This is a genomic window from Kribbella sp. NPDC050124 (assembly GCF_044460355.1).
GTDB lineage: Bacteria > Actinomycetota > Actinomycetes > Propionibacteriales > Kribbellaceae > Kribbella.
Genome location: NZ_JBITJU010000011.1, coordinates 166,483 through 222,909, shown reverse-complemented (window position 1 = coordinate 222,909; position 56,427 = coordinate 166,483). Strand labels below are relative to the sequence as shown.

Annotated in this window: 53 protein-coding genes (2 of these 53 cut by a window edge); 27 read left to right on the top strand and 26 right to left on the bottom strand. The window is 68.6% G+C overall.

Translation table 11 applies throughout. The features are described 5' to 3' along the window. The 3 genes in view from ACIBL3_RS25525 to ACIBL3_RS25515 are tightly spaced (at most 21 nt apart) and all read left to right on the top strand, a layout consistent with a single transcriptional unit that may run on beyond the window. On the top strand, positions 1 to 1,190 hold the 3' portion of the coding sequence (locus ACIBL3_RS25525) for an ABC transporter permease (protein WP_396356065.1). 40 nt of this gene lie to the left of the window's left edge; the window shows 1,190 of its 1,230 coding nt (coding positions 41-1,230); the start codon falls outside the window, past its left edge; its stop codon occupies positions 1,188 to 1,190. Between the two features lie 13 nt (positions 1,191 to 1,203). Next, a complete protein-coding gene (locus ACIBL3_RS25520) occupies positions 1,204 to 1,728 on the top strand; it encodes a hypothetical protein (RefSeq protein ID WP_396356064.1) in 525 nt (174 codons plus the stop codon). A gap of 21 nt (positions 1,729 to 1,749) precedes the next feature. Continuing rightward, entirely contained in the window at positions 1,750 to 2,142 is a 393-nt protein-coding gene (locus ACIBL3_RS25515; RefSeq protein WP_396356063.1) for a VOC family protein, read from the top strand. On the opposite strand, the gene ACIBL3_RS25510 is transcribed toward ACIBL3_RS25515, so the two are convergent. Then, positions 2,135 to 3,508, bottom strand: coding sequence for an MFS transporter (locus ACIBL3_RS25510; RefSeq protein WP_396356062.1), 1,374 nt, complete (start codon positions 3,506 to 3,508; stop codon positions 2,135 to 2,137). The genes ACIBL3_RS25515 and ACIBL3_RS25510 overlap by 8 nt on opposite strands. Positions 3,509 to 3,573: 65 nt before the next feature. Continuing rightward, positions 3,574 to 4,326, bottom strand: coding sequence for a glycerophosphodiester phosphodiesterase (locus tag ACIBL3_RS25505; protein ID WP_396356061.1), 753 nt, complete (start codon positions 4,324 to 4,326; stop codon positions 3,574 to 3,576). Positions 4,327 to 4,352: 26 nt separating this feature from the next. On the opposite strand from ACIBL3_RS25505, the gene ACIBL3_RS25500 reads away from it, so the two are divergent. Next, positions 4,353 to 5,486 (top strand): aminotransferase class V-fold PLP-dependent enzyme, encoded by a 1,134-nt coding sequence (locus tag ACIBL3_RS25500; RefSeq protein WP_396356060.1) that lies wholly within the window; start codon positions 4,353 to 4,355, stop codon positions 5,484 to 5,486. 197 nt (positions 5,487 to 5,683) lie between these two features. Here the strand turns inward: ACIBL3_RS25500 and ACIBL3_RS25495 are convergent, their stop codons facing one another. The 4 genes from ACIBL3_RS25495 to ACIBL3_RS25480 all read right to left on the bottom strand — a co-directional run bounded on the left by ACIBL3_RS25495 (position 5,684) and on the right by ACIBL3_RS25480 (position 11,769). Then, positions 5,684 to 6,535 carry a carbohydrate ABC transporter permease gene (locus ACIBL3_RS25495; RefSeq protein ID WP_396356059.1) on the bottom strand — a complete coding sequence of 284 codons (852 nt, stop codon included), beginning with the start codon at positions 6,533 to 6,535 and terminating at the stop codon, positions 5,684 to 5,686. Then, a complete protein-coding gene (locus ACIBL3_RS25490; RefSeq protein ID WP_396356058.1) occupies positions 6,532 to 7,458 on the bottom strand; it encodes a carbohydrate ABC transporter permease in 927 nt (308 codons plus the stop codon). The genes ACIBL3_RS25495 and ACIBL3_RS25490 overlap by 4 nt, the downstream gene beginning before the upstream one ends. Before the next feature lie 125 nt (positions 7,459 to 7,583). Next, positions 7,584 to 8,918, bottom strand: a complete 1,335-nt coding sequence (locus ACIBL3_RS25485; RefSeq protein WP_396356057.1) for an ABC transporter substrate-binding protein — start codon at positions 8,916 to 8,918, stop codon at positions 7,584 to 7,586. A gap of 61 nt (positions 8,919 to 8,979) precedes the next feature. Then, positions 8,980 to 11,769, bottom strand: a complete 2,790-nt coding sequence (locus ACIBL3_RS25480; protein WP_396356056.1) for a family 78 glycoside hydrolase catalytic domain — start codon at positions 11,767 to 11,769, stop codon at positions 8,980 to 8,982. Positions 11,770 to 11,951: 182 nt separating this feature from the next. Here ACIBL3_RS25480 and ACIBL3_RS25475 point away from each other — a divergent pair, with 182 nt between their 5' ends. After that, positions 11,952 to 12,848 carry a helix-turn-helix domain-containing protein gene (locus tag ACIBL3_RS25475; protein WP_396356055.1) on the top strand — a complete coding sequence of 299 codons (897 nt, stop codon included), beginning with the start codon at positions 11,952 to 11,954 and terminating at the stop codon, positions 12,846 to 12,848. Here the strand turns inward: ACIBL3_RS25475 and ACIBL3_RS25470 are convergent. After that, on the bottom strand, positions 12,829 to 13,503 hold the full coding sequence (locus tag ACIBL3_RS25470) for a TetR/AcrR family transcriptional regulator (protein WP_396356054.1): 675 nt from the start codon (positions 13,501 to 13,503) through the stop codon (positions 12,829 to 12,831). The genes ACIBL3_RS25475 and ACIBL3_RS25470 overlap by 20 nt on opposite strands. Positions 13,504 to 13,601: 98 nt before the next feature. Here ACIBL3_RS25470 and ACIBL3_RS25465 point away from each other — a divergent pair, with 98 nt between their 5' ends. Next, a complete protein-coding gene (locus tag ACIBL3_RS25465) occupies positions 13,602 to 14,789 on the top strand; it encodes an FAD-dependent monooxygenase (RefSeq protein WP_396356053.1) in 1,188 nt (395 codons plus the stop codon). On the opposite strand, the gene ACIBL3_RS25460 is transcribed toward ACIBL3_RS25465, so the two are convergent. After that, entirely contained in the window at positions 14,760 to 15,215 is a 456-nt protein-coding gene (locus ACIBL3_RS25460) for a PGPGW domain-containing protein (protein WP_396356052.1), read from the bottom strand. The two genes, ACIBL3_RS25465 and ACIBL3_RS25460, sit on opposite strands and share 30 nt — an antisense overlap. A gap of 225 nt (positions 15,216 to 15,440) precedes the next feature. Here ACIBL3_RS25460 and ACIBL3_RS25455 point away from each other — a divergent pair, with 225 nt between their 5' ends. After that, entirely contained in the window at positions 15,441 to 16,457 is a 1,017-nt protein-coding gene (locus ACIBL3_RS25455) for a PrsW family intramembrane metalloprotease (RefSeq protein WP_396356051.1), read from the top strand. Positions 16,458 to 16,626: 169 nt separating this feature from the next. Here ACIBL3_RS25455 and lpdA read toward each other — a convergent pair whose 3' ends face one another. Continuing rightward, complete coding sequence (gene lpdA / locus ACIBL3_RS25450; RefSeq protein ID WP_396356050.1) at positions 16,627 to 18,024, bottom strand: dihydrolipoyl dehydrogenase; 1,398 nt, start codon at positions 18,022 to 18,024, stop codon at positions 16,627 to 16,629. Between the two features lie 157 nt (positions 18,025 to 18,181). On the opposite strand from lpdA, the gene ACIBL3_RS25445 reads away from it, so the two are divergent. Beyond that, the gene (locus tag ACIBL3_RS25445; RefSeq protein ID WP_396356049.1) at positions 18,182 to 20,308 is read left to right on the top strand and encodes a peptidoglycan DD-metalloendopeptidase family protein; all 2,127 of its coding nucleotides are present in this window, start codon (positions 18,182 to 18,184) and stop codon (positions 20,306 to 20,308) included. Between the two features lie 45 nt (positions 20,309 to 20,353). Beyond that, on the top strand, positions 20,354 to 21,091 hold the full coding sequence (locus ACIBL3_RS25440; protein WP_396356047.1) for a class I SAM-dependent methyltransferase: 738 nt from the start codon (positions 20,354 to 20,356) through the stop codon (positions 21,089 to 21,091). Here the strand turns inward: ACIBL3_RS25440 and ACIBL3_RS25435 are convergent. From ACIBL3_RS25435 to ACIBL3_RS25420, 4 genes are read right to left on the bottom strand one after another with little or no spacing between them, the layout of a single operon-like run. Beyond that, entirely contained in the window at positions 21,047 to 22,471 is a 1,425-nt protein-coding gene (locus ACIBL3_RS25435) for an MFS transporter (RefSeq protein WP_396356046.1), read from the bottom strand. The genes ACIBL3_RS25440 and ACIBL3_RS25435 overlap by 45 nt on opposite strands. Before the next feature lie 38 nt (positions 22,472 to 22,509). Further along, positions 22,510 to 22,914, bottom strand: a complete 405-nt coding sequence (tsaA, locus tag ACIBL3_RS25430; protein ID WP_396356107.1) for a tRNA (N6-threonylcarbamoyladenosine(37)-N6)-methyltransferase TrmO — start codon at positions 22,912 to 22,914, stop codon at positions 22,510 to 22,512. Next, positions 22,914 to 23,657, bottom strand: coding sequence for a metallophosphoesterase (locus ACIBL3_RS25425; protein ID WP_396356045.1), 744 nt, complete (start codon positions 23,655 to 23,657; stop codon positions 22,914 to 22,916). Before ACIBL3_RS25425 ends, tsaA begins: the two co-directional genes overlap by 1 nt. 10 nt (positions 23,658 to 23,667) lie before the next feature. Further along, positions 23,668 to 25,170, bottom strand: a complete 1,503-nt coding sequence (locus tag ACIBL3_RS25420; RefSeq protein WP_396356044.1) for a PstS family phosphate ABC transporter substrate-binding protein — start codon at positions 25,168 to 25,170, stop codon at positions 23,668 to 23,670. A gap of 112 nt (positions 25,171 to 25,282) precedes the next feature. Here ACIBL3_RS25420 and ACIBL3_RS25415 point away from each other — a divergent pair, with 112 nt between their 5' ends. The 8 genes from ACIBL3_RS25415 (at position 25,283) to ACIBL3_RS25380 (ending at position 33,179) form a co-directional block, all read left to right on the top strand. Further along, positions 25,283 to 26,641 carry a dihydrolipoyl dehydrogenase family protein gene (locus tag ACIBL3_RS25415; RefSeq protein WP_396356043.1) on the top strand — a complete coding sequence of 453 codons (1,359 nt, stop codon included), beginning with the start codon at positions 25,283 to 25,285 and terminating at the stop codon, positions 26,639 to 26,641. 43 nt (positions 26,642 to 26,684) lie between these two features. Next, positions 26,685 to 27,704 (top strand): energy-coupling factor ABC transporter permease, encoded by a 1,020-nt coding sequence (locus ACIBL3_RS25410; RefSeq protein WP_396356042.1) that lies wholly within the window; start codon positions 26,685 to 26,687, stop codon positions 27,702 to 27,704. Beyond that, a complete protein-coding gene (gene cbiQ, locus ACIBL3_RS25405; protein ID WP_396356041.1) occupies positions 27,701 to 28,459 on the top strand; it encodes a cobalt ECF transporter T component CbiQ in 759 nt (252 codons plus the stop codon). The genes ACIBL3_RS25410 and cbiQ overlap by 4 nt, the downstream gene beginning before the upstream one ends. Beyond that, entirely contained in the window at positions 28,456 to 29,232 is a 777-nt protein-coding gene (locus tag ACIBL3_RS25400) for an energy-coupling factor ABC transporter ATP-binding protein (protein WP_396356040.1), read from the top strand. The genes cbiQ and ACIBL3_RS25400 overlap by 4 nt, the downstream gene beginning before the upstream one ends. A 2-nt stretch (positions 29,233 to 29,234) precedes the next feature. Then, positions 29,235 to 30,278: a mandelate racemase/muconate lactonizing enzyme family protein gene (locus tag ACIBL3_RS25395; RefSeq protein ID WP_396356039.1), complete on the top strand. Its 1,044-nt coding sequence runs from the start codon at positions 29,235 to 29,237 to the stop codon at positions 30,276 to 30,278. Between the two features lie 134 nt (positions 30,279 to 30,412). Beyond that, positions 30,413 to 31,201: an SGNH/GDSL hydrolase family protein gene (locus ACIBL3_RS25390; protein WP_396356038.1), complete on the top strand. Its 789-nt coding sequence runs from the start codon at positions 30,413 to 30,415 to the stop codon at positions 31,199 to 31,201. Between the two features lie 89 nt (positions 31,202 to 31,290). Then, positions 31,291 to 32,313 carry a winged helix DNA-binding domain-containing protein gene (locus tag ACIBL3_RS25385; protein ID WP_396356036.1) on the top strand — a complete coding sequence of 341 codons (1,023 nt, stop codon included), beginning with the start codon at positions 31,291 to 31,293 and terminating at the stop codon, positions 32,311 to 32,313. Positions 32,314 to 32,345: 32 nt separating this feature from the next. Beyond that, on the top strand, positions 32,346 to 33,179 hold the full coding sequence (locus ACIBL3_RS25380) for an SRPBCC family protein (RefSeq protein ID WP_396356035.1): 834 nt from the start codon (positions 32,346 to 32,348) through the stop codon (positions 33,177 to 33,179). On the opposite strand, the gene ACIBL3_RS25375 is transcribed toward ACIBL3_RS25380, so the two are convergent. After that, positions 33,153 to 35,447 carry an ATP-binding cassette domain-containing protein gene (locus ACIBL3_RS25375; protein WP_396356034.1) on the bottom strand — a complete coding sequence of 765 codons (2,295 nt, stop codon included), beginning with the start codon at positions 35,445 to 35,447 and terminating at the stop codon, positions 33,153 to 33,155. The two genes, ACIBL3_RS25380 and ACIBL3_RS25375, sit on opposite strands and share 27 nt — an antisense overlap. 71 nt (positions 35,448 to 35,518) lie before the next feature. Beyond that, positions 35,519 to 36,073 (bottom strand): MarR family winged helix-turn-helix transcriptional regulator, encoded by a 555-nt coding sequence (locus ACIBL3_RS25370; protein WP_396356033.1) that lies wholly within the window; start codon positions 36,071 to 36,073, stop codon positions 35,519 to 35,521. A 54-nt stretch (positions 36,074 to 36,127) separates the two neighbouring features. Between ACIBL3_RS25370 and ACIBL3_RS25365 the strand changes: the two genes are divergently transcribed. Continuing rightward, on the top strand, positions 36,128 to 36,838 hold the full coding sequence (locus ACIBL3_RS25365; protein ID WP_396356032.1) for an SDR family NAD(P)-dependent oxidoreductase: 711 nt from the start codon (positions 36,128 to 36,130) through the stop codon (positions 36,836 to 36,838). A gap of 116 nt (positions 36,839 to 36,954) precedes the next feature. After that, on the top strand, positions 36,955 to 38,004 hold the full coding sequence (locus tag ACIBL3_RS25360; RefSeq protein ID WP_396356031.1) for a LacI family DNA-binding transcriptional regulator: 1,050 nt from the start codon (positions 36,955 to 36,957) through the stop codon (positions 38,002 to 38,004). 667 nt (positions 38,005 to 38,671) lie between these two features. Here ACIBL3_RS25360 and ACIBL3_RS25355 read toward each other — a convergent pair. The 9 genes from ACIBL3_RS25355 to ACIBL3_RS25315 form a co-directional block, all read right to left on the bottom strand. Then, positions 38,672 to 38,809, bottom strand: coding sequence for a hypothetical protein (locus tag ACIBL3_RS25355; protein ID WP_396356030.1), 138 nt, complete (start codon positions 38,807 to 38,809; stop codon positions 38,672 to 38,674). A gap of 214 nt (positions 38,810 to 39,023) precedes the next feature. Next, positions 39,024 to 39,374 (bottom strand): YciI family protein, encoded by a 351-nt coding sequence (locus ACIBL3_RS25350; protein ID WP_396356029.1) that lies wholly within the window; start codon positions 39,372 to 39,374, stop codon positions 39,024 to 39,026. An 80-nt stretch (positions 39,375 to 39,454) separates the two neighbouring features. Next, positions 39,455 to 39,910, bottom strand: a complete 456-nt coding sequence (locus ACIBL3_RS25345; RefSeq protein ID WP_396356028.1) for a carboxymuconolactone decarboxylase family protein — start codon at positions 39,908 to 39,910, stop codon at positions 39,455 to 39,457. Positions 39,911 to 39,943: 33 nt separating this feature from the next. Continuing rightward, a complete protein-coding gene (locus ACIBL3_RS25340) occupies positions 39,944 to 40,729 on the bottom strand; it encodes a sugar phosphate isomerase/epimerase family protein (protein ID WP_396356027.1) in 786 nt (261 codons plus the stop codon). A 4-nt stretch (positions 40,730 to 40,733) separates the two neighbouring features. After that, positions 40,734 to 41,558 carry a carbohydrate ABC transporter permease gene (locus tag ACIBL3_RS25335; RefSeq protein WP_396356026.1) on the bottom strand — a complete coding sequence of 275 codons (825 nt, stop codon included), beginning with the start codon at positions 41,556 to 41,558 and terminating at the stop codon, positions 40,734 to 40,736. Then, positions 41,548 to 42,492 (bottom strand): carbohydrate ABC transporter permease, encoded by a 945-nt coding sequence (locus ACIBL3_RS25330; protein ID WP_396356025.1) that lies wholly within the window; start codon positions 42,490 to 42,492, stop codon positions 41,548 to 41,550. Before ACIBL3_RS25330 ends, ACIBL3_RS25335 begins: the two co-directional genes overlap by 11 nt. 6 nt (positions 42,493 to 42,498) lie before the next feature. Then, positions 42,499 to 43,809, bottom strand: a complete 1,311-nt coding sequence (locus ACIBL3_RS25325) for an ABC transporter substrate-binding protein (RefSeq protein ID WP_396356024.1) — start codon at positions 43,807 to 43,809, stop codon at positions 42,499 to 42,501. Positions 43,810 to 43,836: 27 nt separating this feature from the next. Further along, positions 43,837 to 44,979, bottom strand: a complete 1,143-nt coding sequence (locus ACIBL3_RS25320; protein ID WP_396356023.1) for a mandelate racemase/muconate lactonizing enzyme family protein — start codon at positions 44,977 to 44,979, stop codon at positions 43,837 to 43,839. Positions 44,980 to 44,992: 13 nt separating this feature from the next. Then, positions 44,993 to 46,018 carry a hydroxyacid dehydrogenase gene (locus tag ACIBL3_RS25315; protein ID WP_396356022.1) on the bottom strand — a complete coding sequence of 342 codons (1,026 nt, stop codon included), beginning with the start codon at positions 46,016 to 46,018 and terminating at the stop codon, positions 44,993 to 44,995. Positions 46,019 to 46,133: 115 nt separating this feature from the next. Here ACIBL3_RS25315 and ACIBL3_RS25310 point away from each other — a divergent pair, with 115 nt between their 5' ends. Further along, positions 46,134 to 47,024 carry a LysR family transcriptional regulator gene (locus ACIBL3_RS25310; protein WP_396356021.1) on the top strand — a complete coding sequence of 297 codons (891 nt, stop codon included), beginning with the start codon at positions 46,134 to 46,136 and terminating at the stop codon, positions 47,022 to 47,024. Between the two features lie 134 nt (positions 47,025 to 47,158). Further along, a complete protein-coding gene (locus tag ACIBL3_RS25305; RefSeq protein ID WP_396356020.1) occupies positions 47,159 to 47,947 on the top strand; it encodes a putative protein N(5)-glutamine methyltransferase in 789 nt (262 codons plus the stop codon). Here the strand turns inward: ACIBL3_RS25305 and ACIBL3_RS25300 are convergent. Further along, positions 47,932 to 48,573 (bottom strand): TetR/AcrR family transcriptional regulator, encoded by a 642-nt coding sequence (locus ACIBL3_RS25300; RefSeq protein ID WP_396356019.1) that lies wholly within the window; start codon positions 48,571 to 48,573, stop codon positions 47,932 to 47,934. The two genes, ACIBL3_RS25305 and ACIBL3_RS25300, sit on opposite strands and share 16 nt — an antisense overlap. Before the next feature lie 99 nt (positions 48,574 to 48,672). On the opposite strand from ACIBL3_RS25300, the gene ACIBL3_RS25295 reads away from it, so the two are divergent. Together ACIBL3_RS25295 and ACIBL3_RS25290 are read left to right on the top strand one after the other, a co-directional pair. Further along, positions 48,673 to 48,816 (top strand): hypothetical protein, encoded by a 144-nt coding sequence (locus ACIBL3_RS25295; protein ID WP_396356018.1) that lies wholly within the window; start codon positions 48,673 to 48,675, stop codon positions 48,814 to 48,816. 29 nt (positions 48,817 to 48,845) lie between these two features. Beyond that, positions 48,846 to 49,226 carry a VOC family protein gene (locus tag ACIBL3_RS25290; protein ID WP_396356017.1) on the top strand — a complete coding sequence of 127 codons (381 nt, stop codon included), beginning with the start codon at positions 48,846 to 48,848 and terminating at the stop codon, positions 49,224 to 49,226. A 41-nt stretch (positions 49,227 to 49,267) separates the two neighbouring features. Here the strand turns inward: ACIBL3_RS25290 and ACIBL3_RS25285 are convergent, their stop codons facing one another. Next, positions 49,268 to 51,232, bottom strand: coding sequence for a GTP-binding protein (locus ACIBL3_RS25285; RefSeq protein WP_396356016.1), 1,965 nt, complete (start codon positions 51,230 to 51,232; stop codon positions 49,268 to 49,270). A 180-nt stretch (positions 51,233 to 51,412) separates the two neighbouring features. Here ACIBL3_RS25285 and ACIBL3_RS25280 point away from each other — a divergent pair, with 180 nt between their 5' ends. The 4 genes in view from ACIBL3_RS25280 to ACIBL3_RS25265 are tightly spaced (at most 38 nt apart) and all read left to right on the top strand, a layout consistent with a single transcriptional unit that may run on beyond the window. Beyond that, complete coding sequence (locus ACIBL3_RS25280) at positions 51,413 to 52,192, top strand: phosphotransferase family protein (protein WP_396356015.1); 780 nt, start codon at positions 51,413 to 51,415, stop codon at positions 52,190 to 52,192. Next, positions 52,189 to 53,946, top strand: coding sequence for an ATP-binding cassette domain-containing protein (locus ACIBL3_RS25275; RefSeq protein ID WP_396356014.1), 1,758 nt, complete (start codon positions 52,189 to 52,191; stop codon positions 53,944 to 53,946). The genes ACIBL3_RS25280 and ACIBL3_RS25275 overlap by 4 nt, the downstream gene beginning before the upstream one ends. A gap of 10 nt (positions 53,947 to 53,956) precedes the next feature. Beyond that, positions 53,957 to 55,714 (top strand): ABC transporter ATP-binding protein, encoded by a 1,758-nt coding sequence (locus ACIBL3_RS25270; protein WP_396356013.1) that lies wholly within the window; start codon positions 53,957 to 53,959, stop codon positions 55,712 to 55,714. 38 nt (positions 55,715 to 55,752) lie between these two features. Then, positions 55,753 to 56,427: the 5' portion of a DinB family protein gene (locus ACIBL3_RS25265; RefSeq protein WP_396356012.1), read on the top strand. 99 nt of this gene lie beyond the right edge of the window; the window shows 675 of its 774 coding nt (coding positions 1-675); the start codon lies at positions 55,753 to 55,755; the stop codon falls past the right edge of the window.

The following is a 56,427-nucleotide window of genomic DNA, read 5'->3' as shown; positions in this document are numbered from 1 at the left end:
TGAGCGCGAACAAGCTGCGCTCCCTGCTGACCGTCCTCGGCGTGTCGATCGGCGTCGGCGCCGTCATCGTGCTTGTTGCAGTCGGCAACGGCTCCGGCAAGGCAGTCCAGGACCGGCTGGAGGCGATGGGCACCAACTTGCTCACCGTCTCGACCACCGGCGGTGGCGGTGGCTTCCAGCGCGGCCAGGCCGGTCCGTCGGCCCAGCAGTACAGCCTGTCGCTCGACGACGCCGAGGCGCTCGCCGACAAGAACCTCGCCCCCGACGTCGCCTCGGTCGCCCCGGTCATGACGAGCTCCGGTACGGCGACCAACGGCGACACCAGCTACACGGTCAACCAGGTGATCGGGACGACGCCCGAGTACATGCCGGCCACCAACACGCCGGTCGACACGGGCCGGTCCTTCACCCAGCAGGACGTCGACACCTCGCAGCGGGTCATCTTGCTCGGCCAAACGGCTGCCACCGAGCTGTTCGGGCGGCCCGGGACCGCGGTCGGCCAGACGATCAAGCTCGGCGCTGTCGACTTCGTCGTACTCGGGGTGCTGGCGAGCAAGGACAGCACCGGGTTCTCGGACCCGAACGCGACCGCGATCGTGCCCATCAGCACGCTGCGCGCGACCCAGGCCGGGTACGGCGCGTTGAATCAGATCGTCATCCAGGCCGCCGACAAGGACCGGGTGGACGTCGCGCAGGCCGAGGTCACGCAGTTGCTGACCGCGCGGCACGAGGTGCCGGCCGACCAGACGTCGCCGTTCCGGATCACCAACTCGGCGCAGATCCTGCAGACCAGCCAGGACACTGCCGCGACCTTCACCGCGCTGCTGGCGACGGTGGCTGCGATCAGCCTGGTAGTCGGCGGGATCGGCGTCACCAACATCATGCTCGTCACGGTCACCGAGCGGACCCGCGAGATCGGGATCCGCAAGGCGCTCGGGGCGCGGCGGCGGACGATCCTCGGCCAGTTCCTGATCGAGGCGACGCTGCTCAGCCTGATCGGCGGCGCGGTCGGCGTAGCCGCCGCGCTGGTGATCACCCAGTTCCAGCTGGCCGGGGTCGAGCCGGTGCTCGTCCCGTCGTCGATCGCGCTCGCCCTCGGGGTGTCCGCCGCGGTCGGCCTGTTCTTCGGCAGCATGCCCGCACACCGAGCTGCCGGTCTTCGTCCCATCGACGCACTACGTCACGAGTGAGAGGCACCACCTGATGAGCAGCCAGACCCCTGATGAGTTCGCCCAGATCGGGTCCGACGAGGAGGTCGACGCGGCGCTGAAGCCGAAGAAGAGCCTCAACCTGCCGCTGGCGACCGCGATCCTGGCCGGCGTCGTCGTACTGGCCGTCGGCCTGGCCGGTGGCGCGGGCCTGCACGCGGCGTTCGCCTCGGACAGTACGCCGCAGCAGCAGGCCGGTCGTGGTCTCGGCGCCGGGTACGGCGGCTTCCGCGGGCAGAACGGTCAGGGGCCCGGCAACGCCACGGTCGGAACCGTGGTGTCTTCGAGCGGCTCGCACTTGGTGGTGAAGACGCAGAACGGAGACGTCACGGTCAAGCTCACCGGCGACACGACGTACGACATCACCAAGCAGGGCAGCGCCGCCGACTTGAAGGCCGGTGAGCAGGTCGTTGTCAGCGGTCAGAACACCGACGGCACGATCACCGCGACCACCGTCCGCCAAGGGACCGCCTTCCCAGGTGGCGGCTTCCGCAGTCCAGGTGCCACGCCTTCGCGCTGATCGCCCTCTAAGGTGGCCGCTATGGCCAGTAAGTTCACCGAGCTTGCGATCGACTGTGCCGACCCCCGTGGTCTCGCCCGGTTCTGGTGCTCGGTCCTCGACTACGAGGTGCAGAGCGAAGAAGAAGGCGGAGTCGTCACCATCGGCTCCCCGCTGGCGCCTGAGGGCAAGCAGCGCCCGGGCCCGGTGCCGCCGGTGTTGTCCTTCGCGCCGGTGCCGGAGGGGAAGATCGTCAAGAACCGGCTCCACCTCGACGTGAACCCGACCGACCGGGACCAGGACGACGAGGTTCGTCGCCTGCTCGACCTGGGCGCCCGGCACGCGGATGTGGGTCAGACCGGCGAGGAAAGCTGGGTCACCCTGGCCGACCCCGAGGGGAACGAGTTCTGCGTCCTCGCCGGCCGGTTCAGATGAGGGTCGGCTGGGCGTTGCCGGCCTCGCGGATGCCGCGGCGCATGTCGACGCGGGACAGCAGCACCAGGCCGACCACGAAGAACAGGCCCAGGGCAACGATCGCCGGCCGGTAGGAGCCGGTGATCTGGTGCACCAGGCCGAAGACGAGAGTGCCGAGCCAGGAGGTGCCGCGTTCGCCGGCCTGGTACAGCGAGAAATACTCGGCTTCGCGGCCCTCGGGGATGAGCTGGCTGAACGCGGACCGCGACAGCGCCTGCGTCCCGCCGAGCACGACGCCGATCGCCACGCCCATCGCGAGGAACGGCACGATCTGCTTCTCCGGCAGCATGAAGCCCGCGATCACGATCAGGATCCAGAACACCAGCCCGCCCATGATCGTCCGCTTGGTGCCGAACCGGCGGGCGAACCGACCGAACGCCAGCGCCCCGAAGAACGCCACGAACTGCACCAGCAGGATGGTCGCGATCAGCACCTGCGTCTCGAACCCGAGCTGCTTCTCGCCGTACGTCGACGACACCGAGATGACCGTCTGGATGCCGTCGTTGAAGAACAGGTACGCGACCAGGAACAGCAGCGTCATCGGGTAGGTCCGCATGTGCTTCAGCGTCGCCGCGAGCTGGCCGAAGCTCTGCCGGACCAGGTTCCCGCTGCGTACCTGGACGACGTGCGTCGGCGGCCGGTTCCGCAGCTTCACGAACGGGACGAACGTGAACGCGCCCCACCAGAGCCCGGCGGACAGCAGGCTCAGGCGGACCGCCGTACCTTGGCTCATCCCGAGCGCGTCATGGGCGGTGACCACGGCCAGGTTGATGGTGAGCAGGATGAATCCGCCCAGGTAGCCGAAGGCCCAGGCGCGGGACGAGACGTCGTCGCGGTCGTCCGGCCCGGTGATGTCGATCAGGATCGAGTCGTAGACGACCAGCGACGACCCCAGGCACAGGTTGCCGATGAACAGCAGCAGTGCGCCGAGCTCCCAGCGACCGCCGCCGACGAACACCATGCAGGACGCGGCCAGCGCGCCGGTCCAGGCGAAGCCGCACATCAGCAGTTTCTTGCGCTCCAGCCGGTCCGCGATCGCACCCACCACAGGTAGGAACAGCGCCGACACCAGCGTCGCCACGGTCACCACGTAGAACGCGAGCGAGCCGGGGGAGATGCCCAGTCCGAGGACGTCCAGGTTGGTGTCGCACGGCCTGTCCGCCGTACCGACGTACCCGCAGGCGGCGGTCTCGGCGACCGAGGTCAGGTACGGCGCGAACAGCACCGTGCCGACGGTGGTGACGTAGCCGGAGTTGGCCCAGTCGTAGAGGCTGAACCCCCAGTACTCCCGCTTGTCGACCGCCGCCGGGGCGGAGAGAAGTCCCATGCGCAGGAGTGTGTCATTCCGGAGGTACGAAGCGGCGTACCGGCGGATAACACTTCAGTGCCCGTTTAATGCCACTGACCCCGCTCGATGAGGACATCGCGGAGGATGTCGGTCCGGTCGGTGATCAGGCCGTCCACCCCCGCGTCCAGCATCCGCCGCATCGCAGCCGGGTCGTCGACGGTCCAGACGTGCACTTGCTTGCCTGCGGCACGCGCCCGCCGGATCAGCCCCGGGGTCAGCACCCGCAGCGGGCCGAACCGCTCGGGGATCTGCAGGCACGCGCCACCTGACTTCAGCGCGAACGGCAGGAACCGGATCAGCGCGGTCTCCCAGTCGCCGTACCCGGTGCACAGCCGGGGACCGAGCTCGCGGCGGATCCGCCGGACCCGGGACTGCGAGAACGACGAGACGCAGACCCGGTCGATCGCGTTCGCGGCCCGCAGTACGTCGGCCGCCGGTTGGAGCCCGTTCTCGGCCTTGATGTCGAGGTTGAACCTGGTCTGCGGGAACGCCTCGAGCAGCTCGTCCAGCCGGGGGATCGGCTCGTGCCCGTTGATCTTGGCCTTGCTCACCTCGGACCAGGGCAGCTCGGCGACCACGCCGGTGCGGTCGGTGACCCGGTCCAGCCGGCTGTCGTGGAACGCGATCACGACTCCGTCGCTGGTCGCGTGCAGGTCGGTCTCCAGGTAGCGGTAGCCGAGTTTCACCGCGTGTCCGAAGGCGCGCAGCGAGTTCTCGTAGCCGAGGTTGTCCGGGTGCAGCGCGCCGCCACGGTGGGCCATCGCGATCGGCCCGTCGTGGTCGAGGTAGGGGTACACGTCGGAAAGTATGTACCGTTTGGGTGGTGACGGTACTCAGCCCCCGCCCCGACCTGTGGACCCTCGACCCCGACGTCCTGCACCTCAACCATGGTTCGTACGGCGGCGTGCCGCGGCGGACCCAGGACCTGATGGCCGCGTTGCGCGCCGAAGCCGAGGCCAATCCGATGCTGTGGTTCCGCTCGGTCGCCGCCCGGCTGACCACGAGCCGCCTCGAACTGGCGTCGTACCTGCAGACCGATCCAGCCGGCTTCGCGCTGGTCCCGAACGCCAGCGCCGGGGTCACCGTGGCTCTCGCGACCCTCCCGATCCCGGCGGGCAGCCGGATCGTCCTGACGAACCACACGTACGGCGCTGTGCGGTACGCGGCCGAGCGGTTCGCCCGGGCCAACCAGGCCGAGGTGGTCTTGGTCGACGTACCGCTGGAAGCGGACGACGAGACCGTGGTCGCGGTGATCACGGCCGCCCTGGACGATGCCGCCGTACTGGTCGTGGACCAGATCAGCTCGGCGACCGCGATGGTGTTCCCGATCGGCGACCTGGTCGCCGTCTGCCGAGAGCGTGGAGTGGCGATCGTGGTGGACGGTGCGCACGCGCCCGCCCTGATCGACGCGCCGGCCGCCGACGGCGCCGACTTCTGGACCGGCAACTTCCACAAGTGGCCGGCCGCCCCGCGGGCGACAGCGGGGCTGGTGGTGGCCGAGCAGTGGCGTACGGCGGCCCTGCCCCTGATCGTCTCGTGGTCCGAGAAGGACGAGCGGCTCCCGGAGCGCTTCGACATGCAGGGGACGTACGACTACGTGCCCTGGATCGCGGCCCCCGAGTCGCTGCGGCTCCTCGACGAGCTCAACTGGCCGGTACGGCGCTCGCAGCTGAGCGACCTGGTCGACGAAGGAGCCCGCGTGCTCGCGAAGGCACTCGCGACCGGCGTCGCCGAGGTCGCGCACCCGGCCGCCACGATGCGGCTGGTGGAGCTGCCCGCATCCGTCGATCTGACGGCCGGAGAGGCGCTGAAGGCGCGGGTGTCGAAGGAACTGAAGGCCGAAATCACCCTCACCGGCTTCGACAACCGCGGCTTCATCCGCCTCTCCGCCCACGCCTACAACGCACTGCAGGACTACGAACAACTTGCTGAGCGCCTTCCTGCAGTGCTCGCGTGAATGACATCCAAGGCTCCTGGCATCCTCGGACACCTTCTCGGGACCTCGGACATCTGAGCAGGTGTCCGAGGTCCCCATGTGGAGTCCGCGGTCCTGGGCTCGAGCCCTGGGATCCCGGCATGCAGGCAAACTCGACCAGACCAGCCCCCGGAGCAGTCCGGGCGTACTCCGTCGTACGCCCGGAGCGGCAGTCGGGGTCAGCCCTTGATGGCGCCCGAGGTCATGCCGGCGACTATTTGGCGGTTGAAGAACATGAACATGATCAGGGGCGGGATGGTGATCAGGAGGATGTCCATGAACAGCAGGTTGTACTGGGTGCTGAACTGGCCGGAGAAGTTGTAGAGGGTCAGCTGGACGGTCGCGTTCTTGTCGCCGGGCAGGAAGTACAGCGGGTTCACGAAGTCGTTGAACACGTTGACCGACTGGACCACCACGACGGTGATGATGACGGACCTGAGCAGCGGGAAGATGACCCGGAAGAACAACCGCAGCGGCCCGGCCCCGTCGATGATCGCGGCCTCGTCGAGCTCACGGGGAATCGTCGCGACGAACGCCCGGAACAGCAGGATGCAGAACGACAGCCCGAACGCGATCTCGATCAGGATCAGGCCCGGCATGGTCCGGAACAGCCCGAGCTTCTGCAGCACCCAGATCGTCGGTACGACGGCCGGCGGGATGATCAGCCCGGACAGCACCAGGAAGTTGATGAACCCGTTCCACCGGCTCTTGCGGCGCTGCAGCACGAACCCGGCCATCGCCGCCAGCACCACCATGCCGGCCACACTGGCCACGGTCAGGATCGTGGAGTTGATGAACGCAATCACCAGCATGTAGTCGCGGGCCTCCACCACCGCGACGAGGTTCTGCACGAACTGGAACTGGTGCGGCCAGGTGAAGTCGAGGTCCGCGGCCTGCTGCCGGTCCTTCATCGCCGTCAGCACGATGAAGGCGAACGGGATCACGAACACCACGATCGAGGACACGATCGCGACCGCGCTGAGCAGGTAGCTCCGGCCCGGCCGGTGGTTGACGAGCTCGGCGGTGCTCACAGGTCCACCTCCTTGCGGTTCAGGAACCAGTTCAGCGGCAGCACGATCGCGGTGACCACCAGGAACAGGATCACGTTGCCGGCCGTCGACAGGCCGTAGAACCCGGCCTGGTACTGCTTGTAGATCACCGACGAGATCACGTCCGAGGTGAACCCGGGTCCGCCCCGCGTCATCGCCCAGATCAGCTCGAACGACCGCAGGCCGCCGATCAGCGACAGGATGATCACGGTGACGGTGGCCGGCTTGCACAGCGGCAGCACGATCCGCCGGAACGTCTCCCACGAACCGGCCCCGTCGACGCGGGCGGCCTCCATGTACTCCCGCGGGATCGACACGATGCCGGCGATGTAGATCAGCGTTGCCAGCCCGACGCCCTTCCAGACGTCGACCAGCGCGATCGACATCAGCGCCCAGCTCGGATCGGTCAGCCAGCCGGGCCCGTCGATGCCGATCACGCCGAGCGCGCCGTTGATCAGGCCGCGCTCGGGGTTCATCAGCACCTGGAACAGCAGCCCGACGCCGATCGTGCTGACCAGCACCGGGAAGAACACGACCGAGCGCAGGTACCCGCGCCCGACGATCCGCGACGTCAGCAGTACGGCGAGCAGCAGCCCGAGCACGACCTTCGAGCCCGACGTCACCACCGCGAAGATCAGCGTGTTCGTGAAGCCCTTGACCAGCGCCGGCTCCTGGAAGAACAGCACGAAGTTGTCCAGCCCGATGAACTTCGACTCGAACAGGCTCCACCGGGTCAGGCTGTAGTAGAACGAGGCGAAGGTCGGGATCAGGAACAGCACGCTGTAGATCAGCGCGGTGGGCAGGTAGAACCAGAACGAGTACGGCGAGTAGACCTTCCCCCCGGCCGCGGCTGCGGCCGGGGTCGTTTCAGCGCGGGACTTCGGATGGGCCGAGGTGATGGTCATGGGGCCTCCCGGCCTGGACTGAGGAGCGCAGGGAGCGCAGCGACTGGAGTGACGAGGGAAGGCCGGGAGTTACAGCCCCATGACCCGCCGCGCCGGAGGCGTGGCATCGATACAGTCACAAGGCCTCACCAGCCCGCCAGTCCGAGTTGCTGCGCCTGCTTCTTCACATCCTCGTCGTACCGCGCCGCCCCGTCCTTGGCCTTGCGGATCCCGGACCCGACCTCGACGGTGATCTGCTCCAGCGACGGGCCCTTGACCGGCGACAGGAACTCCAGCGCCAGGCTGGACGCTCCCGGCTTGTCGAGGTACGGCTGCATGTCCTTGATCGCCTGCGGTACGTCGTCCGGCAGCTCACAGCCCTTCACCGCGTACGGGCCGGTCGGCGCACCCGCCTCGGACTGGGACTTGCAGCCGTCCGGGCTGGCGACGAAGGCGACGAACTTCTTGGCCGCGTCCAGCTTGTCGCCTTCGGTGGTCTTCGGGATGTAGAGACCGCCCGGGGTCCACAGCGTCAGGCCGTTCTTGGCCGCGTCGTCACCAGGCAACGCGAACAGGCCGACGGTCTTGGCCGCGTCCGGGTAGGTGGCGATCATGTTCGCGACCACGCCGGACAGGATCGGGTAGTGCGCACCCTTGCCGGTGGCAAGCATCTTCAGGCCGTCCGGCAGCTTCGCGGACGCGAAGTCCTTGTTCTCGTAGCCGAGGTCGTGCACCTGCTGGGTGTGCTCGAACCCCTTCAGCGCGGCCGGCGACGTCGCGTACTTCGCCTGGTTCTTGGTGTACTTGTCGGCGAAGTCCGGCTCCGCGGCGGACACGTTGTGGAAGTCGCCGAGGACGAACAGCTGCGACGTCCAGGTCTCGCCGTAGGTCTGGATCACCGGCGCGACCCCGCCGCCGGACGCCTTGATCTTGGCGTTGTTGGCCATGAACTCGGCCCACGTCGTCGGCGGCTTCAGGCCGAGCTTCTCGTAGACCGGCATGCTGTAGAGGACCGCGCCGCCCATGAAGCCGCCGACGGGGGCGCCGTACACCTGCCCGTCGGCGGTCACGGTCTTCTTGAAGTTCTCGTCCAGGTTCCCGACCCACGACTCGTCGTTGAGCGACAGCAGGTTCTTCTGCGGTGCGATCGCGTTGAACAGCGACCCGGTGTTGTAGTTGAAGACGTCGACCATGTCACCGGTCGACAACCGGGTCTTGACGATGTTGTCGCCCTCGGTGCCGCCCGGGCGGGTCTCCACCTTGACCGTGATGCCGGGGTTCTTCGCGGCGAAGTCCTTCGCGAGATGCTCGGCCTCCTTCACGTCCTGGTCCTGGTTGGTGGTCAGGTAGGTGATCTCGACCGAGCCACCACCTCCCGCGTCGTCACTGGAACCGAGACTGCCCGCGCTGCACGCGGTCAACGCGAGCGAGCAGACCGCGAGTACGGCCACTCCTCTCGTACCTGGGCGGAACGTCATCATGACCTCCAAGGGTGTTTCTTCAGGGCAATGGCGTCGGGGCGGGGGTCGGTGTCGGAACTGGTCAGTTGTTGTCGAGGACGGCGTCGAGCTTGGCCTGCAGGGCTTCGGCGCTGGGCGTGAAACCGCGCGGGCTGATCGCCTCGACCAGCTGGCTGGCCGGCTGGTCCAGGTAGCGCTCCAGCCGCGCCGCGAGGTCGGCGTCGTCGGGGGCGACCTCGGTCTCCTTGGCCGCGGCGACGATCGTGGCCCAGCTGGGCTCGTGGTCCATCAGCTGCCGGATGCTCGGGTCAGCGGGCAACGCCGGCATCTCGGCGGCAGGGTCGTCGCCGGTCCACTCGTGGGTGCCGTGACCGACCTCGACCGGCGCACTCTCACCTGGTACGTCGACCTGCGCCCGCGATCCGACCGGCACGGTGACGCTGAGCCGGACCTGTCCGTCGGACCGCGTCCACGAGACCGCGGCTTCGCCGTACGGCGTGAGGTGCTTGGCCGAGGCACTCGTCAGGTGCGAGGTGTAGAGCGGACGTACGACGATCGTCCGATAGCCGGGGTCGCCCGCCGCCAGACCGGCGACGCGGCGGTGCATCCAGTCCGCGACCGCGCCGAGCGCGTAGTGGTTGAACGACGTCATCTGGCCGGGGTTGATGCTGCCATCGGGCAACATGCTGTCCCAGCGTTCCCAGACCGTCGTCGCGCCCATCGTCACTGCGTACAGCCACGAGGGGCAGCCTGTCTCTAGCAGGAGCCGGTACGCGAGGGCCGGATGTCCGGAATCGGCCAGCGCGTCGGCCATCAGCGGTGTGCCGACGAATCCGGTGCTGATCCGGAAGCCCGCCGTCCGGACGAGGTCGGCGAGACGTTCGGCGGCGCGCTTGCGCTGGTTCTCGGTCGGCAGCAGCGCCCACTGCAATGCCAGGGCGTAGTTCGTTGCCGCGTCACTCAATACCCGACCGCCCTCGGTGGTGTACTCGGCCGCGAACGCTTTCCGGACCCGATCGGCCAGGTCGGCGTACTCGCGGGCCAGCTCGGCGTCGCCGACGACCTCGGCAGCCTTGGCGACCACCTCGGCCGAGCGCGCCAGGTGCGCGGTCGCGAGGACGTCCGGGTCGGCCTTCGCGCGGAAAGGGTTGTCCGGCGGCGCGGTCGGGTCGAGCCAGTCGCCGAACTGGAACCCGCCGGACCACAGCAGGTTCTCGCCGGCCAGGTCGGCCATCCGGTCCACCCAGGCGCGCATGCTCGGAAGCTGCCGCGCGAGCAGCGCCGCGTCGCCGGTGCGCTCGTAGATCACCCACGGCACGATCGTTGCCGCGTCACCCCATGCGGCCGTGGCCGGTCCGGTGTGCTTGAGAATGTCCGGTACGACGAACGGCACCGAGCCGTCCTTCTGCTGCTCGGCCGCCAGGTCGGCGAGCCAGTTGGTGAGGAACCCGGCGGTGTCGAACAGGAAGCTCGCGGTGGGGGAGAAGACCTGGATGTCACCGGTCCAGCCGAGCCGCTCGTCGCGCTGCGGACAGTCGGTCGGCACGTCGACGAAGTTGCCCCGCATACCCCACACGACGTTCTCGTGGAACCGGTTGAGCAGTTCGTGCGACGACTCGAACCAGCCGGTGCGCCGCAGGTCGCTGCCGACCACGACGGCCTCGAGGTCGCCGAGCTGCAGGTTCTCGACGCCGGTCACTTCGGCGTAGCGGAAGCCGTGGAAGGTCAGCTCCGAGTCGAGCGTGACCTCGTCCGGGCCGGCGAGCACGTAGGAGTCGGTCGCCTTCGCGGTCCGCAGCGGGCGGACCCCGAGCTCGCCGTTCTCCAGCACCTCGGCGTGCCGTACGACGACCTCGTCGCCGGCGGCGCCACCGCGGACCTTCAGCCGGACCCGGCCGACCACGTTCTGGCCGAAGTCGACCAGCGTCTTGCCGGACGGCGACGTACTGATCTCGATCGCGGGCACGACCTCGGTGATCCGGACCGGCGGTCCGTCGGGAGCGACGAGCAGGCTGAGGTCGGCGTCGACGACCTCGACCGGCGTCGCCTCACCAGGGGTGCGACGCAGGTCCGTGCGCTGGCCGTCGTAGATGTCGTCGGCGGTGATCGCGCTCTCGCGGGAGGTCCAGGTGTCGTCGCTGGCGAAGGTGTGCACCTGCCCGTCGGCGGTGGTGACCTCGAGCTGGGCGAGGACTGCGACGTGATCGCCGTACAGTGAGTTCCTGCCGTGGAAGCCGAGGCGGCCGCGGTACCAGCCGTTGCCGAGCAGGAACTCGAGCCGGTTCTCACCGGTCCGGACCAGGCTGGTCACGTCGTACGTCTGGTAGCGGAGGCGCGCCTGGTACGCCGTCCACCCGGGCGCGAGCTCCTCGTCGCCGACGCGTTCGCCGTTGAGCTCCGCGAAGTAGATGCCGTGTGCGGTGGAGTAGAGGCGGGCGTTGACGATGTCGGCGGGCAGCTCGGCCACGCCGGCCACCAGGGGAGCGGGGGAGCCGTAGCTGTGGCCCCGCGGGCCGACGAACTGGGCGGACCAGTCGGAGGCGTTGAGCAGTCCGGCCTCGACGGCGGCGGGCTCGCTCCAGTCACTCCAGTCCTCGTTGCTGCGGACGCGCACCCGGACCTCGGCCGACTGGCGCGACGCCAGCGGGTCGTCCGGCCACGGGACGAGGATCTGGTCGGGAGACTGCACGGTGAACACCTGACGAGCCGTCCCCGTGGCGATCTCGACCTCGTACGCCGTCTGCGTGTACCCGGCGTCAGCGGTCGGGATCTGCCACGACAGCCGGGGCGTCGCGGTGCCGATGCCCAGCACGGGTCCGGCGTCGGTGCGATGTTCGAAGCGGAGAGCGGTGGGTGCGGCGAGGTTCGACATGTGACTCCAAACCGACGAGTGAAACGATTCAGTGACTGCTGTGACGAACGGCCTCGGTCTGTTTCGGATTGATGGCGAGGACGTTTCGCCTGTCCCCCGATCCTGAAGGCGGTAATCGCCGGGGACTAGCCCGTAGTGCACTCGTGGTAGCACAAAATGCACCTTGGCCCGTATCGTGAGGCATGGCCGACGAGCCGGTGACGCATACCGGGACGCTGCTGCACTTCGTCGAAGGGACGGTCGTGCACGCGGGTCCGCACCTGCACCAGAACACCCATCCGCTGCACACGCATAGCTTCTTCGAGATCGCTTTGGTGACCGGTGGTCAGGGGGTCCACCACAGCCTGGCCGGGCGCCAGCAACTCGAGGTCGGTGACGTGATCCTGCTCCGCCCGGGAGTCTGGCACCAGTACGACGAATGCCGTGCACTGCAGGTCTACAACTGCTGCTTCTCCGCCGACCTGGTGCAACGCGAGTTGGCCTGGACGCGCGAGGATCCCTTGCTGGGTTACCTGCTGTGGACTGGACCGTTCTCCGCGCAACGCCGCGGCATGCTGACCACGCGGCTGGATTCGGACACGTTCAAGGAGGGTCTCGAGCATCTCGAGGAGCTGCGCAAACTCCGCCGGCAATCACTCAGCCGGCATCGCGGTGACCTCGTCGGCTGGCTCTCGCTGTACCTGAGTTGCCTGGCCAGGACAGTCGCCCAGCACGACGATCTCGGTGAGCAGACGCATCCCGCCGTACTGGATGCGATGCGGATGATGGAGGCGGATCCAGCCAGGCAGTGGACGCTGACCGATCTGGCGCAGGTGTTGCACCTGGCGCCGGGGTATTTGGTCCGCCTGTTCAAGTCGGCGACCGGGTTGCCGCCGATGGCGTACCTGTCGCGGCATCGCGTCGAGCTCGCGGCCGACCGGCTGCTGCACACCGACCTGCCGATCAGCCGGATCGGGGAGTCGGTCGGCTGGCCGGACCAGAACTACTTCGCCCGGCGGTTCAAGTCACACTACGGACTCAGCGCGTCCGCCTATCGGCAACGTTTCAATACCCGGAAGCTCAGCCCTTCCGTGCGCTGATCAGGACCTCCAAACCGTCGAGGATGCGGTCGAGGCCGAACTCGAGGCCCTGGTTCTCACTGCCTCCCGCGGTCTGCATCGCCGCCGCCAGGTGCGGGAACCGAGCGGCCTCGGCCGTCAGGATCCCGGCCAGCGCCTGGTTGATGTGATCCTCGGTCAGTCCCGTCGTCAGGGTCTGCTGGGCGAGGTTCCGGACGTGGCTGGTGAGGACCAGGATCGAGTCGAACTGCTCGCCGCCGTCGAGTCCGGAATCGGCCAGCTTCTCGATGCCGCGATCCATCCAGGCGAGCTCGTTCGGCCCGAGCAGGCGGCGGCCGATGGTCGACTGGAGCAGCCACGGGTGCTTGGCGAACGCGGCGTACAGGTCCAGTGCCCAGGTCTTCAGTGCGTCCCGCCACGGCATGGGGTCGTGGTCTGGGGGTGGGCCGATGGCCAGGTCGCTCATCACGGCGACCAGTTCGGTCTTGCCGGGCACGTGGCGGTAGAGCGCCATCTTGGTGACCGGCAGGTCGTCGGCCACCCGCTGCATGGAGACCGCTTCCAGGCCCTCGGCGTCGGCGATCCGGATCCCCGCCTCGGCGATGCCGGCCAGGGTGATGGCCGGCTTGGGCCCGCGACTGCGCTGCGGTTGCCCGCCCCAGAGCAGTTCCGTCATCCCTGACCTTTCCCTGATCACGTTCCCGGTGGCTTGAACTGTGTCTACCATGCACTTACTGTGTCCAGCGGACACAATTACGATGACGGAGGCAAGGGATGAAGGTTCTGGTGTCGGGTGCGAGCGTGGCCGGCCCCTCGGTGGCGCACTGGCTCGGACGGTACGGGTACGACGTGACCGTGGTCGAGATCGCGCCGGGACTCCGCGACGGCGGCTACGCGGTCGACTTCCGCGGACCGGTGAACCGGGAGGTGCTGTCCCGGATGGGCGTGCTCGACGAGCTGCGGGCGCGGCAGACGGGTGGCAGCCCGATGCGGTTCGTGGACTCCTCGGGTCGGCAGTTGATGCGGTTGCCCGGTGAGTTCGCAGGGGGAGAGCTGGAGGTGTTGCGGTCGGATTTGTCCCGGGTGTTGTACGAGCACTCGCGCGACCGGGCGACGTACCGGTTCGGGGACTCGATCGTCGGGCTGACCGAGCGGTCCGGCGGGGTCGACGTGGTGTTCGAGAGTGGGATCGAGGAGACGTACGACCTGGTGATCGGGGCGGACGGGCTGCACTCGATCGTGCGGCGGCTGGCGTTCGGCCCGGAGCGGGACTACGTGCGGCACCTTGGGTACTACATCGCCTGCTGGGGGCTGCCGAACACGCTCGGGGTCTCCGGCGACGCGTTGATGTACAACGTGCCGGGACGGATGGCGAGCATCGCCGCGGACCGGCGGGATCCGGCCATGGCGGGGACGATGGTCCTGTTCAAGTCACCGGAGCTGTCATACGACCGCCGGGACGAGGGTGAGCAGAAGGCGATTCTCGCGGCCGCGTTCGCCGGCCTGGGCTGGCATGTTCCGGCGCTGCTCGAGGGGTTGCCCGCGGCAACGGACCTGTACTTCGACTCGATCAGCCGGGTCGACCTGGACCGCTGGTCGACCGGTCGGATCGTGCTGCTCGGCGACGCCGGGTACGGCGCCACCGTCGGCGGGATGGGGACGAGTACGGCGGTGGTCGCGGCATACGTCCTGGCCGGCGAGCTGGCCACGGCGGACGGCGACTACCGGGCGGCGTTCCGGCGTTACGAGGCGCAGTTGCGCAAGCCCGTGTCGAAGACGCAGAGCGGCGGCAACCGGACCGGGAAGTTCCTTGCCCCAGGCACCCGGTTCGGGATTGCCGCCCGCAATCGGCTGCTCTCGCAGCCGTTCCTGCTGAACCAGATGCTCAGGCTGGGTGAGAAGGTGAGCAACCTGGTTGAACTGCGCAACTATTCAGAGGAGCGGCAGGTCGTGCAGGAATGACTCCCAGGAGTCGGGGAACCACCCAGGGACACCGAGCACCGCCAGGTAGAGCCAGACCACGACCAGCACGCAGATGAACAGCGCCACGGTGCCGAGCGTCTTCAGCCAGGCCGGCTGCTTGCCGGTCCACGCGGTGAGGTCCTTGACCCAGTCCTTCACCTTGTAGAGCAGGCGTTGCGCCCACTCGAACTCGCTGGCGAGCACGGCGAGACCCGCGATGAACAACGGGATGCCGCCGGGGCCGGGAAGCCACCCGGTCAACGGCGCCGCAATGACCAGCACCCCGCCCACCACACCCACACCGATCCGGTAGATCAGATGCTTCTTAGGATCCGCCCGTATCCGCCGCCGCCACTCCCACCGGTCGTCCTGAGCGTCCAGCGTGATGTTGTGATCAGTGCGGTCGGGACCCCTCTTCTCGGCCACGCCCCAAGCGTACGTGCTCCCGCAACAATCCCCGCCCCACCCCGTCGAACCCCAGGGCAATTTCAGGGGGTACCCGATGAACTGGCGCTCAGATGTCGATCGCGTGACCCCGTCATCCCTGGGATTGGGCGAGGCGGTCGGCCTGACGCGAAGGATCTCGACACCTCAGACCTCCGGTGGATCCGGGCTGAGAAAGTGCCGCGCTGCGATCACCCCGTGCGGGTGATGGCACCGGCCCCGACCGCCCAGACAATGCCGCGTATGGCCGTGCGGTCTCGGCACGAGGCGCCTGGCACACAGTGGCAGCCCAGGCGTAATTTCGCCTGGCTCGTCATCCTCGTCGTCGGCGCCGTGATCTGGATCCTCGGCGCGGTCATCACGGCCACCACGGAGGACGAGATACTCGTCCCGACGGTACTCCTGGTGGGCAGCTTTCTGATGCCGATGAGCATGGTGATGTTCGCGCTCACTCGCGAGACCGAAGACCGGCTCCCTGATGACAAGATCCTGCTGGCATTCCTGCTCGGGGGGTCCGTCGGCGTGGTCGTCTCGGCCTACGTCGAGGTCAGGCTGCTCCCGACCGCTCACGGCAGATTCCTGACGGTCGGTCTGATCGAAGAACTGACGAAGGGGCTGCTGGTCGTGACGGTGGCCTGGCGGCTGAAGACCCGCAGGCCGCGGAGCGGCATGGTGCTCGGCGCGACGGTGGGCGCCGGATTCGCCTCGTTCGAGAGCGCGGGATACGCCTTCAACACGTTGCTCCAGAACCAGGACGAGCACGAGATCCTCGACATCCTGCAGACGGAGATCTCTCGTGCCGTGCTGGCGCCTTTTGGGCATATCACCTGGACGGCACTCTTCGCCGGTGCCTTGTTCGCCGCAGCACGGGCCGATGGCAGGTTCCGGCTGACCTGGCCCCTGGTGGGCACGACGGCCGGAATCATCGTCCTGCACGGACTGTGGGACTCCTCCTACGGGTTTGCCATCCTCCTCGCACAGGGGCTGCACGGCGACGGATGGACGTTCGAATGGCCCAACACTGCGGAGTGGATCGGCCTCCCCACGGGCGGGGAACTGCGCCTGTTCCAGGCGATCGACACCGGGCTGCTCGTGGTCAACTCGCTCATCGGTGCCCTGTGGGTTGTCCACAACTGGCGAAAGTACGGCCGCGCGCCGTTCGTCGCAGATGCGCGACTGCCGTCTGGTGAACCCGAGGCACCCACACCTGCGCGCTCGGAATAGCCCCGGCGACTCCGTCACCTGGCACCTCCGGCACGCCACGCCAGCTCGCGGTGTACACCGTGGTACACCGCACCGAAAACGGCGGCAAACGGTGAGAACCGCCGAGAGGCGAGATCCCTTGTTTGCCGCCGTTCCGGGGACCGCTGAGCGTGGCCTGGATGCCGCGTTGCTAGAAGTTGATCATGTGGCCTTCGAGGCCGTGGAAGGCTTCCTGGAGGGCCTCGCTGAGGGTGGGGTGGGCGTGCACGTTGCGGGCCAGTTCCTTGGTGGTCAGGTCCCACTTCTGGGCCAGGGTCAGCTCGGGCAGCAGCTCGGTGACCTCGGGGCCGATCAGGTGCGCGCCGAGCAGCTCGCCGTACTTGGCGTCGCTGATCACCTTGACGAAGCCGGTCGGGTCGCCGAGGCCGTGCGCCTTGCCGTTCGCGGTGAACGGGAACTTGGCGACCTTGACGTCGTACCCCTGCTCGCGGGCCTGCTCCTCGGTGTAGCCGAAGCTGGCCACCTGCGGCTGGCAGAAGGTGGCGCGCGGGATCATCACGTGGTCGAGCTCCATCGTCTCGACGCCGGCGATGGTCTCGGCCGCGATCACGCCCTGCGCCTCGGCCGCGTGCGCGAGCATCAGCTTCGCGTTCACGTCGCCGATGGCGAAGATGTTCGGCACGTTGGTGCGCAGGAAGCCGTCGGCCTCGATCGCGCCGCGCTCGGTCAGCTTGACGCCGATCTTGTCCAGGCCGTAGCCGTCGACGCGGGGCTGGAAGCCGATCGCCTGCAGCACCTTGTCGGCCTCCAGCGTCTGCTGGTTGCCGTCCTTGCCGGTGACGGTGACCTTGACCTTCTCGCCGGAGTCGTCGATCGCGTCGACCCGGGTGGAGGTGAGCACGTCGACGCCGAGCTTCTTGTAGGCCTTGGCCAGCTCCTTGGACACCTCGGCGTCCTCCAGCGGCACCATCCGGTCCAGGAACTCGACGATGGTGACCTTGACGCCGTAGTTGGCCAGCACGTAGGCGAACTCGACGCCGATCGCGCCGGCGCCGGCGATGATGATGCTGCCCGGCAGCTCCTCGGTGAGGATCTGCTCCTCGTACGTCACCACGCGCTCGCTCAGCTGGGTGCCCGGCAGCAGCTTGGTGGTCGCGCCGGTGGCGATGATGCAGTTGTCGAAGGTGACGGTCTCGGAGCTGCCGCCGTTCAGGCTGACGTCCAGGGTGTTGGCGTCGACGAAGCTGCCCCAGCCGTCGAACTCGGTGATGTTGTTCTTCTTCATCAGGAAGTGGACGCCCTTGACCCGGCCGTCGGCGACCTTGCGGCTGCGCTGGACCGCGGTCGGGAAGTCGAAGCTGACCTCGCCGCTGATGCCGAAGGTCTTGGCGTCGGCGCGGAAGATGTGCGCCAGCTCGGCGTTGCGCAGCAGCGCCTTGGACGGGATGCAGCCCACGTTCAGGCAGACACCGCCCCAGTACTTCTTCTCGATGATGGCGGTCTTGAGCCCGAGCTGGGCGGCGCGGATCGCCGCGACGTACCCACCCGGACCTGCGCCGAGGACAACAACGTCAAAGTGCGAGGCCATGAAGTGAACTTTAATGGGTCACGCCAGGCGTCCCGACCGGTGGTCGCCGGTCACAGTCCGTGAGCGGACTTTCCTGTCGGCCGATCGCCGAATAGGCTGGGTTGGCGCGGGGTCCGTTACCCTCTGCGCGCGTGAGGCTTACGAAGATGGGGACCTGATGGTTGTGGGGAGCCGTCGGGGGCTGCGGCTCGCAGCGCTCGGCACACTGCTTGCGGTCTTTGGGCTGCCCGCGTACGCCGACAACAGCCCCACCCCGCCACCGCCGGCCTCCGTCACGGACGTGAACAAATCGCTCGAGCAGCTGCAGGCCGAGGCTGCCGCCGTCCAGGCCGATTTCGCGAAGGCGACGATCGCCTACACCAACGCGCTGAAGGCCGCGCAGACCGCCGAGGCGGCCGCCAAGAAGGCGGAGACCTCGGCGACCGCGTCGAAGGGCAAGGCCGACGTGGAGCGCCGCCGGCTCGGGCTGCTGACCGTGCAGGCCTACCAGACCGGCATCCCGACGGTGCTCGGCGCCGAGTCGATGCTCTGGTCGCTCGCCCCGGTCGCGGAGAACCTGCAGGAGATCGCCGACCGGCAGACAGCCATCCAGCAGCTCGGCAGCACTCAGGTCTCGCAGTACCAGACCGCGATGACCGCCGAGAACGAGGCCGCCAAGGCGAAGGCCGAGGCGGCGAGCAAACGTGCAGCGGCGAACGAGGCCGCGGCCAAGGCCAAGCAGCTCGCGCAAGAGGTGCAGCAGAAGGCGGCCGACTCCGCGCTGATGGCCGAGAGTCAGTACGCCGACCTGGACGGCGCGTCCGAGTTGTCGAAGCAGCTGCAGCTCGCGCGGAACCAGCAGGCGCTGGCGCGCTGGCAGGCGTACCTGACCGAGTTGGCGACGTCCAAGATCACACCGCCGGCGGCCGCCGTACTGAAGAACCCGGCCAAGCTGCCTGCCGGCCTGCAGCCGCTGACCGCTGCGGGTGCCCCAGTCGCCGGTGCGGCCGCTGTGGTCCAGGGCACGCGGACGGTCAAGGTGCTGTCGGCCGAGACGATCCGGGCGGTGAACCAGGCGTTCAGCCTGCTCGGCAAGCCGTACGGCGTCGCCGCGACCGGCCCGGACAAGTACGGCTGTCTCGGTGCGGCCCGGGTCGCCTGGCAGCCGTACACCACGCTGCCGAACCTGGTCGGCAAGGTGTACCCGAACTACCAGGCGGTGCCGGCGTCCCAGATGCAGCCGGGCGACCTGCTCGTGATGGGCAGCAAGTCGCTCGGTCTGGTTCACATCGGCATCGCCCTCGACAACGGCGAGATGATCGCCGCCGACGAGGCCAGGGGCGCGGTCGTCGTCACCCGGGTCCCGGACAACCTGTACGCCGCCCTGCGCCCGACCCTCGGCACGCCGGTCAAGCCGCAGGTCGCCCCGGTCGCGACCTCGGAGGCCTACGCATTCCGGTGCGGCAACACGGCGACGTCGTACAACGTCGGGTCCGACGACTGGACGTGGCCGCTGGCCGACGGCAGCTACGAGATCGGTACGTCGTTCGGTCAGGCCGGGGCGCTGTGGGAGACCGGCTACCACACCGGCCAGGACTTCCCGGCCGCTGTCGGCACGCCGGTCCGCGCGGTGACGTCCGGTGTCGTCCGCGTCGAGCACCCGGCCTGGGCGGGCAACCTGGTACGGATCGACCACGGGAACGGGCTGGAGACGCTGTACGCGCACCTGAGCTCGGTCGACGTGGCCGACGGCACGCAGGTCACTGCGGGGCAGCGGATCGGCGCGGTGGGTTCGGAGGGGAACTCGACCGGCCCGCATCTGCACTTCGAAGTCCGGCTCGGCGGCGACCCGGTGAACCCGATGCCGTTCCTGGCGACCGGTAGCGCCACAATCGGCTGGGGCGGCTACAGCAACGGCATGATCCCGGCGAGCAAGCTGTGCGCGCTGGGGTCCGGTCACATGCTGCGCTGCGACGCCGCGGCTGCGTACCTGCAACTGGCCAAGGCCTACCGTGCCCAGTTCGGCAAGACGCTGTGCATCACCGACTCGTACCGCTCGTACTCCTCCCAGGTCAGCCTCTACTCCCGCAAGCCGTCTCTGGCAGCCCTGCCCGGCACGTCCAACCACGGGTGGGGCGTGGCCGTCGACCTCTGCGGCGGAGTGGATCGCTTCGGCACCGCGCAGTACCAGTGGATGAAGAGCCACGCCTCCCAGTTCGGCTGGGTGCACCCGTCCTGGGCCGACCAGGGCGGCTCCCGGGAAGAGCCCTGGCACTGGGAGTTCGGCAAGCCGGCCGTCTCCTAGCAGCAGAACGGGAACCGCCGGGTGGTGGTCGTTCGTGGGACCAGCATGAAACCTAGGTACGACGACGTGGCCGCTGACTACGACGAGTGGGTCGGAGCGGGGGCTGCCCTCGACGATCCGGCCTTCGCCGAGCTGGTCGGCGACGTGGCCGGTCAAGCGGTCGGTGTCGTTGCGTGCGGCCAGGGGCGTGAGGCCCGCTACCTCGCCGCCCAGGGAGCGACCGTCACCGGAGTCGACCTGTCCGAGAAGCTCCTCGAGAAGGCCCGGGAACACGAGGAGGCGGCGCCGCTGGGCATCACCTACCGGCAGGGCGACGCGCAGACGCTGGACGGGCTCGCGACCGATGCCTTCGACGGCGTCGTCTGCTATATGGCGTTGATGGACATCCCGGACCTGGATCGGGCGCTGCACTCCATGGCGCGCGTCCTCCGCCCCGGCGGCTGGTTCGTCGTCTCGATCACCCACCCGTGCTTCAAGACGCCGGCGGCGGGCGAACTCGTCGACCACGTCGACCAGAGCGTCCGCCGAACGATCGGCAAGTACTACGTCGAGGGCTACTGGGACGGCCCCGGCGCCCACCGCAACGCCCTACCGGTCGGCGCCTATCACCGGACCCTCAGCACCTACGTCAACACACTCACCGCGACCGGCTTCGTCATCGAACAGTTCAGAGAGCCGCTCCACGACACCCCCGTCTGGCGCGAGGTCGCACAACTGCTCTACATCCGCGGCCGACTCTCACCGCGGCAGGAACCGCGTGGCGCCGAGAGCGGTGAGGAGTAGGAGTACGGCGCTGACTGTGACGGACACGTGGAAGCCGGTGGTGAAGGCTTCGCGGGCGGCGGGGGAGGCGAGGGCTTCACGGGTCAGTTCGGCATCGCGGCCGAGCTGGTCGCGGTAAACGGCGGTGATCAGGCTTCCGAGCAGGGCGATACCGAGCGCACCGCCGAGTTGGGGTGCGGTGGACGAGAGCGCGGCGGCGCCGCCCGCCCGCTCCTCGGGGGAGGCGCCGATCATCAGGTTCGTGGCCAGCGCCATGGTCGGGGCGAGACCGGCCGAGATGACGATCGAGCCGGTCACGAGTAGGCCGAGCGGGCCGACCTGGGTGAGGACGACGAATCCGGCGACGGCGAGCACGAGGCCCGCGGCGATCACTCGGCCAGGGCTGAAGCGGTTGGCCAGTCGCGGTGCGAGCAGCGAGCCGGCGATGGTCCCGGCGGCCGAAGGCGCGGTCCACAGACCGGCCTCGAGCGGGCCCAGACCATGGGCGAGCTGGAGGAGCTGGGCGATCGCGTAGTTGACGCCCCAGAGCACGAAGATCGCGAGTGCCAGCGCGATCGCGGACGCACTGAACGCGCGGCTCGTGAACAGGCCGAGGTCGAGCATCGGATCGTCCAGCCGCCGCTGCCGCCGGATGAACACGCCGCCGAGCACGAGCCCGGCCGCGATCACCGCGACCCACTGCCAGGCGAACCCGTCCGCCGCGATGTGCTTCAGCCCGTACACCACCGGCAGCACCGCCGCCATCGACAGCACGGCGCTCAAGAGATCGAGCCGCTTGCCACCCGGCGCCTTGTACTCGGGCAGCAACCGTGGCCCGGCGACCAGCAACGCCGCCATCACCGGTACGCCGACCAGGAACACCGAGCCCCACCAGAAAGTGTCCAGCAACCACCCGCCGACCAGCGGACCGATCGCCGTACCGCCGGACACGCTGGCGACCACGATCCCGATCGCGACCCCGCGTTGCCGGGCGTCCTTGAACATCGACGCGACCAGCGAGACCACCGACGGCATCAGCGTCGACCCGGCGATCCCCATCAACGCACGCGTGCCGATCAGCATCGCGGGACTGACCGAGTACGCCGCCAGCACCGAGGCGACGCCGTACACGGCAGCACCACCGAGCAGCAGCCGGCGGCGCCCGATCCGGTCGCCGAGCGCGCCCATCGTGACCAGCGAGCCGGCCAGCAGGAACGCGTAGATGTCCACGATCCACAGCAGTTCGGACCCACTCGGCCGCAGATCGGCCGCGATCGACGGCAGCGCCAAATGGGTCACGGTCAGCTCGAGCGAGGCCAGCAACGCCGGTAGTGCCAGCACCGCCAACCCGATCCATTCGCGACGACCGGCCTGGGAAACCTCATCCTTGGTTGATGTCACGCCGGACAGTCTCGAACCTCAACAAAACTTGAGGTCAACTACCGTTCGGCGACCTGGCGCAACACCGGTTTCACGTCGACGACCGGGGTGCCGTCGAGGGCTTCGAGCCGGTCGACCTGCAGGCGCAGGCCGTCGGTGGCGACGATGGTGACCTGATGCAGTCCGAGCGGGTTCGGCCGGTCGGGGGAGCGGGTGCTGAAGACGCCGGTCTCCGGGCGGCTCTGGTCGCTGCGGGGATGGACCGCCAGCACCTCTCGGTCGGCCCGATCGAACCAGGTGATGACGATGATCTCGTCGCCGACGGCCAGATCGCGCAGTGCGCCGCGGACGGACTCGTCGAACACCAGCCACGCACTGGGCGCGCCCTCGTCGGGTTGGCGTGGCGCTTCGTCGCGAGTCTTGAGCACCGACTCGACTCGGCCCACTGGTTTGAGGACGAACATCACGCCGGGAACCTGTACACGGTCTGCAGCGCCTCGCCCGGGACATGAACGTGCAAGGCGAGGCCGGGATGGGCTCGGGTGTCGACCACCCGGCCGTCGGGGGACTGCGGCTCGAACGGGAGCGGCACGGTCGATCGGATCCCGGGGGCACCGAGGACGGGATGCCCGGCGAAGGTGGTGACGATCGCGTTGTGCACGTGCCCGGTGAGCAATGCGGTGATCCTCTTGCCGGTCAGCACGGCCTCGAAGGCCTCCCGGGACTGCAGCATCCACTGGTCCATCACCGGATGGTGCAACTCCAGCGGCGGATGATGAAACGCCACGAACACCGGTCCGTCAGAGGGCTTGCGCAGTACGCGGTCCAACCAAGCCAGCGACTCATCCGACAGCAAGCCGTGGTCCGCACCCGGCACCGTGCTGTCGACCAGCACGAACCGCGCCATGCCGACGTCGCGCACCTGGTGGACCGGGTGTCCTTCACCCGGGGCATCGACGTATGTCCGGAGCGGCGCGCTCACGTCGTGGTTGCCGGGCAGCACCAGGGTCGGCACGTCCGACTGCAGTTCGGCCTCGAGCTCGGCGTACTCCGACTCCTGGCCGTGGTCGGCGAGATCCCCGGTGACCAGGACGACGTCCACCGGCCGGCTGAACTCGCTCAGGTACGACGTGATCCGGCGCAGCCGCGAGCGCGCCTCCTCGGAGCCGTCGAGATGTGGATCACTCAGGTGCGCGATCACGTACATGCTGAAAACACTAACCGCAGAAGCCGCCCGGAAGGTCGTTGCACGGCACGAGTCCGCCGCGCGCCAGCACCGGCCGTACCTGCGGCGAGCGCAGGTACTCCAGGAACGCCGCGGTCAGCGAGTCGGCCGGCGGCGTCTTGTACGTGTAGGCGTGCTCGACTTCCCAGAACCGGTACGACCCGTCCGCCACCTTCGCGGCATCCGGTACGACGCCGTCGATCGAGGCGACTGTGATCTCCGGGTACTTCCGGGTCCCGCCGAGCTCGCCGTACCCGATCGCGCCGTCGATCTCGTTCACCCGGGTCAGCAGCTCCTCCGTCGTGCCGACCTCGCAGCGGTGGAACTTGGCCGCCGGGTCGTCGCGGCGGCAGTCGTCGGAGGAGATCCCGAGCTCCTGGTCGCCGTTCAGCACCTTGTCCCGGAACACCCGCCGCGACCCCGAGTCCGGGCCGACGCGGCTGACCATCCGGATCGGCAGGTCTCGCCCGCCGAGCTGCTTCCAGTTCGTCACGCGTCCGCTGTAGACGTCGCGGAGTTGAGCGGTTGTCAGCCCCGTCACGTCCGCCGACCGGTTCACCGCGACCGCGAACACGACGACCGCGACCGGCTCGCCCCACAGGTCCGGCGCGTCCTCCGCCGTACCGTCGGACATCGCGATCAGCTTCCCTGCCGAGCCGGCGTCCTGAGCGCCGGTCTCCTGGAGCGTGCGGATACCGCTGCGGCTGCCGTTGGCCGCGATCGTGATGTCCGCGTCGGTGCAGTCGGCCGCGTACGCCGTACGGACCTCGCGCATGGTCGACTCGACCGCGGTCGACCCGATGATCCGCACCTGCCCGGATGCGCAGTTGTCCGGCGGCTGCAGGACGTCGACCACGAACAACGCGACCAGGGCGCCGACGAGCAGCAGCGACATCGCACCGAACATCAATGTACGGCGACCCGGTCCGCGCGGCCGTGGTTCGTGGTAGACGCCGCCACCGGTCGAACCGCCGGCCAGGTAGCCGGAGTGAGTCACGCCCTTGCCGGTGCCGGACAGCACCAGCAGGAACTTGAAGTGGTCGCCGCGGTTGATCGCGATCCGCGGCACCACCAGCTTGCTGGTATCGACGTAGTTGTCCGGAACGATCCGGCGCTGCAGCATCTCGCCGAGCGACTTCGGCTTTGCCTCGGTGACCTTGAGCCCGACGATCTTGCGGTCCGGGAACGCGAACGACACCTTCTCGTGCATGTCGTGCGGGTCGATGTCCATCCCGCCGGCGTTGTCGAGCCGGAGCAGCACGATGCTCGGGTTCTCCACCACCGCGCCCTGATGGCGGACCTCGACGTCGACCATCCGGTGCGTCTTGTCCCGGCTCGGGTAGACCCCGATCGGGGCGTCCACCTGGACCCGGTAGACGAGCCGTTTGCGCCTCAGCACGTACCGGTCGACCAGCCAGGCGACGGCCGTGCCGATCAGGGCGATGGCGGCGATGATCGTTTCGAGATTGATGTCGCCCAGACCCGAGAAATCCAACGTTCCCTCCCGCCGAAAACGCTATCCAGCCGGAGTGAACGGACGCTTACCGCACGATGACGCGCCGGGGCGGACCTTGGCCGGGACCGGACTGTCTGCGAGATTGGGCGGCATGGCTGAACAGGTGGATGTGGTCGTGATCGGGCTCGGTGTCGGCGGCGAGGAAGCGGCCGGCCGGCTGGCGGAGGCAGGACTGAACGTGGTCGGCCTCGACCCGCGACTGGTCGGCGGTGAGTGCCCGTACTGGGGCTGCATCCCGAGCAAGATGATGATCCGGTCCGCGAACCTGCTCGCCGAGACCCGCCGCGTCGACGGCATGGCCGGTACGGCGACCGTGCAGCCGGACTGGGCCCCGGTCGCCAAGCGGATCCGCGAGGAGGCCACCGACACCTGGAACGACCAGGTCGCGGTCGACCGGCTGGTGAAGAAGGGCGCCACGTTCCTGCGCGAGCGCGGCACGATCACCGGCCCGCGCACGGTGCAGGCGGGCGACCGGGAGTTCGAGGCGTCCCGCGGCATCATCATCGCCACCGGCACCGTCCCCGTGATCCCGCCGATCGACGGCCTGGCCGGCACCCCGTTCTGGACGAACCACGAGGCGATCGAGGCGGACACGCTGCCGGCCTCGATCGTGGTGCTCGGCGGCGGCGCGATCGGGCTCGAGCTCACCCAGGTGTTCGCCCGGTTCGGCGTCGACGTGAAGGTGGTCGAGGCGGCCGACCGGGTCCTCGCGATGGAGGAGCCCGAGTCCAGCGACCTGGCCCGGGAAGCGCTCGAACGCGACGGCGTCATCTTCCACACCGGCACCCCGGCCAAGCAGATCTCCCACGACGGCAACGGCTTCACCGTCACTCTGGACGACGGCACCGCGGTCAGCGGCGAGAAGTTGCTGGTGGCAACGGGCCGCCGGGTGGACGTGCGCGGCCTCGGCCTGGACCAGGTGGGCATCGATCCCGGCGTACGGCGGGTGGAGGTCGACGAGCACGTCCGGGCCGGCGACGGCGTCTGGGCGGTCGGTGACGTGACCGGCGTCGGCGCGTTCACCCACAACGCCATGTACCAAGCCAACATCGCGGTGCACGACATCCTCGGCAGCGAGGGTGCGCCGGTGGCGAGCTACCACGCGATGCCGCGGGTGACCTTCACCGACCCGGAGATCGGCGCGGTCGGGATGACCGAGAAGCAGGCCCGCGACGCCGGCCTCGACGCGCAGATCGGGTCCTCGCAGCTTCCGTACTCGTCCCGCGGGTTCATCCACAAGGCGGGCAACGACGGCTTCATCAAGCTGGTCGTCGACCGCGGGCGCGGGGTGCTGGTCGGCGCGACCAGCGCCGGCCCGACCGGCGGCGAGGTGCTCGGCGCGCTCGCGGTCGCCGTCCATGCGGCGGTTCCCGTTCACACTCTGCAACAGATGATCTACGCATACCCGACATTCCACCGCGCGATCGGCGATGCGCTGAAGACTTTGTGAGACGTTGTTGCGATCGGGTCGCAAATAGCTCCACAATGTCGGCGTGCACGTTCCTGATGGGTTCTTCGACGCACCGACCTCCGTCGGCACCGGCCTGATCGCCGCCGGCGCGGTCGGGTTCAGCCTGCAACGGGCGAACCGGGAGATCCGCGAGAGCGGTCCGGCGCTGGCCGGGCTGACCGCGGCGTTCGTGTTCGCGGTGCAGATGGTGAACTTCCCGGTCGGCGCCGGCACCAGCGGGCACCTGCTCGGTGGTGCCCTGGCCGCAGCGCTGGTCGGGCCATGGAGCGCCGTACTGGTCATGTCGACCGTGCTGCTCGTCCAGGGGCTGCTGTTCGCCGACGGCGGACTGACCGCGCTCGGCACCAACATCACGCTGATGGGCATCATCACCGTGCTGGTCGGCTACTTCCTGACTCGCGCGGTGCTGCGGGCGCTGCCGCGGAAGGTGGGCAGCGTCGTACCGGCGGCCACCGTCGGAGCGCTCGTGTCGGTCCCGGTGGCCGCGCTCGCGTTCACCGGCTTGTACGCGATCGGCGGCGCGGTTGACATCCCGCTCGGGAAGCTCGCGACCGCCATGGTCGGCTGGCACATCCTGGTCGGTATCGGGGAAGCGGTGATCACGGCCGCCGTGCTGAGCGCGGTCGTGGCGACCCGTCCGGACCTGGTGTACGCCGCTCGCCACCTGCAGAAGGACCTCGTCCTGGTCGACGCGGACGGCAATACGTCCACGGTGTCGCCGGACAAACCCGTCGCGGCCAAGCCTGCCGGGCGGACGCTCGGGGTCGGAGTCGCGGTGACGCTACTCGTGGCCGGCGGTCTCAGCCTGTTCGCCAGCGCGCACCCCGACGGCCTGGAGTTCGTCGGCGCCAAGCTCGGCTTCGACAGCGCGGCCAAGGACTCTGCCGTCGCCGGTAGCCCGCTGGCCGACTACGGCGTCAGCGGGATCGGGAACGCGGAGGTCTCCGGCGCGCTGGCCGGCATCATCGGCGTCCTGGTCACCATCGTCGTCGGCCTGGCGATCGCCAAGCTGGCGTCCCTGCGGTCAAGTAGAGCGTCGTGAACGGTGACGGTCTTCTCGTAGCCGTGGACAGCCGGGTGCACCGCATCCCGGCCCAGGTGAAGATCGTCGCCCTGTTCGTCTTCGTCCTCGCCGTCGTCTCCACGCCGGCATCCGCCTTCTGGGCCTTCGGTCTGTACGCCGGCATGCTCGTGGCGGCTGTGGTCGTCGCGAGACTGCCGGGGCTGGTCGTGTCGCGCCGGCTGGCCGTGGAGACGCCGTTCATCGTGTTCGCGCTGGTGCTCCCGTTCGTGGCGACCGGGCCGCGGATCGACGTACTCGGGCTGGAGTTGTCGCAGTCCGGCGTACTCGGAGCGTGGAACGTCCTGGCGAAGGGCACGCTCGGTGTGGTCGCGGCGATCCTGTTGTCGGCGACGACCGCGCCACGGGACCTGCTGGCCGGGCTCGAACGGCTGCGGCTGCCGTCAACGCTGGTGGCGATCCTGTCGTTCATGATCCGGTACCTGAGCGTGGTGTCGGACGACCTGCAGCGGATGCGGATCGCCCGGGAGTCACGCGGGTACACCGGCGGTCGGGCCGGTCATTTGAAGGCGGTCGCCGGGGGAGTGGGCGCGCTGTTCGTCCGCAGCTTCGAGCGCGGCGAACGAGTGCACCTGGCGATGCGCTCGCGCGGCTACACCGGACGGATGCCGACGCTGAGCGATCAGGGTGCGACGTCGGCGCAGTGGCTCGAGGGGCTGACGATCTCCCTGGTCGCCGTACTCATTGCTGTCGCGGTTAGGGTGAGTGGCTTGTGAGCGGTCCAGCGATCCACGTCGAACGTCTCGTCTTCGCCTACCCCGATGGCAGGCAGGCCCTGTTCGGCGTCGACTTCACCGTCCAGCCGGGGGAGCGGGTCGCGCTGCTCGGGCCGAACGGCGCCGGCAAGACCACGTTGGTGCTGCATCTGAACGGGATCCTCGGCTCGGTGGCCGGCGGGACCGGCAGCGGGCGGATCCAGATCGGCGGCACTGGCCTGCATCGCGAGCACCTTCCCGAGGTACGGCGGAAGGTCGGCCTGGTGTTCCAGGATCCCGACGACCAGTTGTTCATGCCGACCGTCCGGGACGACGTCGCGTTCGGGCCCGCGAACCTCGGCCTGCGCGGGTCTGAGTTGGACGACCGGGTGCACGAGGCGCTGGTCCAGGTCGGCATGCAGGACCACGCGGACCTCGCACCGCATCACCTGTCCTTCGGCCAGCGCCGCCGGGTAGCGGTGGCGACGGTACTCGCGATGCGCCCTGAGGTCCTGGTGCTGGACGAGCCGTCGAGCAACCTGGACCCGGCGGCTCGGCGGGAGCTGTCCGACATCTTGTCCGGTCTGGATGTGACCCTGCTGATGATCACCCACGACCTGCCGTACGCATTGCAGCTGTGCGAGCGCAGCCTGCTGATGGACGGCGGCCGCATCGTGGCCGACGGCAAGACCCGCGACCTGCTCGGCAACTCCGACCTGATGCGAGCCCACCGGCTCGAGCTCCCTTACGGCTTCGACCCGTTGTCCGTCTCAGGTCCCGAACAGAAGGGGTGAGGGTGAAGATCACCGAGGTCAGTGTCGAGGTCGTGTCGGAGCCGAAGGCGCATGCGGTGCGCGACGCGATCCAGTTGCTTGATCGGAACGGCCACACCAGGGTGCGGATCGACACCGACGAGGGCGTGAGTGGTGTCAGCGACACGTACTTCGGCCGGGTGCCGAGCTCACCGGCGGTGCTGGGCCAGATCATCACCGAGCAACTGGCTCCCGAGATCGTGGGGGAGGACCCGACGCTGATCCGCGGGATCCGGCAGAAGCTGCAGGTGCTCACCGACTACCAGGGCACGGCCGGGTTGTCGTCGTACGGGATCTCGGCGATCGATCTGGCGCTGTGGGACCTGCTCGGCAAGTCGCTGGACGTGCCGGTCTGGAAGCTGCTCGGCGCCCAGCGGACGGCCATCCCGACGTACGCGATGGTCGGCTGGCTCGAGCTGGACGTGGCCGGTCTGGAGGCGGTGTCGGCCAAGGCGATGGAGCAGGGCTTCCGCGGCGTGAAGATGAAGGTCGGCGGCGGCCCGTTGAGCGAGGACGTACGGCGGATCAAGGCAGTCCGGGCCGTGATCGGCCCGGACGCACCGCTGATGGTCGACGCCAACCAGGCCTTCGGGTACGACGAAGCACTCCGCCGGGGCCGGGTCTACGAGGAGCTCGACTGCCGGTGGTTCGAGGAACCGCTTCCGGCGGCGGACACCGACGGCCACGTCCGGCTGGCCGACAAGCTCGACATCCCGATCGCCACCGGCGAGAACCGCTACGGACAGGCCGCCTTCCGGGACCTGATCGCCCGCGGCGGGGTGGGCGTCGTACAGCCTGATCTGCGTCGGGCCGGTGGGCTCACCGACTGTCTGGAGATCGGGTTGATGGCGGCTGGGTTCGGTGTTCCGTACGCGTCGCACGGCGGTGGCGCACACATCCACGTGCTGGCCGCGCTGCCGAACACCATCTACGTGGAGAGCGGACTGCTGCCGGCCGACGGCCGGGTCGAGCTCGTGGACGGCTGCTACCCGCTGCCGCCCGGGCCCGGACTGTCTTCCTGGGGGTAGGCCGGAAACACCGTCTACCGGGACCGGCAACTGGCGGTGAATTTCTTACCAGGCCCTTGTGTGTTACCGGCGGGTTGGGTCATCGTGACTCTTAGTGCTTCAGTCGCCACCCCTCGCACAAAGGCGGTCCGCCCATGAAGTCCATCGCCAGCCTGCTCTCGGCCGCGGCCCTCGGTGCCGCGTTGCTCATCAGCCCCGGGGTCGCCCACGCGGCCGCGCCGAACTACGTGGCGCTCGGGGACTCGTACGCCTCGGGTGTCGGGACCCGCACGTACATCACCAGCAGTGGTTCCTGCCAGCGCTCGACCAAGGCCTATCCCTACATCGACGCCGGCCGGATCGGCGCCAACCTCACCTTCGTCGCCTGCTCCGGCGCGCGGGTTGCCGACGTCACCGCCAACCAGCTGAGCTCGGTCGTGAGCTCGACCAACCTCGTGACGGTCCAGGTGGGTGGCAACGATGCCGGGTTCTCGTCGGTGATCACCGAATGCGCCAAGCCGTCCTGGCTCGGCGACTGCACCGGCGCGATCAACAACGCGCAGGCGATCATCAACAACACGCTGCCCGGCCGGCTGAACGGCCTGTACGGCTCGATCCGCAGCCGCGCGGCCTCCGCCCGGGTCGTGGCGGTCGGCTACCCGCGGCTGTTCAACGGCACCGACTGCAACGCGGGCACGTTCTTCAGCCCGACCGAGATGACCCGGCTGAACCAGACCGCCGACCTCCTCAACTCCAAGATCTCCGCCTCGGCGAGTGCGGCCGGGTTCGCTTTCGTCAACCCGACCAGCGCGTTCATCGGTCACGCGGTCTGCGGCAGCCCGGAATGGATCAACGGCCTGTCCAACCCGGTCAGCGAGTCCTACCACCCGAACGTCACCGGCCAGGCTGCCTACGCCAACCTGGTCGACGACCACCTCACCTGACGGTCCTTTCGTCGGACAGCCGGTCTGCCGGACAATCCGGCAGACCGGCTGGTGCTGCGCGGAAGACTTTGTGGTGTCATGCTGTCGTGGTGCGAAGGTCTGTGGACTGGCTCCTCGCGGCTCGGTTCCAGGCCAACTGCCTGGCGCGTCCGGTGGACGAGGCCGGCCCCGGAGGGGTGGCCGACGTCGTGCGCCGGACGGGGGGACTGCAGGCCCAGACCTGGCGCGGCGCCGCGTACGCCGTCCGGGCCCGCTCGACCGCGACCACTCTCGCCGACGTGTCCCACGCCCAGGAGGTCGACCGGTCGGTCGTCCGCAGCTGGTTCATGCGCGGCACCATCCAACTCGTCGCGACCGAGCACGCCGGCCCGTTGCTCGGGCTGCTCGGCCCGAAGCTCGTCAAGGACACCGAGCGCCGGTACGGCGAACTCGGGCTGACGGCATCGATTCGCGCCAAGGCTGTCGAGGTGATCGAGGAGTACCTGCTGGTCAACGGGCCGACGAGTCGCTCGGCGCTGGCCGACGTACTGGTGAAGGGCGGGCTGATCGCCTCGACGAAAGGGCAGCAGGTGTATGCGCTGATCCGGCACGCCGGGCTGCTCGGGCGGTTGTGTTACGGACCTGGGGAGACCTGGGTCGCCGTCCGTGACTGGCTGGGCAAGCCGCTGGTGCTCGAGGGGGATCTCGAGGAGTTGGCTGCCCGGTATCTGGCGGCGTACGGCCCGGCGACCGCGCGCGACTTGGCCACGTGGTCGGGGCTGCCGGTCCCGCTGGCGCGCAAGGGAGTGCAGGCGGTGGCGACCAACTCCTTCGACGTCGAAGGAGTCGAGTTGTCGGCGGTCGACGACCTGCCGGGTTCCCGGGAGCTTCGGCTGCTGGGGGAGTTCGACGCGTACCTGCTCGGGTACGACGATCGGCGGCAGGCGCTGGCCGAGGAGTTCCACAAGATCATCCATCCCGGCGGCGGCATGTTGCGTCCGGCGGTGGTCGAGGCCGGCCGGGTGATCGGGTCGTGGAAGCACGCGGATCTGTCGTACGAGCTGTTCGGGTCCGGGGATGCCCCGGCGGCGCTGGGCGGTGAGCTCGAGGACTTGGCCCGGTTCGCCGGTTGATCGTATATGCCCCATCGGGTATATATGGGCTCATGACCGAGACCTTGAGCACGGAGAACGGCCGGACGGTCCTGCGGATGCAGCGCGAGCTACGGCATCCGGTGGAGAAGGTCTGGCGGGCGATCACCGAGCCGGGGCAGTTGTCCGGGTGGTTCCCGGCCGCGGTCGAACTGGACCTGCGGCTGGACGGAGCGGTCACCTTCACCTTCGAGGACGACCCGGACGCCCCGGTCGAGGAGCACGGCTCCGGGGTGATCCGCGCGTACGAACCGCCGCGGCTGATCGAGTACACGTGGGGCGTTGAGGTGCTCCGCTGGGAGCTCGTCCCGTCCGCCGAGGGGTGCACGCTGCACCTGACCGCGACGTACGACGACCGCCCCGGATCGGCGAGCTTCACCAGCGGCTGGACCTTGTGCTTCGACGCGCTGGACCACGTGCTCGGTGGGTCGGCAGTGCCGGAGAAGGACTACGCCGAGCTGCACGAGCACTTCGTCAAGGTGTATGGCCTGGACCGCGGAGCCGTGGACGACGACGGTGGGATTCGGTTCGAGCGGCAGCTGGTACGGCCGAAGGAGCTCGTCTGGCAACTGCTGGCCGGCGCGGCCACCGCGACCGCGGGGAGCACGCCGCCGGCCGGGTTCGTTGCCAAGGGCATTGACCCCGGGACGGTCACCGAGGCCGCCGAGCCGGAGCGGCTGACCTACACCTGGTCACAGGGCGAGGTCGGCTGGACGCTGCGGGACGGCAACGGCGGAGCCCGGCTGGTGCTGACCCAGACCGGTCCCGCCGCTGCCTACCTCGATGCCTGGCGGGACCTCATCGAGGCCCTCGCCGCCGAGCTAGTGACCCGCGACGTAAAGCCGTAGGTGCTCGGCGGTCAGGCTAGGGCTGCTCTCGACCAGGTCGGCGGGCGTGCCGGTGAAGACCACCTGCCCGCCGTCGTGGCCGGCGCCCGGACCGACGTCGATCAGCCAGTCGGCGTGCGCCATCACGGCCTGGTGGTGCTCGATGACAATGACCGTGTTGCCCTCGTCGACGAGGGTGTCGAGCATCGCCAGCAGCTTGTCCACGTCGGCCAGGTGCAGGCCCGTGGTCGGCTCGTCGAGGATGTAGATCGACCCGGTCATCCCCATGTTGATCGCCAGCTTCAGTCGCTGCCGCTCACCGCCGGACAGCGTGGTGAGTGGCTGCCCGAGGCCGATGTACCCGAGTCCGACCGTCGACAACCGGTCCAGGATGCTGCGGGCCGGACCACGGGTGAAGAACTCACGGGCTTCGCTGACCGTCATTCGCAGTACTTCGCTGATGTTCTTCCCGCGCAGCTTGTACGCCAGCACCTCGGGCGTGAACCGTGCGCCGTTGCAGTCCTCGCAGACTGACGCGACCTCGGCCATCATCGCCAGATCGGTGTAGACGAGACCGATGCCCTTGCACGTCTTGCAGGCGCCCACCGAGTTGGCGCTGAACAAGCCCGGCTTCACCTTGTTCGCCTTGGCGAACTCGGCCCGGATCGGATCGAGCAGACCGGTATAGGTCGCCGGGTTGCTCCGCTTCGATCCCCGAATCGGCTCCTGGCCGGCGACGATCACGCCGTCCCGCCCGGCCAGCGACCCGTGGATCAGTGAGCTCTTCCCGGATCCGGCGACCCCGGTGACGACGGTCAGCACGCCGAGCGGGACGTCGACGGTGACGTTCTTCAGGTTGTGGAGGTTCGCACCCTCGATGGACAGCTTGCCGGTCGGCCGCCGTACGTCGTCTCGCACGCTGACCCGGTGGACCAGATAGCGGCCGGTCAAGGTCCGCGACGTCTTCAGGCCGTCGAGGTCGCCGGCGTAGCAGAGCCGGCCACCGGCCAGACCCGCGCCCGGGCCGAGGTCGACGATGTGGTCGGCGATCCGGATGGTCTCCGGCTTGTGCTCGACCACCAGCACGGTGTTGCCCTTGTCCCGCAGTTGCAGCAGCAGGTCGTTCATCCGCTGGATGTCGTGCGGATGCAACCCGACCGTCGGCTCGTCGAACACGTAGGTGACATCGGCCAGGCTCGACCCGAGGTGCCGGACCAGCTTCACCCGTTGTGCCTCGCCACCCGACAAGGTCGACGACTCGCGATCCAGGCTGAGGTAGCCGAGCCCGATCGTCACCATCGAGTCCAGCGTCTCGCGGAGCCCCTCGACCATCGGGCCGACGTTCGGGTGGTTGATGCCGGCAACGAACTCGGCGAGGTCGCTGATCTGCATCGCCGAGCACTCGGCGATGGTGCGGCCGTCGACCGTCACCGACCGGGCCGCCTCGTTGAGCCGCGCGCCGCCACACGCCGGACAGGTCGCCTGCCGAATCGCCCGATCGGCGAAGGAACGCAGGTGGCTCTGCATCGAGTCGCGGTCCTTGCTGAGGAAGCTGCGCTTCAGCTTCGACACCAGGCCCTCGAAGGTCAGGTTGCTCTTGCCGACCTTGATCTTGGTGGGCTCGGAGTACAGGAACTGCTGCCAACTGTCGGCCGGGTAGTCCTTCAGCGGCAGGTCGGGGTCGAACAGGCCGGTGGTCGCCATCAGCTGCCAGTGCCAGCTGTCCACGGCGTACCCAGGTGCCTTGATCGCCCCTTGGTTGAGGGTCTTGTCGCGGTCGATGAGCTCGTCCAGCACGAACTCGGTGGTCCGGCCGAGGCCCTCGCACTCGGGGCACATCCCGTCGGCCAGGTTGAAGCTGAACGCCGACGGCCCGCCGACGTACGGCGTCCCGGCCCGGCTGAACAGGATCCGCAGCATCGTGTGCGCGTCGGTCGCCGTACCGACGGTGGAGCGGGAGTTGGCGCCGATCCGCTCCTGGTCGACGATGATCGCGGCGGACAGGTTGCGCAGCGAGTCGACGTCCGGCCGGCTCCGGCTGGGCATGAAGTTCTGGACGAAGGCGGTGTAGGTCTCGTTGATCAGCCGCTGGGACTCCGCGGCGATGGTGTCGAAGACGAGTGAGGACTTTCCGGAGCCGGAGACCCCGGTGAAGACGGTGAGCCGGCGCTTGGGAATGTCCAGCGAGACCCCGCTGAGGTTGTTCTCGCGGGCTCCGCGCACCTGGATGGCGTCATGACTGTCGGCGGCCGTGTGACCGGCGGACGCGGTCGATTCGGTAGCAGGCATCCTTCAATTGTGACATTGAACCGGCCGCACGAACTTTGGCTGAAGGTGGCTGCCTGAGCGTCGGCGAAACCTTACACGCCCGACGAAGGTTTGCGGGCCAGTCGCTGGACCTGGCCGAGGAGTTCTTGGAGCTGGCCGGCCAGGACTTCGCGGTGGGCCGGAGTGAGGGAGGCGACCAGTTCGGACTCGCGGGTCAGCACCTGGTCGACGGTCCGTTCGATCAGGTCGTGGCCGGCCTCGGTGAGGGTGACCAGGACCGCGCGGCTGCCGTCGGTCGCCGTACGGCGGGTGACCAGCCCGGACTCCTCGGCCCGGGCCACCCGCTGCGAGATCGCCCCGGCGGTGACGAGCGTACGGCGGCTCAGCTCACGGGTCGTCAGCTCGTAGGGCTTGCCGGCCCGGCGCAGCACGCTCAGCAGGTCGAGGGTGGCCGGATCGACGCCCAGGTCGGACAGCACTCGGCGCCGGTCGTCGGCGAACAGCTTGGCCAGCCGCCACAGGGGAGTGACGATCTCGATCGAGTCCGTCGGTGTCCCGGGCCGCTCCCGCTGCCAGGCCTGCGCGATCTCGGCGGCGGGGTAGGCGCTCGGTCCGTCGAAGGGATAGCCGTCAGGTCCGGAGGTCATGGTCACCATGCTACGTTTAGACCTAAACATTTAGACCTAAACGTTGGGAGTGGGATGACTCGGACGATCGTGGTGACCGGAGGATCGACCGGCATCGGCCGGGCGACGGCCGAGCTGTTCCGCCGGGACGGCGACGACGTGGTGATCACCGGCCGGCGCGAGGACGTGCTGGCCAAGACGGCAGCCGACCTCGGAGCCAGGGGAGTGGTGTGCGACGCGACCGACCCGGAGCAGGTCGAGCGGCTGCTCGGTGAGTTGCCGGCTCAGGTCGACGTACTGGTGAACAACGCCGGCGGGAACACCAACTTCGGCCGGCCGGACGGTGGGCTGGCCCAGCTGAAGGCGAACTGGATCGCCAACCTGGAGGCGAACCTGCTGAGTGCCGTGCTCACGACCACAGCGCTCGCGCCGCGACTCAGCACCGCAGTCGTGCATATCGGCTCGATCGCCGGTGCCCGCGGCCCGGGATCGTATGGCGCGTCCAAAGCCGCGCTGGCCATGTACAGCCTCGACGTCGCCGCCGAGCTCGGCCCGCGCGGCATCACCTCGAACGTGGTCGCCCCCGGCTTCACCGCAGACACCGAGTTCTTCCAGGGACGGCTGACCGGCGAGCGCCGCGCACAGTTGCTGGAGGCAACGATGACCAAGCGCGAGGGGACCGTGTCCGACATCGCCGGGACCATCCACTTCCTCGCCTCACCCGCCGCCCGGCACCTCACCGGCCAGGTCCTGCACGTGAACGGCGGCGCCCTCCCGACGCGCTGAGTTCGTCACAACGTGGCCGGTCGTGTCTGGTGGTCCAGCGCCTACTGCGCCGCACCGAGCACCTGCTCGCGACGGCGCTGGACCACCAGACACGACCAAAGTGTGACAATGGCCGCATGCGTGCCACCGTCAAAGATGTCGCCAAGCTGGCCGGGGTGTCTCCGAAGACGGTGTCGAACGTCATCAACGGCGTGGTGTTCGTCCGTCCGGAGACCCGGGCCCGGGTCGAGCAGGCCCTGGCCGAGCTGGACTACGTTCCGAACATGAGCGCTCGCGGTCTGCGCAACGGCCGCTCCGGGATGATCGCGCTCGCCCTGCCCGACCTGCTGCGGCCGTACTCCGCGGAGATCACGCACCTGGTCGTCGAGCTGGCCCACGAGCGTGGCTGGGGTGTGCAGATCGAGCAGACCGCGGCCGAGCCGAAGCGTGAGTTCGAGCTGCTGTCCAAGGGCCGCGCGCACCTGGTCGACGGCCTGATCCTGAACCCGGTCAACGTCGACGACAGTGCCGTGATGACCGCTGGTCCGCTGCCGCCTGTCGTCCTGATCGGGGACGTCGACCAGGACGTGGTCAGCCAGGTCGCGATCGACAACGTGACCGCGGCGCGCGACATGACGAAACACCTGCTGGCGCAGGGCTGCCGCCGGATCGCCGCCGTCGGCGTACCGGAGATCCCACGTGGATCGAGCGGCGTCGGCGTGCTCGGCGGCACGGCAGACGCACCCGGTACGGCGGCTTCCCGATTGCGTACGGCGGGATACCGCCAGGCGCTCGAGGAGGCCGGCGTACCGAACGATCCGGCGTTGGAGATCAACCTGGACCGGTGGCGGCCGGAGGGTGCGGCGACGGTGGTCGGGAAGTACCTGACCGAGCACGAGTTGCCCGACGCGTTCTTCTGCTTCACCGACACGGTCGCGTCCGGCACGCTGTCGGCGTTGTGGACGGCGGGGGTCGACGTACCGAAGCAGACGCTGGTCGCCGGGTTCGACAACATCCTGGAGAGCCAGTTCATGATCCCGCCGCTGACGACGGTCGACTTCGACCGGCGCGCGTTCGTCGCGGCCGCCCTCGACCTGCTCGCCGAGCGAATGGCGGACAAGGACGCTCCGCCACGCCGAGTGATCATCCCGCACCAGATCGTAGAGCGCGCCTCAACCGCACGCTAACCGACAACCTTCTCGTGAAGCGGCTGAACGTGCTGCTCGACCGTCCGCAGCCGGTGTGCGACGAGAGACACTGATGTCGACCGCCATCGACAGTCCCGCGACCAGTACGCCGATTGTTGCCGAGGGCCCGGATTCCGGCCGGCAGCGGGCGCACCGAGTGGACGGCGCGAACCGGTTGCGGGTGTTCTGGTCGATCGTGCTGTCGTTGTCCGGCCGATCCTCGCGGCGGTGGCGGACTTCGTGTTCATCGGTGCCTGGAACAACTTTCTGTGGCCGTGGTCGTCTTTCTTTCGTCCAGCGCCAGATCATCAAGGGAATCGCGACCACGGGCTTCGGTGGTCAATGACAGTGACTCAAGGGGACCACTGCTTTAAGTGGGCGCTTGGCATCGAAAGTTTCGGTGAACGATCAAAGCTGGACACGGGTTCCGGTACGCGGGATTCCGGTCACGATCCCTTGATAACGTGGTCACTCTCAGCAAGGCTTCCCTGATCACTTCCGCGTCGTTTCCGGGTGCGGGAAGGACGGGGGAGTGTGCGACTGCTGCGCCATACCTGGTTGTTCCAGGTGCAGTCGCGCCAACCGACACTCGGGGAGAACGATGAGAAGAAGGGGGAAGTGTGTCAGCGATGACAAGGCTCGCCGAGCAGTGCCGTGATGTGAGGAGTCACGGCAACGCAGGTCTCGGACGGGCTTCGATCCAACCGGCGGTGTGCACCGGCATCCACGAGGTGAGCTCGTCGATCCCGTCGGTGCAGCCGCGACGCGTGGCGGTGCTGAGGTTGAGCAACGGAATGACCACCACGCTGCGAGTCGGCGAAGGTGCCGCTGCTCCTGAGCAGGGTGCCACCGTGTTCGTGCGGGGTGGCCGGGGCATGGGCGATCAGCCTGCCTCAGGTGGGGTCATCCTCGCGTCGGGCGATCCCCACTGAACGCAAGGGGCCCCGTGAAGGGCTGAGTCAGTGACTCGCCGGTCTCAGGTGTCAACGCCCAGCTGAGGCCGGCAAGTCAACGGAGCCCTACCGGTCCATCGGATCGGTGAACGAGCGGATCTCGATCGGCGAGTACGGCGCCTCCGGCAGCCGGGCCGCGATCTCCAGCGCCCGCTCCGGGCTGCAGTCGACCAGGTAGTAGCCGGCCAGGACTTCCTTGGCCTCGGTGAAAGGCCCGTCGGTGACGGCCGGCACCCCGTCGTTGACCCGGACCACCCGGGCGTTCTCGGTGGTCAGTCCCAGGCCGTCGATGAACTCGCCGTTCGCCTTCAACTCCTCGGTGAGCTTGCGGTGCTCGTCGAGTACCCCGTCGATCCCCAGCGCCTGCAGCGCGTCCCAGGTCTCGGTGTTGCCGTAGATCAGCAGCATGTATTTCATCACTACCTCCGGATTCCGGTTCCCTGGGTACGTCGGAGCGCCCGTGCCGTCCTCGACACGGGCGCTTCCACGCTACTCAGTCACCAGGTCGCGCCGGCCGGCTCCCGGGTGGTGGTGTTGATCCGGTTGAACAGGTTGGTGAGCGCGATCATCAGGATGATCGCGGCCAGTTGGGTCTCGTCGAAGTGCTTGGCCGCCTCGGCCCAGATCTCGTCGGTCACCGAGCCCGGCCGGTCCGCGATCCGCGTCGCGGCCTCGGCCAGGGCCAGCGCGGCCCGCTCCGCGTCGGTGAACAGGTCGCACTCGCGCCACGCGACGACCTGGTGCAGCCGCTTGTCGGTCTCGCCGTTCTTCACCGCCGACTTCACGCCGCCGAACACGCACGGCCCACAGCCGTTGATCTGGCTGGCCCGCAAGTGCACGAGCTCGAGCGTCGTCGCCGGAACACCGCCTTGGTGGACGGCCTTGAAGATGTTCTGGACGCCCTTGGTCGCGTCCGGCAGCAGCATCGCGGGGTTCGTCATCCGTGCAGTCATGGGAGGGTCTCCATCAGGTGAGTTTTGGTGTCTTCACTCTCCTGACGGAGCCTGGCCGGACAATGTGACACGAGCGGCCAGCAGATCTTTCGCGAGCCGATCCTCCACCGGTACGGCGGGATCGGAGTACTGCCCGGTCAGGCAGATCGGGCCGGACCAGCCGAGTCGCCGCAACGTGGTGAAGACGACCGACCAGTCCGACATGCCTTCGCCGGCTTGCACAAAGTACGTCTTCCAGCCGTCGTCGGTCCGGATGTACTTGGCGTTCTTCAGGTTCACGATGCCGAGCCGGTCCACGCCGAGCTCGAGGGTGACGGCCGGGTCGTCACCGGCGAGGGCGTCGTGGGCCGCGTCCCACACCAGCTTGAATTGCTCGGGCAGCCCGTCGAGCAGTTGCAGTACGCCGAGCGTCGACGGCACGAACCGCCCGTGATGCGGCTGGATGCCGACCTGGACGTCGTACTGCGCGGCAAGTACTGCGGCTTCCTCGAGAAGTCCGCGGGTACGTCGAACCGAGGCCGCGTAGCCGTCGGGGCCGAGCTCGGCCATGATCCGGATCATCGGGACGCCGGCCTCGGCGCACGCTGCGAACACACGCTCGGTCAGCTCGCTCGCGACGCTGATCGGTTCGATGCCCTCGGCCCGCAACTGCTCGGTGAACTTCGGCAGCTCGGCCTCTGCCGTCGCCGCAGTGACGTAGGCGGTGTCGCGGACCGGGATCTCGGCGCTGGTGAAGCCGAGCGCGGCGACCAGCCGGCCGAGCTCGTCACCGGGCAGCCCGGACCAGGGTTTGGTGAAGACGGACCAGGTGTAGGTCATGGTCTCAGCGGCCTCCCAGTCCGCTCATGGTGATCCCTCGGACGAACCAGCGTTGGGTGAGGAAGAAGATGATGATCAACGGGACGGTGGTGACGGTGGCTGCCATCAGCAACAGGTTCCACTGCGTCCCGTTGGTGTCCTGGAACACCTGCAGCCCGACCGACGCCGTACGGGTCGCGTCGCTGTTGGAGATGATGAGTGGCCAGAGCAGGTTGTTCCACTGACCGATGAACTTGAACACCGCCAGCGTCGCGATCGCCGGCACGGCCAACGGGACGATGATCCGGACGAACGCCTGCCACCGGTTCGCGCCGTCCAGCCGGGCGGCCTCCTCGTAGTCGCGCGGGATGCCCAGGAAGAACTGCCGGAGCAGGAACACCCCGATCGCGGTGAACGCGTGCGGCAGGATCATCCCCGGCCAGGTGTCGATTCCGTGCAGCTTCGCGACCAGCACGAACTGCGGGATCAACGTGACCTGCGACGGGATCATCAAGGTCGCGAGGTAGATGCCGAAGAGCCAACTGCGGCCCGGGAAGTTCAGCCGGGCGAACGCGTACGCCGCCAGCGCTGCAGTGACTGTCTCCAGCAGGGTGGTGCCGGCCGCGAAGTAGACGGTGTTGAGCAGGTATTTCCCGAGCGGCACCAGGTCGAAGGCCCGGGTGAGATTCTCCGGATGCCAGCTGCTCGGCCAGAACGACGGCTTCGCGGCCATCGACTCGCCGTCGGACTGGAACCCGACCAGCACCATCATGACGACCGGGATCAGCGTGACCGCGGTGACGAGGAAGCAGGTGAACACCACCAACCGGCGGCGGATATCAGTTGTCATAGTGAACCAGCCTCCGCTGGAAGACGAACTGGGTGGCGGTGATCAGGACGATGAAGGCGAACAGCACCAGCGACTGCGCGGCGGCGTACCCCTGGTCGTAGTTCTCGAAGCCGGTCCGGTAGATGTACATGACCAGTGTGGTCGTGCGGGTGCCCGGGCCGCCGTTGGTCATGATGAGGGCCTGGTCGAACACCTGGAACGACCCGATCACCGAGGTCACGATCACGAAGAACAGCGCGGGCGACAGCATCGGCAGCGTCACGTTGCGGAAGCTCTGCCAGGTCGAGCTCCCGTCGACCCGGGCCGCCTCGTACAGCTGCTGCGGAATCGCCTGCAGACCGGCCAGGAACACCACCATGCCGAACCCGAAGCTCTTCCATACGCTCATCGCGACCAGGGCCGGCATCGCCCAGGTGTCGGAGATCAGCCAGGCCGGCCCATTGATCCCGAACCACCCGAGCACGGCGTTCACCAGGCCGTCGTGCGGGATGTAGAGCCAGATCCAGACGAACGCGACCGCCACCGTGATGGTTGCGTACGGCAACAGCAGCAGCGACCGGAAGACCGCCACCCGGCGCAGCCCCTGGTTGAGCAGCAGCGCCAGCAGCAGGCTGACGAGGATCGTGAGCGGCACGCTCAGGAACGTGAAGTACACGGTGTTGCCGAGCGCGGACCAGAACGTCGGGTCGGGGCCGAGGCGGGCGAAGTTGCTCAACCCGGCCCAGCTCGGCGCGCTGAACAGGTTCCAGTCGAGCAGCGAGATCACGCCCGCCGCGACGACCGGTCCGGCGGTGAAGACGAGGAAGCCGATCAGGCTGGGCAGGATGAACAGCCAGGCGGTGAGCGACTCCCGGTTACGCCAGCGCGGCGTCGGTTTCGAGGTTGGACGTGGCGGCGCGGTCGTTGCCGGCGCAGCCGCGGTATCGACAGCCATGCGTGATCACCCCTTCCTGGCAGTGGCTTGGCGGATGTTGTCCTGGTGCTGCCGCATCAGTACGTCGAGACGCGGGGTCAGCCCCGTGATCGCGTCGGCGACGGTGACCTGGCCGAGGAACGTCCGGGGCAGGTCCTGGCCGAGCAGCTGCTTGACCTGGTTCCAGTTCGTGGTGACGTCGAACGCGTGCCCGCCGGCGACCTTGCCGGCCAGGATCTGCTGCACGATGCCGAGGTTGTCCGGCGGTGGCTGGAACGCGCTCCCGGCGCTGAGCCGGGCCGGATTGTTCCGGCCCGCCTTGGCGTAGATGTCCAGGGCACCCGTGCTGGTGAGTGTCTTCAGCAGCTTCCAGGCCAGGTCCAGGTCGGCACCTTCGCGCACCCCCGATGGAATCGCGAAGCTGGACCCGGACACCCGCGGTGTGCTGCCGACCGCACCGGCCGGGAACGGGATGATGTCCCAGTCGAACTTGGCCTTGCGGACGTTCACGACCTGCCACGGCCCGTTCTGCATGAAAGCGACGTTGCCCTCCATGAAGTTGGACAGCGAGCTCTCGGTGACCAGGTTCTTGATCGGCGGGGTCACCTTGTCCTTGACGAACAGGTCGATGACGAACTGCAGCGCCTCCATCGCCTCCGGGTCGCCGAGCGTGCTGCGGGTCGCCTGCTCGTTCATCACGTTGCCGCCCGCGCAGTAGATCCACGACACCAGGTCGTCGATGGCCGGCGCGCAGGTGAAGCCGAACTGGTCCGGCGGCCTGGTCAGCTCGACCGCGAGCTCGCGGAACGTTGCCCACGACATCGGCTCGGTGCGCGACGGCAGGTCCACGCCGGCCTTCTGCAGCAGGGTCTTGTTGTAGTACATGACCGTCGGCGCGACGTCGAAGCCGATGGCGTACGTCTTGCCGTTGAAGCTCGAGATCCGGCGACTCGGCTGGTAGAAGTCGTCCAGGTCGAAGTCGGGGTCGGACTCGATCAGGTCGTCCAGCGGCCGGTGCGCGCCGCGGGCGGCGTACGTCGGGATCAGCGTGCCGTTGATCGCCGTCACCAGACTGGCCGTGCCACTGACCAGCTGCAGGTCGAGTTTGGTCGGGTACCCGTTGGACGGGGTCAGGGTCGGGACGGACGTGACCTTCAGCTGCTGCTCGACGTATTTGCTGAAGTCCTCCCAGACCTTCTTCTCGGCGGCGCTGCTCGACCACATCGCCCACGTCGCGGCGCCGGCCGGAGGCCCGGACGAGCAGCCGGCCACTACCGCGCCCACTCCGGCCAGGCCGGTGAGTTCGAGGAAGCTGCGGCGGGACAGCCTCTTCTGCATGCCATCTCCTCTGTTCAGTCGAGATCCTCAGCTGTATTCGAGGTCGATCGACTCGGTGCGGATGCGGTCCTCGTCGACCTGGACGCCCAACCCGGGGGCGGTGGGGACCGTGGCGACGGCCTTGGTGATGGTCAGCCCCTCGACGTACAGGCCGGACAGCAGCTCCGGTCCGTTCAGCTCGGCGGGCAGGGCGAGGTCGAGCTGGCTGAACACGTGCAGCGCGGCCGCGAAGGCGACACCGCAGTCGGTGAGGCCGCTGGCCAGGATCTCGAGACCGCCGGCCAGGGCGGTCTGGGCGGTTTTCAGGGCGTTGCGCAGGCCGCCGGACTTGCAGACCTTGACGACGACCAGGTCGGCGGCGTCCAGCCGGATCGCCCGGGCCAGGTCTTGCGCGGAGAAGCTGCCCTCGTCGATCGCGATCGGCAGGTCGATCAGTCCGCGCAGTCGCTGCATCGCCAGCGTGTCGGTGCTCGGCACCGGCTGCTCGACGCAGTGGATGGTGCGGATGCCCGCCGTACGATCGCGGAGCTGCTTCAGCAGGCTGGGACGGTAGGACTGGTTCGCGTCGAGCCACAGCGGCTTGCCGTCGGCCACCTCGGCGACGGTCTCGATCGCCGCGATGTCCGCGTCCAGGTCGCCGCCGATCTTCACTTTGTACGCCGAGTAGTCCGACGACTGGATCGCATGGTCGCGGACTGCATCGGGGTCGCCGACGCCGATCGCCGAGCAGAGTGGGATCTCGTCGTACAGCTTGCCGCCGAGCAACGCGTGCACGGGGACGCCGGCCAGTTTGCCGGCCGCGTCGTGCATCGCGACGTCGACGGCGGCGCGGGCGAACGGGAAGCCGTTCGACACCGCTGGACTGAGCCGCTTGGCGGCCCGCTGGTGGAACAGCTCGAGGTCGAACGGCGTGAGCTCGAGCAGGATCGGCGCGAGGTGCCGCTTGATCACCACGGCCATCGTCTCGGCGGTCTCGTAGCTCCAGCTCGGCAGTGCGCGCTGCTCGCCCCAGCCGACGACGCCGTCCTCGGTGGTCAGCTTGACGAAGACGACCGCGGTGGCTTGGTCCGGGCGTTCGCCGGGTGAGCCGACCGCGCCGCTGCCGAGGACGAACCGGCGCGCGAACGGAACCGCGACCGGGAAGACCTCGACCTGAGTGATCCGGGACATGATCGTCGTCCTCTCAGGCCGCGATCGACCACACGGCCGGGTCGACGAAGCTCGGTCCGCGGCTGCCGTCCTCGAGGTAGCGGAGTACGTCGGTCAGCACGTAGCCCGCGAGGGCGAGGTGACCCTCTTCCGCGTCACCCGCGATATGCGGGCTGAGCAGCAGGTTGGGTGCTTCGAGGATCGTGCTGTCGAAGGACGGGGGCTCTGGGTCGAAGACGTCGAGGGCGGCGTAGAGGCGTCCATCGAGCACGTGGTCGAGCAGTGCTTGCTGGTCGATCGCCGGACCGCGGGACGAGTTGACCACGACCGCGCCGTCGGGGAGACGCTCGATCAGGTCGCGGGTGATCATGCCCTTGGTCTCGGGCACGTTCGGGACGTGGATGGTGAGGAACGGGCTCTGCGCGGCTTCGTCGAGGCTTGCGGTCCGGACACCGAGTTGCTCGGCCCGCTCGGCGGTCAGGTACGGGTCGTAGACGACGAGGTCGCAGCCGAAAGGCTTCAGCAAGGTGATGAGCGCTCGCGCGGTGCTGCTGGCGCCGATGATGCCGACCTTGGCGCCGGCCAGCTCGTGTCCGCGGAACTCGGTCTGCTTCCAGCCGCCCTGCCGGACCGCGTGGTTGAAGCGGGGGAGGCGGCGGGCGAGCGTGAGCATCGCGGCCAGGCAGTACTCACCGACCGACCAGGCGATCCGCGGTCCGGCGGAGAAGACGGCGACACCCTGCTCCAGGACGACCGGGTCGATCAGGTTCTTGACCGAGCCGGCCGCGTGCGCGACCACCTTGGGACCGTTGCCGTCGGCCCACAGTTCCTTGTCGAGGTGCGGCGTACCCCAGCTGGTGAGCAGGACGTCGGCGCCGGTGGCGAGACCGGCGACGGCGGCCGGGTCGAGAGCCGGCGGGCGGCCCGGGGACCCCGGTCCGGCGGCGTGCTCGGCTCCGGCCCAGACGACGTCGAACCGGTCCTCGAGCAGCCGGCGGGTCTGTGGGTCGACCACGTCGGCGGCGCGTTCGGGGGTGAACAGGGCAGCGAGCTTGGGCACCGTCGGGGCTCCTTCTGGTTGGGCGATGCCTCGACGGTAGGCGCTTTCCGTTATGCAGGTCCAAGCCCGATTTCGTATTGACCGATACCGTGCGGGTATGGGTACGGTGCTCGCTATGGATCTCTCCCTGCAGCAGCTCCGGGGTTTCGTCGCCGTCGCCGAGGAACTGCACTACGGCCGGGCGGCGCAGCGGCTGAACATGACGCAGCCGCCGCTGACCCGCCAGATCCAAGGGCTGGAGCGGACTCTCGAAGTCCGGTTGTTCGACCGCACCGGTCGGGGAGTGCGGCTGACCGCGGCCGGGGAGGTGTTCCTGGAGCATGCGCGGCGGGTGCTCGCACTGCTCGAGGTCGCGCCCGAGGCGACCCGGCGTGCGGCCGAGGGTCAGACGGGGACGCTCCGGATCGCGTTCACCGCGATCGGGGCGTACGCCGTACTGGCGGATTTCCTCACCATGGTCGGGAAGCGGACGCCGGCGGTGACCTCGGAGCTGACCGAGCTGGTGAGCCCGGCGCAGTTCGAGGCGCTGGCGACCATGGAGATCGACATCGGGCTGGTCCGGCCCCCGATTCCGGCGGGCTTCGAGTCGCTGCTGGTGCACTCGGAGGACCTGGTGCTCGCCGTACCGGCTGATCATCCGCTGGCGGTGGGGGAGTCGCCGGTCGCGCTGGTGGACGTGACCGACGACTACATCGGGTACAGCCCGGAAGGATCGCAGTACCTGCACGACATCTGCGCCGCGATGATCGGGATGGACCGGTACGCCGTCAGTCAGCTGGCGTCCCAGGTCCCCACGATGCTGGCCCTGGTCCGGGCCGGGCTTGGGTGCGCGCTCATCCCACGCTCGATCATGGCCATGCAGGTCGAGGGCGTCCGCTACCGCGAGCTCGACGCCGCCGACGCGCACTCCGTCACCCTGCACGCCTGCTGGAACCCCGACAGCCCGAACCCGGCGCTTCAGCGGCTGGCCGAGTCGCTGCGCGAAAACCCGCACCTGGACGGCTGAGCTTCGGGGTAAGGTTGGGGCAACTACGGACTGAGGGGGTGGGACCGATTACCAGTTGGGCAGGTTGGTCGCTCCCGCCTCGAGTGGTCGGCGTCGTGCGCTGACTGCGGGAGCCTCGTAGTCGAAGGGTTTCCGTGTCTGTTTCTTCTTCTTTTGAGATCTCCGATGCTGTCGCGCGGCTGCGGGCGGCCGGCTGTGTGTTCGCCGAGGACGAGGCGGCGCTGATCGCCTCGACCGCCCGCGACCAGGCGGAGGCGGTAGTGATGGTCGACCGGCGGGTCGCCGGGCTTCCGCTGGAGTACGTGCTGGGCTGGGCGTCGTTCCGCGGGGTGCGGATCGCTGTCGATCCGGGGGTGTTCATTCCACGTCGCCGTACCGAGTTCCTGGTCGAGGAGGCGTTGCGGGTGACGGCGCCAGGTGCTGTCGTCGTCGACCTGGGGTGCGGTTCGGGTGCGCTCGGCGCGGCGGTGGCGGCCGAGCGGAAGGTCGAGTTGTACGCCGCCGACATCGAGTTGGCCGCGGTCGCGTGTGCCCGGCGCAACCTGGTGCCGTGGGGTGGCGCGGTGTACCAGGGTGACCTGTTCGCCGCGCTTCCCATCGAGCTGAAGGGCCGGGTCGACGTACTGCTCGCCAACGTCCCGTACGTCCCGACGAACGAGATCCGCCTGCTCCCACCGGAGGCGCGCCTCTACGAACCACACGTCACCCTGGACGGCGGTCCCGACGGCCTCGCCACCCTGCGCCGGGTAGCCGCCGCCGCCCCCGACTGGCTGGCCTCCGGCGCTCACCTCTTCACCGAAATCAGCGAACACCAGGCCCCCCTGGCCAGAGCCGTACTCCAGGAACACGGCCTCACCGCCCACATCACCAGCGACGACGACCTCGGCGCAAACGTTGTCGTAGGCACTCAACCGCCCGCGTAGTCACCGAGGGCCGGCGCCAGCAGGTCGAACGCAGCGGCGGCTTCGGTGGCGATCGTGGCGGCGATGGCGTCGTTGGACTGACCGGCGAGTGTCAGGGTCTGGATTCGCTGGAAGAGGGTCCGATGGACGGCGCCGAGCAGCGCCGCGGCGGTCGAGACGGTGATGTCGTCAGGGTGCTCGCCGGTGGTTTCGGCGAGCACCGCGGCAAGCGCCTGCTCACGCTGGTCGTGCAGCCCGCGCAGGCACACCGTCAGCGTCGGGCTGTCGGCGATCATCCGGGCGAACTCCGGGCCGGCGAACCCGGCCACCGGGTCCTGGCTCGCGACAGCCACCTCGAAGTCGCGCCGGAGCGCGGCCAGCGCGGATTCTCCGGTACGGCGGGACGCGGCGGCGTCGGCCAGCGACGCGACGAAGGCGTCCTGGTGGTCGAGGGCCAGGTCCTCCTTGCGGGCGAAGTAGTTGGTGACGGTCTTCTTCGCGACCCGGGCGGCGTCGGCGATCTCGGCGATCGTGGTCTGCTCGAAGCCCTGTGCGATGAACAGCCGGGTCGCCTGGTCGGAGATCAGCTGGCGCGTCTCCTGCTTCTTGATCTCCCGCAGGCCGGTCGGGGCGCTCGTGGTGTCCATGAGAGGAATCTTACCCTCGTCGTAAAAATATGTTGACAGCACACTCTGGTCGAGCTAAAGTTACCACCGTCGTAAAGTTACCTCGAAAGGAAGTAGTGGATGCGAACCACTGGTCTCGGCAGTTCCCCGTCCGGCGCGGTCCCGCACCGACGCCGTGACGAGCGGCGTACGGCGCAGCCCCGCACCGTGCGTTTCCCGGTCACCAGCCCCCGTCGCGGCCTCACGCGGCGCGGCGCCCGCTGACCGTCCTCGCCTCTACGAAAGGAACCGCTGTGAAGATCAACGCCTCCACCATTTCCCTGACTATCGCCGACGTGGCTGCGTCGCGCTCCTTCTTCGTCGAGCACCTCGGCTACGAGGAGCGTGTCGCGGCCGAGGGATTCGCCTCGTTGACGCGGGACGATGCGGTCGACGTCGTGCTGCTGCAGCGGGGGATCGAGGTGCTTCCGCCGGAGCAGCGTGACCAGCAGGCGTCTGGGCTGATCCTGGCGTTCACCGTCGACGGGCTCGACGCGGAGTTGAAGCGACTGGTCGACGAGGGTGTCGAAATCACCATGCCGCTGCGGGAGGAGCCTTGGGGCGAACGCCTGTTCCAGGTCACCGACCCCAACGGTGTCGTCATCCAGCTCGTCGAGTGGACGACCCCGAGCTGATCCCAGGGCCGCGCCGACCGCTCAGGTCGGCGCGGCCCGTTTCACACGCGGCGTTGGACGTGGAGGAGGTAGTCGCGGCGGTTGAGGGGATCGTGGTCGGTTCGGGGGCGGTTGGGGATGGGGCCGGTCACGGGGTGGTAGCGGTTGAAGGTTGACTCCAGGACGGCCTCGCCACGGGTGAGGGCGGGGAGTTGTTGTTCGAGGCGGTAGACGGCGGCGGCCGGGATTTCTCCTTCCAGGGTTGAGGTTTCGGCCGCCAGCGCCGGCACCTGCGGGATCGCGCGCAGGCGTGCGAGGGCAGCGAGTACGGCGCGGGTCGTGTCGGTCGGGACCTCCAGCCGGAAGCGGTGCATCGGCTCGTGGACCGTCGTACCGGCCTGCTTCAGGGCGGTCATGAGGACCAGCGGCGTGAGGAACCGGAAGTCGCCGGCTGTGCTCGACATGCTCTTGTCGAAGACGGCGTGCGCGTGGCTCTGCCGCGCCGAGTACCCCGAGTGCGTCATCACCACCCGCGCGTCCGGGATCGCCCAGCCGTGGATGCCCTGCCCGAGCGTTTCGCGGACGGTCTCCTCGACCGCCTTGATGAACGCGTACGGCATCGACCCGAGCTCGACCTCCAGCTCGAAGCCGACCCCGGCGCCGGCGGGCGCGGGCTCGATCCGCAGGCCGACCGTGGCCAGGAACGGGTTCTCGTCCTTCTTGTTGAACTCGACCGCCTGCCCGACGCCGTCGATCCGCTCGATGCAGATCGTGGTGGTCTCCCGGAACTCCACCTCGATCCCGAACTCGGTGACCAGCGTCGTCTGGATGACCTCCTTCTGCACCTCGCCGTACAGCGACACGTAGGTCTCCTGCCGCAGATCGTCCTGGCGCAGGTCGATCAACGGGTCCTGCTCGGCCAGTTGGGTGAGCGCGACCTGCAGGTTGCCCTTGTCGGACCGCCGTACCGGCGAGATCACCGTCTCCAGCGTCGGCGGCGCGAAGAACCCGCCACCCTCGTGCCGGCTGGAGCCGATCCGGTCGCCGATCTGGATGTCGGCCAGCCCCCAGAGCTTGCCGATCTGGCCGGCCCGCACCTCGGTGGCCGCCGGTTCGCCGAAGACTTCCAGCGCGGTCAGCTTCGCCTCGCCACCGTCGCCGAAGCGCAGCCGGTCGCGGACATGCGCAGTACCGGCGAACATCCGGGCATAGGCCACCTTCTCGCCGGCCGGACCACGCTCGACCTTGAAGACCGCCCCGTCCACGGCGGCGTCGAGATCCTGGGCGGCGAGCGGAAGGAACTCCCGGATCCCCTCGGTCAGCGCGTCGGTCCCGGCGCCCGTGATCGCCGAGCCGAAGTACACCGGGTGCACGACCGCTTGCTTTGTCTGTACGGCGAGCTTGCGACGCAGGTCGTCGTACGAGATCGCCTTCTCGTTCTCCACGAACGTCGCCAGCAACTCGTCGTCGTGCTCGGTGAGCACCTCGAGCAGGTGCGGATGATGATCCGGCCCGTACGGCGTGAACGTGGCCGACCGGCTGCCGAGACCGCCGGCCAAGCCCATCGGCACGATCGCGGGCGACAGCTTGCCCGCGATGCTCGTTAGGACACCGTCGTACTGCGCGCCCGCCCGGTCGGCCTTGTTCACGAAGATCAGCGTCGGGATCCGGAGCCGCTGCAGCGTCCGCATCAGCACCCGAGTCTGCGCCTGCACACCCTCGACCGCCGAGATCACGAGTACGGCGCCGTCGAGCACGCTCAGGGCGCGCTCCACCTCGGCGATGAAGTCCGGGTGCCCGGGAGTGTCGATCAGGTTGACGGTCACGTCGCCGATCGTGAACGACACGACCGCGGACTTGATGGTGATCCCGCGCTGGCGCTCCAGCGCGAGGGAGTCGGTCTGGGTGCTGCCGTCGTCGACGCTGCCGACCTCGTCGATGACCCCGGCGGCGTAGAGGAGCCGCTCGGTCAGGCTGGTCTTACCGGCGTCGACATGCGCCAGGATCCCAAGGTTCAGTAATTTCACAACGCTTCATGTCCCTTGCACAGGTGTGAGTACGGTCCGCGATTGACATGAAGCGAGGTCGCATCGCTGCGCTCCTTTGACTCGGCACCTGTGCTGACAGGCACGAGTACAGCAGCGGGCACATTCGACCGGCAAACAATTTAGCTGTGGGCTTCACCGTTCGCGGGCTAGGCTGACGTGGTGCCGCCGCCCCCACTCGACGTCCGTGCGCTCGCTGCTGCCGTCGTCGGTCCGGTCGCAAAGGTCGAACCGGTGCAGGGATTCGCCGGCAACCAGACCTTCCGGCTGCACACCTCGCGCGGCGTCTACTACCTGAAGTCGGGTGCCACGGTCGAGGCCGAGGCTCGGGCTTGCGCGTTGGCCTGGTCCGTCGGTGTGCCGGCGCCGGAGGTCCTGGCGGTGGAGCCGTCGTACCTGATCTGTGCCGAGGTTCCGGGCAGTCCGTCCGAGGCGTTCACGGTCTTCGAGGCGGCGGGTCGTGGGTTCCGCAAGTTGCACAGTCTGCACGGTGAAGGCAGTTGGGCCGCGCGGCTCCAGCGGATGATCGAGCGGCTCGACGTGTTGGCCGGCATCGTGCCTGACGATTTGGCGCGGCGCCTCCGCGAGGTGATGCCGCCGTTCATCGACACCGTGGCCGAGGTCGAGCCGGTGTTGCTGCACGGCGACCTCCACCCGCGGCACCTGTATGCCGTGGGCAACGAACTGACCGGCGTCATCGACTGGGGCGACGCCATGTACGGCGACCCGCTGTTCGACGTCGCGCGGTTCTCGATGGCGGGCGAGGCCGCGACCGAGGCGTTCCTGGCCGGCTACGACCTGCGCCGTACGCCGGAACTCGACCGGACGCTGTCGTTCTACCGGGTGCTCTGGTCGCTGATGGCCTTGCACGCGGAGCACGAGGCGGGCGGCGACTGGTTCGCCGCGCACGTCCAGAGGATGACGCGAGAGCTGGCCGCGTGACGCGGTACTGGCTGCAGGCCCGGGTGATGTGGCGGGCGTGCCCAGGATGGGTGCTGGCGACGCTGGTCGTCGTGGTTCTCGGTGCTGCCGTCGGGACCGGTCTGATGGTCGCGATCGGCCAGTTCATCGCGGCGCTGTCCGGGGACGGGCCGGCCTGGGTGTGGTTCGGCGTGACGGCTGGTCTGATGATCATCGGCCCGTTGCTGGCGTCGCTGCAGGGCTGGCTGACCGCGAGGACGACGGCCGCGACGGCGGCGTACGTCCTGGAGTTGCTCGCCGAGACGGGCCTGCAGCCGCGGGGTCTCGAGCTGCTGGACTCGCCGGGGTTCTCGGGCCGGCTGCAGGCGGTCGTGGACGCGACCCGCGACTGGACGTTCCTGTTCGGATTGGGCAATGCGTGGCAGGTGCTCGGCACTCGACTGGCCGGGCTGGGGGCGTTCGCCGTACTGCTGACCTGGCGGTGGTGGGTGCCGTTCGTGGTAGCGGGTTCGTTCATGCTGATCGCACGGGCCTTCCGGCGGTGGGTGGACGCGTCGTTCGACAAGGTCCTGCAGTCGTCGGCCGGCCCGCGACGACGGGCGTCGTACCTGCACGGTCTGCTGACGCGGGCGCCGGCTGCTAAGGAGGTGCGGCTGTTCGGGGTGGCGGACTGGTTGCTCGAGCGGTACCGGTTCACGTGGCTGTCGGCGATGACTGAGCTCTGGCCGGCGCGTCGGCGTGGTCTGCGGCCGGTGTACGCCAGCTGTCTGGTGACCGCGGCGGTCGTGGCCGGCGTACTGCTTCTGCTGATCGACGATGTGACCGATCGGCAGGTCGGTGTGGCTGCTGTGGTGACGCTGGCACAGGCGCTGCTGGCGATGGATGCGTTCGGGATCCTGGGGGACACGCAGCGGGCACTCGGACAGTACGTCGCGACTGTCGCGGCATTGATCGGGCTCCGTCGGGAGGCCGGTCTGCCCGATACCACCTTCGCCACACCTGGTCTGGAGGTTGCTGCGCGGAACGCCGAAGATCCTCTGCCGATCGAGTTGAACGACGTCACCTTCACGTATCCGACCCGCTCGTCGCCGACCTTGGCCGGGCTGAGTATGAAGATCCCGGCCGGGCAGTCGGTCGCGGTCGTCGGTGCCAACGGTGCCGGGAAGTCGACGCTGATCAAGCTGCTCTGCGGGCTCTACCGGCCGGACAGCGGAACCATCAGGGTCGGCGGCAACGATCCGGCAGACGAGATCACCGGGCGTCCGCGGGTGGCCGCGATCTTCCAGGACTTCGTCCGCTACCACCTCCCGCTGCGCGACAACGTCGGCTTCGGGTCGGTTGACCAGGACCGGCTCGACAAGGCGCTCACGGATGCGGCGGGCAGTGTGCTGCTCAGACGAGTCGGGTGGGACACGGTTCTGTCGGCGGAGTACGACGATGGGACCGACCTGTCAGGTGGTCAGTGGCAACGCGTCGCGCTCGCTCGCGCGTTGGCGGCTGTCTCGGGCGGGGCCGGCGTACTGATCCTGGACGAGCCGACCGCGGAGCTCGACGTACGGACCGAGGCGGCGCTGTTCGACCGGTTCCTGGACATGACGGCCAGCGTCACGACGATCCTGGTGACGCATCGGTTGTCGAGTGTGCGGCACGCTGAGCGGATCGTCGTACTGGATCCGGAGCGGGGGATCGTGGAGGACGGGAGCTACGACGAACTGATGGCTGCCGACGGGGTGTTCGCGGGGTTGTTCCGGTTGCAGGCGGGGCGGTTCCAGTGAGGCGCGGGCTGTGGATGGTACTGACGGCGGCGTTCGGACGAGCCCGGGTCTGGTGCTGGCGTGCTTCGCCGAGACGGCCGGCCGGTTGGTGCGGTCGGCGGTTCCGTGGTTCCTCGGGCTGCTGGTGGCCGGGGCTATCGCGGTCGATCGCGAGCAGATGCTGGTGGCGGCCGCTGCCCTGGTGGCCGTGGCCGGGTTGCAGAGTTTGCTGATCATGGCCGGCTCGAACGCGCGGGTCGGGCTCATGGAGCGGATCGGGTTCGAGTTCGACGCCAAGATCGCCGAGCTGATCGGGCGGGTGCCGACGCTGGAGCACCTGGAGTCGCCCGAGTACCTGGATCAGACCCAGAGTCTGCGAGACGGTCAGGGGACGCTCGGCGGCGCGCTCAACATGCTGCTGAACATCGTCAACAACCTCGCCTTCGCAGGCGGCATCCTGGTCGTCGCGGTGACTGCGGACTGGCGGTTGCTGATCCTTGCGGCGCTCGGGTTCCCGCGGTTGCTGACCGGCCGCTGGACCACGCGTTGGGGTCGATCGGCGGAGGAGGACAGCGCCGCCCCGGCACGGCTGACACAGCACCTGGTCGACTTGGTCACTTCGCCGTACGGCGGGGCGGAAGCGCGGGTGTTCGGACAACGGGTTCAGCTTCGCCAGCGAGTTCGCGACAGCGCGACCGCGTGGCGCGAGCCCGCGGTTCTGAGTGCTTGGAAGAACGCGTTGCTGGGGGCCGGGATAGCGGTGGTGTTCTTCGGCGCCGCGATCGGGGTGCTCGGCTGGATGACGTACGACGTGGTGCACGGTGCCGTCCCGGTGTCGGCTCTCGTGGTGGCGGTCACCGCGGTGCGTGGGCTGGAGAACGTGAGCAGCATCCTGACGAACGCCGTACAGGACACGGCCCGGCTGCTGCGGAACGTGTCGCGGTTCGTGTGGCTGCAGGACTACGCCGTACAAGCGGCTGGGAGTGGTACGGCGGAGCCGCCTGGTGGGCTGAGGTCGGGGATCCGGTTGGAGGGGGTTCGCTTCCGGCATGCGGGGTCGGAGACGGACGCTTTGGCGTCGGTGGATCTGGAGTTGCCGGCCGGGGCGGTGGTTGCGCTGGTCGGGGAGAACGGCGCGGGGAAGTCGACGCTGGTGAAGTTGCTGACCGGGCTGTACCGCCCGACCGAGGGCCGGATCCTTGTCGACGGCATCGATCTGGCCGAGCTGGACGCGGCGGCGTGGCGGTCGCGCCTGTCGGGAGCGTTCCAGGACTTCGCCGACTTCGAACTGATCGCGCGCGAAGCCGTCGGCCTCGGCGACCTGACCGCGATCGACGACACGGCGCGCGTCCACCAGGCGTTGCGCGACGGCGCCGCGGAGGACGTCCTGCGTGCACTTCCCGACGGGTTGTCGACCCAACTCGGCACCACGTGGGACGGCGGCGTCGACCTGTCCGGCGGCCAGCGCCAACGACTCGCGATCGCCCGCGGACTCATGCGCCACCAGCCCCTCCTACTGGTCCTGGACGAACCAACCTCCGCCCTGGACCCCACCACCGAACACGAACTCTTCGAGCGCTACACCCAAGCCGCCCACCAAGCCCGCTCCACCGGCGCCGTAACCCTCCTCGTCACCCACCGCTTCTCCACAGTCCGCGCAGCCGACCTCATAGCCGTCCTCCACGCCGGCCAGGTAGTCGAATACGGCACCCACGCCGCCCTCCTCGCAAAACCCGGCCGCTACGCCGACCTCTATAACCTCCAGGCCCGCGCCTACGACCGCGGTTGATGCTGGACCTGGCTGCGGATGCGGGACAGGCTGGCGATATGACCGAGTTCAAGCAGCAGGATCTGGGCGGGGCTCGTTTTGAGGAGGTGTCGTTGCGGGGGGCCGTGTTTCGGGACGTGGATTTGGTGGGGGCGCGGTTCGAGAACGTGAATTTGAATGGGGCGCGGATTCGGGCGTTGTTCTGTGATGTGGCGATCGAGGGGGAGGTTCGGGACCTCACGGTGTGGGGGGTCGAGGTGATGCCGCTGGTTGATGCCGAGTTGAATCGGCGGTATCCGGGGCGGGAGATGATGCGGCCGAGTGATGCGGACGGGTATCGCGAGGCTTGGGCGTTGCTCGAGGAGCTGTGGGGCGGGACGGTCGAGCGGGCGCGCCGGTTGCCGGCGGGAAAGTTGCACGAGTCGGTAAATGGGGAGTGGTCATTCATCGAGACGTTGCGGCACCTGGTGTTCGCGACGGATGCCTGGGTACGGCGTACCGTCCTCGGCGACCCGGCTCCGTGGGACCCGCTGGACCTGCCGCACGACGAGATGCGCGACACGCCGCCGATCCCGCGGGACCGCGCCGTACGACCGTCGCTGGACGAGGTGCTCGTGCTTCGGGCGGACCGGATGGCCACGGTGCGGACGGTCATCGCGGAGCTCACCGACGAGCAGCTCACGAAGATGACCGAGCCTGTCACCGAGCCCGGCTACCCGGCTTCGGACAGCTAT

Excerpts from the sequence above, each read along its gene's own strand:
- ACIBL3_RS25480 (WP_396356056.1), bottom strand. The coding sequence starts at position 11,769 with ATGTCGAACCTCGCCGCACCCACCGCTCTCCGCTTCGAACATCGCACC.
- ACIBL3_RS25455 (WP_396356051.1), top strand. The coding sequence starts at position 15,441 with ATGGCACCGGCCCCGACCGCCCAGACAATGCCGCGTATGGCCGTGCGG.
- ACIBL3_RS25350 (WP_396356029.1), bottom strand. The coding sequence starts at position 39,374 with ATGAAATACATGCTGCTGATCTACGGCAACACCGAGACCTGGGACGCG.
- ACIBL3_RS25295 (WP_396356018.1), top strand. The coding sequence starts at position 48,673 with ATGCGAACCACTGGTCTCGGCAGTTCCCCGTCCGGCGCGGTCCCGCAC.
- ACIBL3_RS25360 (WP_396356031.1), top strand. The coding sequence starts at position 36,955 with ATGCGTGCCACCGTCAAAGATGTCGCCAAGCTGGCCGGGGTGTCTCCG.
- ACIBL3_RS25335 (WP_396356026.1), bottom strand. The coding sequence starts at position 41,558 with ATGACAACTGATATCCGCCGCCGGTTGGTGGTGTTCACCTGCTTCCTC.
- ACIBL3_RS25470 (WP_396356054.1), bottom strand. The coding sequence starts at position 13,503 with ATGACGGAACTGCTCTGGGGCGGGCAACCGCAGCGCAGTCGCGGGCCC.
- ACIBL3_RS25510 (WP_396356062.1), bottom strand. The coding sequence starts at position 3,508 with ATGGGACTTCTCTCCGCCCCGGCGGCGGTCGACAAGCGGGAGTACTGG.
- ACIBL3_RS25445 (WP_396356049.1), top strand. The coding sequence starts at position 18,182 with ATGGTTGTGGGGAGCCGTCGGGGGCTGCGGCTCGCAGCGCTCGGCACA.
- ACIBL3_RS25370 (WP_396356033.1), bottom strand. The coding sequence starts at position 36,073 with ATGACCTCCGGACCTGACGGCTATCCCTTCGACGGACCGAGCGCCTAC.
- ACIBL3_RS25330 (WP_396356025.1), bottom strand. The coding sequence starts at position 42,492 with ATGGCTGTCGATACCGCGGCTGCGCCGGCAACGACCGCGCCGCCACGT.
- ACIBL3_RS25300 (WP_396356019.1), bottom strand. The coding sequence starts at position 48,573 with ATGGACACCACGAGCGCCCCGACCGGCCTGCGGGAGATCAAGAAGCAG.
- ACIBL3_RS25380 (WP_396356035.1), top strand. The coding sequence starts at position 32,346 with ATGACCGAGACCTTGAGCACGGAGAACGGCCGGACGGTCCTGCGGATG.
- lpdA (WP_396356050.1), bottom strand. The coding sequence starts at position 18,024 with ATGGCCTCGCACTTTGACGTTGTTGTCCTCGGCGCAGGTCCGGGTGGG.
- ACIBL3_RS25415 (WP_396356043.1), top strand. The coding sequence starts at position 25,283 with ATGGCTGAACAGGTGGATGTGGTCGTGATCGGGCTCGGTGTCGGCGGC.
- ACIBL3_RS25465 (WP_396356053.1), top strand. The coding sequence starts at position 13,602 with ATGAAGGTTCTGGTGTCGGGTGCGAGCGTGGCCGGCCCCTCGGTGGCG.
- ACIBL3_RS25365 (WP_396356032.1), top strand. The coding sequence starts at position 36,128 with ATGACTCGGACGATCGTGGTGACCGGAGGATCGACCGGCATCGGCCGG.
- ACIBL3_RS25345 (WP_396356028.1), bottom strand. The coding sequence starts at position 39,910 with ATGACTGCACGGATGACGAACCCCGCGATGCTGCTGCCGGACGCGACC.
- ACIBL3_RS25320 (WP_396356023.1), bottom strand. The coding sequence starts at position 44,979 with ATGTCCCGGATCACTCAGGTCGAGGTCTTCCCGGTCGCGGTTCCGTTC.
- tsaA (WP_396356107.1), bottom strand. The coding sequence starts at position 22,914 with ATGTTCGTCCTCAAACCAGTGGGCCGAGTCGAGTCGGTGCTCAAGACT.
- ACIBL3_RS25425 (WP_396356045.1), bottom strand. The coding sequence starts at position 23,657 with ATGTACGTGATCGCGCACCTGAGTGATCCACATCTCGACGGCTCCGAG.
- ACIBL3_RS25475 (WP_396356055.1), top strand. The coding sequence starts at position 11,952 with ATGGCCGACGAGCCGGTGACGCATACCGGGACGCTGCTGCACTTCGTC.
- ACIBL3_RS25490 (WP_396356058.1), bottom strand. The coding sequence starts at position 7,458 with ATGACCATCACCTCGGCCCATCCGAAGTCCCGCGCTGAAACGACCCCG.
- ACIBL3_RS25485 (WP_396356057.1), bottom strand. The coding sequence starts at position 8,918 with ATGATGACGTTCCGCCCAGGTACGAGAGGAGTGGCCGTACTCGCGGTC.
- ACIBL3_RS25310 (WP_396356021.1), top strand. The coding sequence starts at position 46,134 with ATGGATCTCTCCCTGCAGCAGCTCCGGGGTTTCGTCGCCGTCGCCGAG.
- ACIBL3_RS25520 (WP_396356064.1), top strand. The coding sequence starts at position 1,204 with ATGAGCAGCCAGACCCCTGATGAGTTCGCCCAGATCGGGTCCGACGAG.
- ACIBL3_RS25340 (WP_396356027.1), bottom strand. The coding sequence starts at position 40,729 with ATGACCTACACCTGGTCCGTCTTCACCAAACCCTGGTCCGGGCTGCCC.
- ACIBL3_RS25440 (WP_396356047.1), top strand. The coding sequence starts at position 20,354 with ATGAAACCTAGGTACGACGACGTGGCCGCTGACTACGACGAGTGGGTC.
- ACIBL3_RS25515 (WP_396356063.1), top strand. The coding sequence starts at position 1,750 with ATGGCCAGTAAGTTCACCGAGCTTGCGATCGACTGTGCCGACCCCCGT.
- ACIBL3_RS25375 (WP_396356034.1), bottom strand. The coding sequence starts at position 35,447 with ATGCCTGCTACCGAATCGACCGCGTCCGCCGGTCACACGGCCGCCGAC.
- ACIBL3_RS25325 (WP_396356024.1), bottom strand. The coding sequence starts at position 43,809 with ATGCAGAAGAGGCTGTCCCGCCGCAGCTTCCTCGAACTCACCGGCCTG.
- ACIBL3_RS25390 (WP_396356038.1), top strand. The coding sequence starts at position 30,413 with ATGAAGTCCATCGCCAGCCTGCTCTCGGCCGCGGCCCTCGGTGCCGCG.